Here is a 56989-nt window from a genome sequence, read left to right as displayed (position 1 = left end):
CAACCGGGCCATCTCGATGGGCCCGGCCATCTACGTGATCGATCCGGCGCGCTGCACCGAGTGCGTCGGCCACTTCGACGAACCGCAATGCGTGGTCGTCTGCCCGGTCGAATGCATCGAACCCGATCCGGACCTTCCCGAAAGCCAGGAGACGCTGCTGCAGAAGCTGCGTCGCCTGCAGCGGGAGCATCCCGAACTCTACGTCCCCGAGGCCGCCCCATGACCTTCCTCCCGCGCCTGCTGTGGCTGGCTTTCCTTCTCGTGCCGGTGCTGCCGGCCGCCGCCGCCGATGCCGTGGCGGCGGATTCGCCGGGCACCCATGCGCCGGCCGCGCAGCCGCGCGGCGCGGCCATCGCCAGCGCCCATGCGCTGGCCACCGAGGCCGGCTTCGAGGCGCTGGAGAACGGCGGCAACGCATTCGATGCGGCGGTGGCGGTTTCGGCGGCGCTGTCGGTGGTCGAGCCGATCAGTTCCGGGCTGGGCGGTGGCGGCTTCTTCCTGCTGCACCGGGCCAGCGACGGACACGACGTGTTCCTGGACGCGCGCGAGACCGCCCCGGCCGCGGCCGATCCCGCGCGCTACCGCGGTGCGGACGGCAAGCTGGACCGGGAGCATTCGCAGAACGGGCCGTGGGCGGCGGCCATTCCGGGCCTGCCGGCCGCGCTGGTGCACCTGGCGCGCGACTACGGCCGGCTGCCGCTTTCGGCCAGCCTGGCGCCGGCGATCCGCCTGGCCCGCGACGGTTTCCCGGTCTACGAACGGCTGGAGCGCGGCTATGCGGCGCGGCGCGAAGTGATGGAGCGCTATCCCGGCACCCGCGCGGTGTTCCTGGCCGGCGGCGGTCCGCCGCGGACGGGGCAGGTGCTGAAGCAGCCCGACCTGGCCCGCACCCTGGAGGCGCTGGCCGGAAGGGGCTTCGACGGTTTCTACCGCGGCCCGGTGGCGAAGAAGCTGCTGGCCGGCGTGCGCGCCCAGGGCGGGCGCTGGACCGCCGAGGAACTGGCCGGCTACACCGTCAAGGAGCGCGAGCCGCTGCGCTTCGCCTACCGTGGCTGGGAGATCGTCACCGCGCCGCCGCCGTCCTCCGGCGGCGTGGCTCTGGCGCAGATGCTGCAGGTACTGGCCGGCTGGGACCTGGGCAGGCTGGACCCGGCGCATCGCGCGCACCTGGCGGTGGAGGCGATGCGCCGCGCCTACCGCGACCGTACCTTCTACCTGGGCGACCCGGACTTCGCGCACGTGCCAGTGGACGTGCTGACCAGCCCGTACTACGCCGCCGGCCTGCGTGCCACCATCAACCCGGAGAAGGCCACGCCCAGCGATTCCTTCTCCGGCCTGCCCACGCCGTTGGAGGACGAGGAGACCACCCACTTCTCGATCATCGATGCGCAGGGCAACCGCGTGGGCGCCACCCAGACGGTGAACCTGCTGTTCGGGTCCGGCCTGGTGCCGCCAGGCACCGGCGTGCTGCTGAACAACGAGATGGACGACTTCGCGCTGCTGCCAGGCCAGGCCAACGCCTTCGGGGTGATGGGCTTCGAGGCCAACGCGCCGGAACCGGGCAAGCGCCCGCTCAGCTCGATGACGCCCACCTTCATGGTCTCGCCCGACAAGGTCGCCGTGCTCGGCACGCCCGGCGGCAGCCGCATCATCACCATGGTCCTGCTGGGGGTGCTGGGCTACGCCGATGGCCTGGGTGCGCAGGACGTCGCCGCGCTGCCGCGCTACCACCACCAGTGGCTGCCCGACGTGATCCTGGCCGAGCCGGGCGCCTTCGACGCGGCGACCGCCGCGCGCCTGCGCGCGATGGGCCACGCTCTGCAGTTGCCGGAGGACACGGTGTCCGCGCATGCCTCCAGCCACGCCTGGGGCAACCTGCAGACCGTGCTGTGGGACCGCGGCGCGAACAAGCTGAGCAGCGGCAGCGATCCGCGCAACCCGGCCGGCAAGGGCGAGGTGCGCGCGACGACGGAGCCGGCGCGATGAGCCCGCGCGCCAGCCTGGCCATCGCCGCGCTGCATGCGCTGCTGTACCTGGCGTTGTCGCTGTCGGTGGTGCTGCGCCGGCGCGCGGCGCGGGTGGGCCTGGGCCATGGCGGCGACGAAGTGCTGGCGCGACGCGTCCGCGCGCATGCCAATTTCGGCGAGTACGTGCCGCTGGCGCTGCTGCTGCTGTCGCTGCTGGAGCTGTCCGGCACCGCCGCGGCCGGGGTGTGGGGCTATGGCCTGACCCTGCTGGCCGCACGCCTGCTGCATGCCTGGGGCCTGTTCGGCAGCGCGGGGGTTTCCACCGGGCGGCTGATGGGCACCACCCTGACCTGGGCGGTGTTGCTGGGCGCGGCCGTGCACGGGTTGCTGAGGGCCGCCGGCACGGTCTGATGCGGCCTGGCGGAAGTGCCCGCGGCTTGCGGATTCTTAACCGGAACGGGGCTAGCATCCGCACATGAAACTCTGGTCCATCCGCGGCAATTCGCAGAAGCTCGACGGCGGCTCCATGTTCGGCAACGCCCCCAAGGCGATGTGGGCGCAATGGGCCGCGCCGGACGAGCATAACCGCATCGACCTCGCCTGCCGCGCGCTGCTGGCCAGCCCGCTGGGCGGCAAGACGGTGCTGTTCGAGACCGGTATCGGCGCGTTCTTCGAGCCCAGGCTGCGCGAGCGCTACGGCGTGCAGGAGGACCGCCACGTGCTGGTCGACTCGCTGCGCGAGGCCGGCTTCGAGCACGAGGACATCGACGTGGTGGTGCTCAGCCACCTGCACTTCGACCACGCCGGCGGGCTGCTGGCGCCCTGGGCCGAAGGGCGCGCGCCGGAGCTGCTGTTCCCCAACGCCGCCTACCTGGTCGGCGCCGCGCACTGGGAACGGGCGCGGCACCCGCATCCGCGCGACCGCGCCAGCTTCATCCCCGAACTGCCGGGGCTGCTGGAGGCCAGCGGCCGGCTGGAGATCGTCGACGGCGCGCACTCGCTCGCGCTGGGCGAGGCGGTGCGTTTCAGCTTCAGCGACGGGCACACGCCGGGCCTGATGCTGGCCGAGATCGCCGGGCCGGACATGGTGGACGGGCGGCCGCACGGCGGGGTGGCGTTCTGCGCCGACCTGATCCCGGGCCGCTCGTGGGTGCACCTGCCCATCACCATGGGCTACGACCGCAACGCCGAACTGCTGATCGACGAAAAGCGCGCCTTCCTGGAAGACAAGCTGGCGCGCGGCGTGCACCTGTTCTTCACCCACGACCCGGCCTGCGCGCTGGCGCGGGTGGTGCGCGACGGCAAGGGCCGCTTCGGCACCGAGCACGAGGTGGCCGAGTTGAGGGCGCGGCCGCTGGCGGCCTGAAGGCGAATCGCGCCGCGGCGCCGCGGAGGTATTCCGGAAAGCGTCTTGCTCGGGCAGGCGCGGGCACCGACCATGCCGGGCTGTCCCGCCAGGAGAACCCGCGCATGAAGCCACGCTCGCCGTCCGTCCCGTTCCTCGCCGCGGCGCTGGCCGCACTGTGCGCTTCGCCGGCCTGCGCGGCCCAGGCGGATGGCCAGGCTCCCGCCGTCGCCGCGATCCGGGTCGACCAGCTCGGCTACCTGCCCGGCGCGCGCAAGCTGGCGCTGGTGGAGGGGCGGGGCGCGCATGTGTTCGAGGTGGTGCGCGAGGGCGACGGGCAGGTGGTGCTGCGCGGCGAACTGTCGGCGCCCGCGCGCTGGGAACCGGCGGCGCGCGACGCGGCGGTGGCCGACCTGAGCGCGCTGTCCGCGCCGGGGCGCTACCGGGTCCGGGTGGAAGGCCTGCCACCGTCCGACCCCTTCCCGGTCGACCCGCAGGCCTATGCCGGCCTGGCCGACGCGGCCCTCAAGGCCTTCTACTTCAACCGCGCCGGCACCGCGCTGGAATCGCGCCACGCGGGCCGGTACGCGCGCGCGGCCGGCCATCCGGACACCAAGGTGAGGATCCATGCCTCCGCCGCCTCGGCGTCGCGGCCGGCCAGGACCGTGGTGGCCGCGCCCAAGGGCTGGTACGACGCGGGCGACTACAACAAGTACGTGGTCAATTCCGGCATCACCACCTGGACCCTGCTGGCCGCCTGGGAACACTACCCGGGCTTCTTCGGCGCGCGCGACATCGGCATCCCCGAGAGCGGCGACGCGGTGCCGGACCTCCTGGACGAGGCCTGGTGGAACCTGGAATGGATGCTGTCCATGCAGGACCCGGGTGACGGCGGGGTCTACCACAAGCTGACCAACCTGCGCTTCGACGGCACGGTGATGCCGAAGGCGGCCACCCAGGCCCGCTACATGGTCGGCAAGGGCACCGCCGCGGCGCTGGACTTCGCCGCGGTGATGGCCACCGCCAGCCGCGTGTACGCCCCGTTCGAGGCGCATTTCCCCGGGCAGGCGGCGCGCATGCGCGAGGCGGCCGAGGCGGCGTGGCAATGGGCGCAGGCGCATCCGGACGCGGTCTACCGGCAGCCCAAGGACGTGCATACCGGCGCCTACGGCGACGGGCGGTTCGAGGACGAGTTCGCCTGGGCGGCGGCCGAGCTGTACCTGCTCACCGGCAAGGCGGACTACCTGGATGCGTTCGGCCGCCACGCCGCGGCGCCGGGCGTGCCCTCCTGGGCCGATGTGGGTGCGCTGGGCTGGATATCGCTGGCCCATCATCGCGAGCGCCTGCCCGACCCGGCCGTGCGCGAGCGCGTGGAGGCGGGCCTGGCAGAGGTGTCGGCCGCGCTGGCCGCGCAGTGGCGCGACTCGGCCTGGCGGCTGGCGATGCAGCCGGGGGATTTCGTCTGGGGCAGCAACGCGGTGGCGTTGAACCAGGCCATGCTGCTGCTGCAGGGCCATCGCCTCACCCAGGACCGCGAGTACCTGGATGCGGCCCAGTCGCAACTGGACTACGTGCTGGGCCGCAACCCGCTGGGCGTGTCGTTCGTGACCGGGCAGGGCCTGCGCAGCCCGATGCACGTCCACCACCGGCCTTCGCAGGCCGATGGCATCCTCGAGCCGGTGCCGGGCTGGTTGTCCGGCGGGCCCAACCCGGGCCAGCAGGATGCCAAGGACTGCCCGGTGCGCTACGCCTCCGCGCTGCCGGCATTGTCGTGGCTGGACCACGACTGCAGCTATGCCAGCAACGAGGTGGCGATCAACTGGAACGCGCCGCTGGTGTACGTGGCCGCGGCATTGCAGGCGCTGACGCCGCCGTAGGAGCCGGGTACGGCCGGCGCCGCCCTGCCGGTGCGCTGGGCGTGGCGGGCGCCGGCCCGGGTCGTCGACTGAAGCCGGCTCCTACGGGAGGCGCGGATGGCGTGCGTGGAGGCGGGCGGCTACAGCCGGGTACCGAAGATGCGGTCGCCGGCGTCGCCCAGGCCGGGCAGGATGTAGCCTTTCTCGTCGAGGCGCCGGTCGATGGCGGCGGTATAGGCTTCCACGTCCGGATGCGCCCGCTCCAGCGCGGCCAGGCCTTCCGGCGCGGCGACCAGGAAGATCCCCTTGATCCGCCGCGCACCGGCGCGCTTGAGCATGTCGATGGTGGCGATGAGGGTGCCGCCGGTGGCCAGCATCGGGTCCAGGATCAGCGCGTCGCGCTCGTCGAGGCGGCCGGTCAGGCGTTCGAAGTAGGGCGCCGGCTGCAGCGTCTGTTCGTCGCGCTGCAGTCCGACCACGCCGACCTTGGCCGCCGGGATCAACGCCAGCACGCCCGGCAGCATGCCCAGCCCCGCGCGCAGGATCGGTACCAGGGTGATCTTGGCGCCGGCGATGCGGCGCACCTCCACCTCGCCGGCCCAGCCGATGGCGGTCGCCGCCTCGGTCGGGAGGTCGGCGGTGGCCTCGTAGGCCAGCAGCGTGGCCAGTTCGGCGACCAGCTCGCGGAAGCCCTTGGTGCTCAGGCCCGCGTCGCGCAGCAGGCCGATCTTGTGCTGGACCAGCGGGTGGCGGACTTCGACGGTCTTCATGCCGGGCTCCTCGGACGCGTTGCGGGGGAAGGCCGGCAGAGTCTGCCCGACGAACCGCCGGCCGGCGAGGCGCCGGCGGCGAAGGGGGCGTCGGCCAGGTTCAGGCGGACGTGGCCGGCTCGCGCCGCGGCCCGTCGCGCAGCGCGCGTCCGATCAGCCCCACCAGCAGGTCCAGCTCCGCCTCGTCCATGCGGAAGTGCGGGGTGAAGCGCAGCGAGTTCTCGCCGCCGTGGATCACGTTGGCCCCGTGCCGGCGCAGCCATTCCTCGGTGGAACCGGCGCCGTAGCACTTGTACTGCGGCGCCAGCTCGCACGAGAACAGCAGGCCGGTGCCCTGCACCTGGACGATGGCGCCGCCCAGTTCTTCCTGCAGTCGCGCCAGTTTCCGCAGCGCCTGCGCGCCACGCTCGCGGATGTTGGCGCGCACCTGCGGGGTGAGCAGGTCCAGAGCGGCGCAGGCCACGTCCAGCGCGCGCGGGTTGGCGGTCATGGTGTTGCCGTACACGCCCTTGCGGTACAGACCGGCGGCATGCTCGGTGGCGGCCAGCACCGACAGCGGGAACTGGGCGGCGTTGAGCGCCTTGGAGTAGGTCTCCATGTCCGGCGGCTGCGCGCCTTCGAAGCCGGGGTAGTCCACCAGCGACAGCACGCCGTGCGCGCGCAGGCCGGCCTGGATGGAGTCGACCAGCAGCAGGCCGCCGTGCGCGCGGGTCAGTTCGCGGGCGGCGTTGTAGAAGTCCAGCGGCAGCGCGCGGCCGGGGTCGCCTTCGCCCATCACCGGCTCCAGGAACACCGCTTCGATGAACCAGCCGTTGCGCTGCGCCTCGGAGAAGGCATCGTGCAGCGCGGCCACGTCGTACGGCGCGATGGGAATCACCGAGTCCTCGCCGCGATAGCTGGCCAGGTGCTGCACGTAGGCGCGGCGGCTGGAATCGGAGTACAGGCCGGGCCGGTCGGTGCGGCCGTGGAAGCTGCCCTTGACCACCAGCCGCTTGATCGTCGCGCCGGCGTGGCGCGCGCCCGGGTCGGTCTGCAGCTTGGCGTTGACGTCGACGATGCGGGTGCCCAGGCCGACTGCCTCCGAGCCGGAGTTCAGGCACATGAAACGGGCGAACGGGCAGCCGCCGCGGGTGTGGCCGATCTCCTTGCGCAGCGCCTCGGTAAAGCGGCGCTGGGCCAGGTTGGCGGTCATCACGTTGGCCATCGGCTGCGGCCGCGCCATGGCCTCCAGCACCGTTTCCGGGGCGTGGCCGAAGCCGAGCATGCCGTAGCCGCCGGCGTCGTACACCACCGCGCCCTTGAGCGTGACCAGCCACGGCCCGCGCGCGGCCAGGGCGACGTAGGGGGTGACGCAATCGTCGGGGTAGAAGTTGACCAGCCCCGATTGCAGGACCTGGATCTGCTCGGCCTCGTCGCGGTCCAGCAGGTCGCCGGCCGAGTCGCGCAGGCGCGCGTACTCGGCCGCTGCCGCGTCGATGGCGGCGGCCAGGTCCGGGTGGGAAGCGGCCAGGCCGGCGACGGTGGCGTCGTCCAGGCCGGGGGTCAGGCGCTGGCCGGGGTGGGCGCGCAATGGGGCCAGGGGGGCGAGGACGGACATGGCGGTTTTCCCTGCGGCGTATGTGACTTCTATTATCTGGATGGTATCGTCGTTTTGAAGCTATGATTTATGCATAGATAAGAGAAATTTCGTCGAATCGACGAAACCGGGACGACAGAACCACAGCGCGATGAAGATCACCGACGCCGACGAGCAACTGCTGTCCCTGCTGCGCGAGGATGCCCGCGCGCCCACCGCGCTGATCGCCCGGCGGCTGGGCCTGTCGCGCACCACGGTGCAGAGCCGGATCGACCGGCTGCAGCGCCAGGGCGTGATCCGCGGCTACACGGTACGGGTGGACGAGGGCGTGGAGCGGGCGCGGATACGCGCGCACATCATGATCACCGTCTCGCCCAAGAAGATGGCGGCCGTGGTCAAGGCGCTGCACGCGATCCCGGAGGTGCGCACACTGCAGTCGGTCAGCGGCGGCCACGACCTGGTGGCGCTGGGCGTGGTCGGCGACGTCAACCAGATGGACGTGCTGACCGACCGCATCGGCGCGGTCGACGGGGTGGAGCGCACGTCCTCGGCGATCGTGCTGTCGACCAAGTTCGAGCGCTGAGCCCGGCGCCGCCCGCCGCTACAATGGCCGGCTACCGAGCCCGCCTGCCGCCTTGAAGACGTCCGACTTCCACTACGACCTGCCCGCGGAGCTGATCGCGCAGGCGCCGCTGCCCGAGCGCTCGGCCAGCCGCCTGCTGCTGGTGCCGCCGGTGCCGGAGGCATTCGGCGACCGCCAGGTGCGCGACCTGCCGCAGTTGCTGCAGCCGGGCGACCTGCTGGTGTTCAACGACACCCGGGTGATCCCGGCGCGCCTGTTCGGGCGCAAGGACAGCGGCGGCCAGGTGGAGATGCTGATCGAGCGGCTGCTGCCCGACGCGCGTGCGCGCGCCCAGGTGCGCGCCAGCAAGCCGCCGAAGGCCGGCGGCCGGATCGCGCTGGAGGGCGGCGGCCAGGCCGAGGTGCTGGGCCGCGACGGCGAGTTCTACCTGCTGCGCTTCGAGGTGGACGGGCCGTTGGAGCATTGGTTGTCCAAGGCCGGGCGCCTGCCGCTGCCGCCCTACATCCGCCGCGCGCCCGACCGCGAGGATGCCGCGCGCTACCAGACCGTGTTCGCCCGCAGGGCGGGCGCGGTGGCGGCGCCCACGGCCGGCCTGCATTTCGACCCGGCGCTGCTGCAGGCCCTGCGCGAGCGTGGCGTGCAGGCCGGGCACGTCACCCTGCACGTGGGCGCGGGCACGTTCCAGCCGGTGCGGGTGGAGGACGTGCGCGAGCACGCCATGCACAGCGAATGGCTGGACGTGGGCGCGGAACTGGTGGAGCGGGTACGGCGCACGCGCCAGGCCGGGGGGCGGGTGGTGGCGGTGGGGACCACGGTGGTGCGCGCGCTGGAGAGCGCCTGGCAGCGCGACGCGGCCGCGCCCGATGGCGGCGAGCTGCGGCCGTTCACCGGGGAGACCCGGATCTTCATCTATCCCGGCTACCGCATCCGCAGCGTGGACGCGCTGCTCACCAACTTCCACCTGCCGGAGAGCACGCTGCTGATGCTGGTGTCGGCCTTCGCGGGCAAGGAGCGGGTGTTCGAGGCCTACCGGCACGCGGTGCGGCAGCGCTACCGGTTCTTCTCCTATGGCGATGCGATGCTGCTGTGGGGGCAGTCGCCGTCGTAAGCGGGCGGCGCAGGCCGGTCCACGCGGCGCGGGTGCGTCGGTTGCAGGCGTGGCGCATGCGTCCGCGGTGGGCGGCTTCGGTGGGCGCCGACGCGTCTTCGCCGGCGGGTGCATCGCTTCTGTTCGTTGCCGCTCGTTGCGGACAGGGCGGTGTCCGTTTCCGTGGAAACGGAAAATTCCGGGCATGTGGCACTGCAACACTTGACAGGCCCCCATGGCATCGTGTCCCCTTGCAGACCATGTCGAAGCCTTGCGCCAGCCACGTCCGTTCCGTTCCGCCGCTGCGGCGGGAGTGCGCGTGCGCGCCGGCCATCGGCATCATCACGATTACCGCCACCGGCATTACCCGTCCGGTGCGGTCGGTCGTGTTCGTGTAACCAACGAAACCACGGCCCCGCACCCGAATCCCGGGCGCGGGAACACCCGCTACCGGATGCGCGTGCAGGGCCTCGAACCCCGAGGTCCATCCATGTCGTCGCCCGCCGCCGCAAACGCTTCCTCCGACGCCGCACCCGCGCGTACCGTCGTGCACAAGTTCGGCGGCACCTCCGTCGCCGACGCCGACCGCTACCGCCACGTCGCCGGGCTGCTGCGCGCCCGCGAGGAGACCACCCAGGTCGCCGTGGTCTCGGCGATGAAGGGCGTGACCGATGCGCTGATCGAGCTGGCCCAGGCCGCCGCGGCCGGGGCGCCGGAATGGCGCCAGCGCTGGCAGGCGCTGCATGCGCGGCACCATGAGGCGGCCGCCTCGCTGCTGGGCGAGCGCGCCGCGCCGGTGCTGGAATGGCTGGGCCAGCGCTTCGAGGAACTGCTCCAGGTGCTGGACGCGCTGAGCGTGATCGGCAGCCTGCCCGAGGAAGTGTCGCAGCGCGTGCAGGGCCTGGGCGAGGTGTATTCGGCGCGGCTGCTGGGCGAGCACCTGCGCGCGCTGGGCGAGGACTGCGCGGTGCTGGATGCGCGCGAGGTGCTGGTGGTCAGCCACGGCGAGCTGGGCGTGGACGTGGACTGGGATCGCAGCGCCCGGCGCCTGGCCGATTGGCGCCAGGCCCATCCGCAGCGCCGCGTGGTGGCCACCGGCTTCGTCGCCCGCGACGCGCAGGACCGCATCACCACCCTGGGCCGCAACGGCAGCGATTATTCCGGCGCGATCTTCGCCGCCCTGTTCGGGGCCGATGAACTGCAGATCTGGACCGACGTGGACGGCGTGCTCTCGGCCGACCCGCGGGTGGTGCCCGAGGCGGTGCAACTGGAGTCGCTCAGCTACGACGAGGCCTGCGAGCTGGCCTACTTCGGCGCCAAGGTGGTGCATCCGCAGACCATGTCGCCGGCGATCGAGCGCGGCCTGCCGATCATCATCCGCAACACCTTCCAGCCCGACCACCCGGGTACCCGGATCACCGCCGGGCGCGACGTCAACGGCCCGGTGAAGGGCCTGACCCTGAGCCCCCACCTGGCCCTGCTCAACCTCGAGGGCACCGGCCTGATCGGCGTGCCGGGCACGGCCGAGCGCGTGTTCGCCGCGCTGCGCACCGCCAAGGTGTCGGTGGTGATGATCTCGCAGGGTTCCTCCGAGCACTCGATCTGCTGCGTGGTCAAGCAGGCCGAAGCCGAGCGTGCGCAGGCCGCGCTGGCCGCCACCTTCAGCCACGAGCTGGCCGCCGGCCAGGTGCAGCGCGTGCAGTACGTGCCGGGGATCAGCGTGCTGGCCGCGGTGGGCGACGGCATGACCGGCCAGCCGGGCGTGGCCGCGCGCCTGTTCCAGTCGCTGGGGCGCGCGCAGGTGAACATCCGCGCCATCGCCCAGGGCTCGTCCGAGCGCAACATCTCGGTGGCCATCGACAGCGAGCAGGCCACCCGCGCCCTGCGCGCCGCGCACGCCGGCTTCTGGCTGTCGCCGCAGACCTTCGCGGTGGGCGTGATCGGGCCGGGCAACGTCGGCGCGGCGCTGGTGGACCAGCTCCTGGCCGCGCGCGGGCCGCTGCTCAAGCGCGCCAACCTGGACCTGCGCCTGCGCGCCATCGCCTCCAGCCGCAGGCAGGTGCTGGACGTGCGCGGCATCGGCCAGGACTGGCGCGAGCGCCTGGCCGCCAGCGGCGAGGCGGCCGACCTGGACCGCTTCACCGAGCAACTGCTCGATTCGCACCTGCCGCACATCGTCATCGTCGACTGCAGCGCCAGCGCCCAGATCGCCGACCGCTACCCGCAGTGGCTGGCCGCCGGCATCCACGTGATCACCCCCAACAAGCAGGCCGGCGCCGGGCCGCTGGAGCGCTACAAGGCCATCCGCAAGGCCGCCGCCGCCAGCGGCGCGCGCTTCCGCTACGAGGCCACCGTGGGCGCGGGCCTGCCGGTGATCTCCACCCTGCGCGACCTGCTGGATACCGGCGACGTGGTGACCTCCATCGAGGGCATCTTCTCCGGCACCCTGGCCTGGCTGTTCAACAAGTACGACGGCAGCGTGCCGTTCTCGCAGTTGGTCGCCCAGGCGCGCGCGCAGGGCTACACCGAGCCGGACCCGCGCGACGACCTGTCCGGCACCGACGTGGCGCGCAAGCTGGTGATCCTGGCGCGCGAGGCCGGGCGCGAGCTGAGCCTGGAGGACGTGGACGTGGAGAGCCTGGTGCCCGAGGCGCTGCGCCAGGCCAGCGTCGACGATTTCATGGCCCGCCTGGACGAGGTGGACGCGGGCTTCGCCGCGCGGCTGGCCGCCGCCGGAGCCGAGGGCAAGGTGTTGCGCTACGTGGCGCGGCTGGACGCGGAGGGGCGCGCCAGCGTCGGCCTGGTGGAACTGCCGCGCGCGCACGCCTTCGCCAACCTGCGCCTGACCGACAACGTGGTCCAGTTCACCACCCGCCGCTACTGCGACAACCCGCTGGTGGTGCAGGGGCCCGGTGCAGGCCCCGAGGTGACCGCCGCGGGCGTGTTCGCCGACGTGCTGCGGGTGGCCGCCGGCCGCGGGGCGCGGCTGTGAGCGGTGTCCAGCGCCGGGCGACCGCGTTCGCGCCGGCCTCGGTCGGCAATGCGGCGGTGGGCTTCGACATCCTCGGCTTCGCCCTGGCCGGGGTGGGCGACACGGTGACCGTGCGCCGCACCGCCGAACCCACGGTGCGCATCGCCGCGATCGAGGGCGCGCCGTTCCCGCTGCCGCTGGAGGCCGAGCGCAACACTGCCGGCATGGCGCTGATGGCCATGCGCCAGGCGCTGGAGCTGCCGTTCGGCTTCGAGCTGGAGATCGTCAAGGGCATCGCCCTGGGCTCGGGCATGGGCGGCTCGGCCGCCTCCTGCGTGGCCGCGCTGGTGGCGGCCAACGCGCTGCTGGATGCCCCGTTGACCCGGCATGCGCTGTATCCGTTCGCGCTGGCCGGCGAGGCGGTGGCCAGCGGCGGCCGGCACGGCGACAACCTGGGGCCGATGCTGCTGGGCGGGCTGGTGCTGGCCACCGCCGACCGCATGGTGCGGATCCCGGTGCCGGCCGGCTGGCACAGCCTGCTGGTGCACCCGGAGGCGGTGCTGGAGACGCGCCGCGCGCGCGAGGCGCTGGCCGGCAGCTACGCACTGGAGGACTTCGTCGCCCAGAGCGCCAACCTGGCGCTGGTCCTGGCCGGCTGCCACGCTGGCGACGCGGAGCTGGTCCGCGCCGGCCTGCGCGACGTGCTGGTGGAACCGCGCCGGGCCCCGCTGATCGCCGGCTTCGCCGAGGCCAAGGCCGCGGTGCTGGACAGCGGCGCGATGGGCGCCAGCATCTCCGGCGCCGGGCCGAGCGTGTTCGCCTGGTTCGAGTCCCGCGAGGGCGCGCAGGCCGCGGCGCCGTCGGTGCAGGCGGCCTTCGCCCGCGCCGGCTTCGAGAGCCAGGCCTGGGTCTCATCCCTGGACAGCCCCGGCGCGGTGCTGCTGTAGCGGCGGCCGCGTCTTCCGGAATCCAAGATTTCCAGACTCTCAAGAAACGATCGATACGGGACCCACCATGGAATTCATCTCGACCCGCAACGCCTCCCCGCCGGCCACCCTCAGCCAGGCCATCGCCGCCGGCCTGGCCCCCGACGGCGGCCTGTACGTGCCGGCCAAGCTGCCAGCCGGGCGCGCGCTGCAGGCCGGCGACAGCCTGGCGCAGACCACCTCCACCCTGCTGGCGCCGTTCTTCGAGGGCGATGCGTTGGCGGCCGAGTTGCCGGCGATCTGCGCCGAGGCCCTCGATTTCCCGGTGCCGCTCGAACCGCTGGCCACCCCGGGCGACCACGTGCTGGAACTGTTCCACGGCCCCACCGCGGCGTTCAAGGACGTGGGCGCGCGCTTCCTGGCCGCGGCCCTGGCGCGCATCCGCCGCGGTGCGTCCGCGCCGCTGACCATCCTGGTGGCGACCTCCGGCGACACCGGCGCGGCGGTGGCCGCCGCCTTCCACGGCCAGCCCGGACTGCGCGTGGTGGTGCTGTACCCGGATGGGCGCGTGTCGCCGCGCCAGGCGCACCAGTTGGGCTGCTTCGGCGGCAACGTCTCCGCGCTGCGCGTGGCCGGTTCGTTCGACGATTGCCAGGCGCTGGTCAAGCGCGCGCTCAACGACGCCGAACTGCAGGCGCAGGTGCCGCTGAGCTCGGCCAACAGCATCAGCCTGGGCCGGCTGCTGCCGCAGATGAGCTACTACGCGCACGCGGCGCTGACCCACCACGCGGTCACCGGCAAGCGGCTGAACTTCGTCGTCCCCACCGGCAACCTGGGCAACGCGCTGGCCGCGATCCTGGTGCGCGCGCAGGGCCTGCCGCTGGGCCGCATCGTGCTGGCGACCAACGCCAACCGGGTCCTGCCGGAGTATTTCGCCGGCGACGACTACGTCCCGCGCGCCAGCGTGGCCACCACCGCCAACGCCATGGACGTGGGCGCGCCGAGCAACTTCGAGCGCCTGCGCTGGCTGTACGCCGGTGACGATGCGGCGCTGCGCACGGGCTTCACCGCGATCTCGGTGGACGACGCCACCATCCGCGCCACCATCCGCGCGCGCTGGGAGCGCCACGGCGAGGTGTTCTGCCCGCACACCGCCACCGCCATGCACGTGCTGCAGACCCTGCGCGCCGAGGGCACGGACGGCGACTGGGCGGTGGCGGCGACCGCGCACCCGGCCAAGTTCGAGGCGGTGGTCGAGCCGCTGGTCGGCCATGCGGTGGACGTGCCGCCGGCGCTGGCCGACCTGCTGGCGCGCCCGGCCCATGCCGTGCCGGTGCCGCCGGAGTACGAGGCCCTGCGCGGGCACCTGCTGGGCTGAGCGGCGGCGATTTCCGGGGTTCCGTCGCCCCGGGTCGCCCCCTGCAAGCACGGTTGCGCTGCCGCTCGCCGCAGGCGCCGGGCACGGCCGGTGCCCCCCGCGATGCCGAATGCGCGCTCGCGCCGTGGCCTCGTTGCGCGAACCCTCGCGACGCGGCACCGTGTGGACTCGGCTCGGGCCGATACCGTCCCGCGCCACGCCCGTGCCGCGCAGCCGGTGCGAAGGCGGTATCCGGCCCGGAAGGAGGGACGCCGATGGCGGCGGAAGAACGCAATGCGGGGAATGCCACCGTGCGCGACGGCGGCCTGCCGCGCCGCGCCGCGCGCGGCATGGCCGCGGCCCTGCTGTTCGCCGCCGCCGCGGTGCTGGCCCAGGACGCGCCGCGCGGGCCGCTGGACCTGCGGCCGGGCGAGTTCCTCTGGCACCCGGAGGTGTCGCCGGCCGGCCCGGTGGTGCTGGTGGTCAGCCTCGACGAGCAGCGCGCCTACGTGTACCGCAACGGCGTGGCCATCGGCCTGTCCACGATCAGCTCGGGCAAGCCCGGGCACGAGACGCCAGCCGGGGTGTTCACCATCCTGCAGAAGAACCGGGACCACCGCTCCAATCTCTACAACAACGCACCGATGCCGTACATGCAGCGGCTGACCTGGGACGGCATCGCCCTGCACGGCGGGGCGCTGCCCGGCTATCCGGCCTCGCACGGCTGCGTGCGGCTGCCGCAGGCGTTCGCGCAGAAGCTGTTCGGCATCACCCGCAACGGCGACACGGTGGTGGTGGCCGATGCCAAGGCCTCGCCGACCACGCTGGTATACCCGGCGGTGATCGCGCCGGTGACCGCCCAGGGCGCGCCGCTGGCGCTGCCGGAATCGGGCGGGGCCGGCTACACCTGGGACGAGGCGGCCGCGCCGCAGGGACAGGTGGGGATCGTGGTGAGCCTGGCCGACAGGCGCATCTACGTGCTGCGCGACGGCCGGCTGCTGGGCGAGGCGGTGCTGGAAACCGCCGCGCCCGAGGCGGCCTTCGGCGGCACCACGCTGTTCGTGATGGGGCAGGGCGTGGAGACCGAGGCCAGCCCGCTGGACCCGAGCCGGCCACGGCATGCCTGGACGGCGTACCCGATCCTGGCCGGACTGGAGGCTGCGGCGCAGCCAGGCGCGGCCCCGATGCGGGCCAGCGCCACGAGGGAAGCTCCGCCGGCCGCCGCGCCGGTGCCGCTGGACCTGCTGCGGCGACCCACCCTGCCGGTGCGGCTGCCGCCGGAATTCACCCGGCGCCTGTACGATGCGCTGGTGCCGGGCACGACCCTGCTGGTCACCGACCTTCCGGCGATCCGCCCGGCGGTCCCGGCGCACGCGGCGCCGGAACTGCAGCCGGTCCTGGAATCGGACGCCGGTGCTCCCGCACCATGACGCGGGGCCGGAAGCGCGAGTCCGGCACGCCTCCCGACGAAGCCTCCGCCGCATGAGATTTCCTACACGCCTGGTCCATGGGTTCGCCATCGCGGCGTGGCTGGTTCCCGTGGCCGGCCACGCTTCCGGCCGCGCCGTGGCGCCCGAGCCGTGGGCGCCGAGCGTTCCCGACCTCGCGAACCGGCTGGCGCGGGCGGCGCCGGCGGCCGACCGCGAGGTGCTGCGGCTGGCCGCGCGGGCGATGACGTGCGCGCTGCGCCACCCCGGTTCGGGCATCGATCCGCAGCGGCTCGGCGTGATCGACTATTCGCGCCCGTCCACCGAGCCGCGGCTGTGGGTGTTCGACCTGGCTGGCGGCCGGTTGCTGTTCGAGGAATGGGTGGCGCACGGACGCAACAGCGGCGAGAACCTGACCACGCGCTTCTCCAACCGCGAAGGCAGCCACATGACCAGCCTGGGCGGCTTCACCGCGCAGGAGAGCTACATCGGCGGCAACGGCTACTCGCTGCGCCTGGACGGCCTGGAGCCGGGCTTCAACGACCGCGCGCGCGAGCGCGCCATCGTCATCCACGGCGCGCCCTACGTGGATCCCGCCTCGGCCCGGCTGCAGGGCCGGCTGGGCCGAAGCCTGGGCTGCCCGGCGGTGCGGCCGGCGGTGGCGCGCCGGCTGATCGACACGATCCGCGGCGGCACCTTCGTCTTCGCCTACTACCCGGACCAGGAGTGGCTGCGGCGCTCGCGGCTGCTCGGTGGCGAATGCGGCGGCGCGGGCGCGGCGCGGGCGGCCGGCGCCGAGGCCCCCGCCGCGCGCTGATCCGGCGCGATCGTGGATGGAGTCCCGTGCGGCCGGCCCGCTTCTACGGCGGCGCGGCCAGCCAGAGCGAGGCGCCGGCCAGCAGCGAGCCGATGCCGGTGGCGGCGAGCACGTCGCTGGGATAGTGCAGGCCCAGTACCACCCGGGACACGGCCACCGAGGCGGTGAACGGCACCAGCAGTACCGCCAGCCAGGGGTAGTGGGCCAGCGCCACGATGGTGAACGCCACCGCGTGCAGGGTATGCCCCGACGGGAAGCTGAACTCGTCCAGCGGGGCGACCCAGGCACGGATGCGGCCGTCGGCGGCGAACGGCCGAGGCCGGCGGGTCCAGTGCTTCAGGCCCTTGTACAGGGCCAGCGCGACCAGGCCGGTGGCCGCCAGTTGCAGCGAGGCCGCCAGTCCGGCCCAGCCGTCGAAGGCGACCATCGTGCCCATCAGCGCGTACCAGAACACGCCGTCCCCCAGCCGGCTGACCACGGCGAAATAGCGCCGCACCGCGCAGCGCGCGCCCCAGCGGTTGGCGCGCACGCACCAGCCGCGGTCGCGCGCGCGCAGCCGCGCGGTACGCCGGCGCCGCGGCGGCGCGCAGGAAACGGCGATGCGATCAGGCGGCGAGAGCGGCATCGCGTTCTCCTTGGCGGCCCAGGGCGGCCAGCAGCGCGTCGAAGTCGGCGGCGACCCGTTCCGGCCGCAGCCGCAGCATGGCGGCGCGGGCCGCCCGGCCCATTGCGATTCGCACCGGCCCATCGCCGGACAGGCGCACGGCCGCATCGATGAAGCCGGCCTCGTCGGCCACCCGTGCGCCGTGGATGCCGTCGCACAGGTGTTCGCGCGCCGCGCCCGAGTCGAAGGCCACGGTCGGCACGCCGCTGGCCATGGCTTCGAGGGTGACGTTGCCGAAGGTCTCGCTGCGGCTGGGGAACAGGAACAGGTCGCCGCTGGCGAAGTGGCGTGCCAGGTCCGTGCCGTGGCGGGTGCCGCAGAACACGAAGTCGGGGTTGTCGCGGGCCAGCGCCCCGCGCGAGGGCCCGTCGCCGACCCAGACGAAGCGCGCGTCCGGGCGCCGCGCCTGCAGCGCGCGGAACGCGCGCACGGCCAGGTCGAGGTTCTTCTCCGGGGCGATGCGGCCGACGTGGATCGCCACCAGCGTGTCCGCGCCCGCGCCCCAGGTGTCGCGCAGCCCCGCGTCGCGCAGCATCGGGGTCAGGTGCGCGGTATCCACCGCGCGCGCCAGCCGCACCACCCGCCGGAAGCCGCGTGCCTGCAGGAAGTCGCGCAGCTCGATGGTGGGTACCAGGGTGGCGTCGGCGCGGTTGTGGAAGCGGCGCATCCAGGCCAGCGCGGCGCCTTCCAGCCACTGCAGGCCGTAGTCGCGCATGTAGCGGTCGAAGCGGGTGTGGAAGCCGGAGGCCACCGGGATGCCCAGCCGCGTGGCCGCGCGCAGCGCCGACCAGCCCAGCGGTCCCTCCGTGGCGACGTAGATCGCGTCCGGCGGCGAGTGGGTCCAGTGCTTCAGCAAGGTGCCGGTGGCCGGCAGGCCCAGGCGCAGGCCGGGATAGCGCGGCAGCGATGCGCCGCGCACCCGCAGCGCGGCGATGGCGTTCTCGTTGCCGGCCTCGCCGCCGCTGTCGGTGGGCTGCCGTGGCCGGACCACCTCCACCGCGTGGCCGCGCGCGCACAACCCCAGTGCCAGGCCCTGCACGGTGAGGGCGACGCCGTTGACCTCCGGCGGATAGGTCTCGGTGACGAGGGCGTAGCGCATGCGCGGCGGCTCCGGTTTTGCCCAGCCTGCGCCGCCGCCATGGAGCCTTGGTGACACCGGGATGACGCTTGCATGACGCAGCACGCGTGCGCCCTTCCCGGCGATGTCCCGGCGCGATGGCCGGTTCTGGCACCGCGCCATCGCGCCGGGGACTCCTGCCGCGGGCGTGGGCGCGGCGAAAGCCGGGGCGGCCCAGCCCGCAGGGAAGGGGGAGCTTCCGCCTATGGTTGGGCTCCCGCGCATCCCACGCGGGCGCGGGGCTAGCCCTCGTCCCGCGCCGCCGCCGGGTGCACCGCCTCGACCGACAGGGCCAGGGTGCCGTCGCGCAGCCGTGCCTGCAGGCGATCGCCCGGCGCGGCCTGGGCGACCGACTGCACCAGGCGGCCATCGGTGGCGTTGAGGATGGTGTAGCCGCGCGCCACCGTGGCCAGCGGGCTGCAGGCTTCCAGCGCGCGCGCCAGCGCGCGCAGCTTCAGTGCATCGCGCTGGAGGACGCGGGCGATGGCGGCCTGCGGACGCGCCTGCGCGCGCTGCAGGCGTGCCTGCAACGGGGCCAGGCGGCGGCCGGGGTGGTGTGCGCGCAGGACCGCGGCGGCCTGGCGCAAACGTGCCTGCCGACGCTGCAGGTGCTGCCGCCACAGCGCATCGAGCCGCTGCAGCAGGGCCTGCTTGCGCTGCCGCAGCATCCGCAGCCGCGCCTGGGGCGATTGCGCCTGCATCCGCAGCGAGGCACGGTCGGTCCGTTGCATCGCCTGGCGCAGGTAGTGTCGCTGCGAGGCGTGGGTCCGGCCCTGCAGGGCGCGCAGGCGCGCGCGCAGGTCGTTGCGGTCCGGCACCAGCAGTTCGGCGGCCACCGAGGGCGTGGGCGCGCGCAGGTCGGCGGCGAAGTCGGCCAGGCTGAAGTCGGTCTCGTGGCCCACCGCCGACACCACCGGCACCGGGGAGGCGGCGATCGCGCGGACCAGGCGCTCGTCGTTGAACGCCCACAGGTCCTCCAGCGAGCCGCCGCCGCGCGCCAGCAGCACCGCGTCGTAGCGGCCGCAGGCGCCGGCGCGCTGCAACAGGTCGGTGATCTGCGCCGCCGCAGTCTCGCCCTGGACCAGGCTGGGCAGGATGTCCACCTCGACCAGCGGCAGGCGCCGCGCCAGCACGCTGAGCACGTCGCGCACCGCCGCGCCGGTGGGCGAGGTGATCACCGCCAGGCGCCGCACGTAGGCCGGCAGGGGGCGCTTGCGCGCGGCCTCGAACAGGCCCTCGGCCTCGAGCTTGGCCTTCAGGGCTTCGAACGCGCGGCGCAAGGCGCCTTCGCCGGCCTCCTCCAGGTGGTCCACGATCAACTGGCAGTCGCCGCGCGCCTCGTACAGGGTCAGGCGGCCGCGGCCCAGTACCTTCATGCCCTCGCGCGGCACGAATTTCAGCCACTGGCTCTTGGGCTTGAACATGGCGCAGCGCACCTGCGCGCGCGCGTCCTTGAGGGTGAAATACACGTGCCCGGAGCCGGGGCGGGTGACGCTGCCCAGTTCGCCTTCGACCCAGACCAGCGGGAATGCGCTTTCCAGCAGGTCGCGCGCCAGGGTGTTGAGCTGGCTGGGGGTGAGGACGGGATTCTGCTCGGTCATCGGCGCACGTCGGGCGGCGGGACAGGATAGCGCGGTGGGGGGAAGCGCATGCCTTCCGGGTGTTTTGCGGTGCCGGGGCCGGTTTGCGGGAACAACCGCATGCAGCGGCAACGGCGGTGGGTGCGCTGGCTTCGGGAGGAGTCCGCCGCCGCCTGGGGAATGCCGTGCCGAAGGAGCGGCCCCTCTTCGCAGGACGGCGGACTCCCCGCCAAGGTCGCGCAACCCAATGCTCTTGTGCCTGCCGTCGCCGGTCGCTTCAGCCGTCGATGCCGGGAAGAGGCGGCCCGGAGGCGTGCCGCGCCAGTGCCCAGGCCACGTGCTCGCGCACCAGCGGCGAGGGATGCGCGCGGCGCGATTCCAGGGCGGCCAGCACCTCGGGCGTGGGCGGCGCGTTGCCCAGGGCCACGGCGATGTTGCGCAGCCAGCGCTCGTGCCCGCTGCGGCGGATCGGGCTGCCCTCGGTGCGGCGCAGGAACTCGTCCTCGTCCCAGGCGAACAACTGCGCCAGGCTGGCGGTGTCCAGGTCGTTGCGGGCACGGAAGTCCGGCTCGTCGGTGCGCTTGGCGAACTTGTTCCAGGGGCAGGCCAACTGGCAATCGTCGCAGCCGAAGATGCGGTTGCCGATCGCCGGCCGCAGTTCCTCGGGAATGGCGCCCTCGTGCTCGATGGTGAGGTAGGAGATGCAGCGGCGCGCGTCGAGCCGGTACGGCGCAACGATGGCGCCGGTGGGGCATACCTCGATGCAGCGGGTGCAGGTGCCGCAGTGCGCGCTGGCCGGCTCGTCCAGCGGCAGCGGCAGGTCGACGTAGATCTCGCCGAGGAAGAACCACGAGCCGCCGTTCCTGTCGATCAGGCAGGTGTGCTTGCCGATCCAGCCCAGCCCCGCGTTGCGCGCCAGCGCGCGTTCCAGCACCGGCGCCGAGTCGACGAACACGCGGTGGCCGAACGGGCCGATCTCCTGCTGCACCCGCTCGGCCAGCTTCTGCAGGCGGTTGCGCATCAGCTTGTGGTAGTCGCGGCCCAGCGCGTAGCGGGCGACGTAGGCGCGTTGGCCGTCGCCGAGGGTGTTCCAGGCCTCGTCGCCGTCGTTGCGCCCGTAGTCCAGGCCGACCGAGATCACCCGCACCGTGCCGGGAATGAGTTCCTGCGGCCGCGCGCGCTTGTCGCCGTGGCGCGCCATCCACTCCATGGTCCCGTACAGGCCGCGGGCGAGCCAGTCGCGCAGGTGGGCCTCGTCCTCGCCCAGATCGATGCCGGCGATGCCGCAATGCTGGAAGCCGAGTTCGCGTGCCAGCTCGCGCACGCGCCGGGCCACGGCCGACGGGTCGAAGGACGCGGCGACGGGCACGGCGGCGGCGGGCGGGGTGGCGGGCATGGCGAAAGTATAGGAGGCCGGGTGGAACGCACCGCCGCGCCGGCCGTGCCGGAACGCCACCGGCCGTGCGCGGACGCTTAGAATCGGCGCATGGGCCACCGCGCCACCGCCTTGTACGCCGCCGCTTCCGCACGCCGGATCGACCGCCTCGCCACCGCCGCGCTGGGCGGCGACGGCTACGTGCTGATGCAGCGCGCCGGCCAGGCCGCCTGGCGTGCCTTGTTGCAGCGCTGGCCGCAGGCGCGGCGGCTGGCGGTGGCCTGCGGCAGTGGCAACAACGGCGGCGACGGCTACGTGCTGGCGCGCCTGGCGCTGCAGTCCGGGCGCGAGGTCAGGGTGGTGCACCCGGCCGGCGGCGGGCCGCGCGCACCGCAGGCGCAGCGCGCGTGCACCGACTACCTCGCCGCCGGCGGACGGGTGGACCTGTTCCCCACGCCGCTGGACGGTGCCGACGTGCTGGTCGATGCGCTGTTCGGCATCGGCCTGGAGCAGGCCCCGCGCGACGATGCCGCGGCCCTGATCGCCGCGCTGGACGCCGCGGCGGCGCCGGTGTTCGCGCTGGACGTGCCCAGCGGCGTGGATGCCGACCGCGGCAGCGTGCCGGGCGCCGCGCTGCATGCGCAGTGCACGCTGCAGTTCATCGTGCCGCATGCCGGGCTGTACACCGGCGCGGCGCTGGACCGCACCGGCGAACTGCTGCTGGACGCGCTGGGCGTGGACGCCGGCGCCTGGGCCGGCGAGGCGCCGGCGACGGCCACGCTGCTGGAGGCCGGCGCCCTGCGCGCATGGCTGCCGCCGCGCCGGCGCGATACCCACAAGGGCCGGTCCGGGCACGTGCTGTGCGTGGGCGGCGACCATGGCGGTGGAGGTGCGGTGGTGCTGTGCGCCGAAGCGGCCCTGCGCGGTGGCGCCGGCCTGGCCAGCGTGGCCACGCGCGCGGAACACGTGGCCGCGGCACTGGCGCGGCGGCCGGAGGCGATGGCCCGTGCGGTGGCCGGTGCCGGCGATCTTCGCGCGCTTCTCGACGGCGCCGGCGTGGTCGCCTGCGGCCCGGGGCTGGGGCGCGCGGAATGGGGCAGGGAGCTGTACCGGTGCGTGCTCGACAGCGGCCATCCGCTGGTGCTCGATGCCGATGCGCTGAACCTGCTGGCCGAAGCGCCGCGCCTGCCCGGCGATGCGGTCCTCACCCCGCATCCGGGCGAGGCCGCGCGCCTGCTCGGCGCCGACACCGCCACGGTGCAGCGCGACCGCTACGCCGCCGCGGCCGAACTGGCGCAGCGCTATCGCTGCACGGTGGCGCTCAAGGGCGCGGGCACGATCGTCGCCGCGCCGGACCGCGCGCCGCGGGTGCTGGCCGCGGGCAATCCGGGCATGGCCACCGGCGGCATGGGCGACCTGCTCACCGGTGCCATCGCCGCGATGCGCGCGCAGGGGCTGCCCGCATTCGAGGCGGCCTGCGCCGGAGTGCTGCTGCATGGCCTGGCCGGCGACGCCGCGGCGCACGAGGCCGGCCAGCGCGGGCTGCTGCCTTCGGACCTGCTGCCCTGGCTGCGCCGTCTCGCCAACCCGGGAAGGACATGATGTGGATCGAACTGGCCGACGCTGATGCCACCGAAGCACTGGGCCGTGCGCTGGCCGCCATGCGCCCGCAGCCGGCGGTGGTGCACCTGCACGGCGACCTGGGGGCTGGCAAGTCGACCCTGGCGCGCGCGCTGCTGCGCGAGCTGGGAGTGCGGGGCCCCGTCCGCAGCCCCACCTACACTCTGCTGGAGCGCTATCCGGTGCCCGGTGGCGAGGCCTGGCACCTGGACCTGTACCGGATAGGCGATGCCGGGGAGCTGGATTTCCTGGGGCTGGACGGCGACGAGGCCACGCTGTGGCTGGTCGAATGGCCGGAGCGCGGTGCCGCGGCGCTGCCGCCGGCGGACCTGGGGATCCACCTGGCCCAGGCCGGCGCGGGGCGCCGGGCACGGCTCGAAGCGGGGTCGCCGGCGGGGGAGGCGTGGTGCGCGGCGCTGCTGAAAAGCGGCCGTTTGCAGGGCCTTCTTGCCGGTCAACCCTAGGAAGGCCCCACAGGTCACGGATTATTAAGGGAAAACTTCTTGCATTTGGCGGATCGCAGTGCTTGAATCCGCGTCATGCGCCTGGAAATGGCCCGGATCGGACGGTGGGGGGCGGGCTTCGTGCTCGCCGCCGTCGCGTGCGCGTCCTGGGCCGGCGAGATCAGCGCCATCGCCCTGGAGCAGGGCGCTACCGGCACCCGCGCCGAGGTGCGCCTGCAGGGCGCCGGCAGCTACAAGACCCTTTCGCTCGCCGGGCCGCACCGCCTGGTGCTGGACCTGCCCGACTCCAAGGCCATGCAAGGGCTGCGGCTTCCCGCGGCCGCCGGCGTCGTGGTGGGAGTGCGTACCGGCCAGCCGGTGCCGGGGACGTTCCGCATCGTGTTCGAGCTGGCCGCGCCGGTGGCGGCGCTGCCGCCACGCATGGAACCGGTGGCCGGCGGAGCCAGGCTGCTGATCGAATGGCCGGGCGATGGCCCGGCCGCGGCACCGGCCGCCGCGGGTACGCCCAACGCCGTGCAGACGGCCGCCATCGCCATCGCCACGGCCGCACCGACGACGGCACCGTCCGCCACGGCCGCGCAGGCGGCCGATGCGCGCGCCGAGGCCGCCCGCGCCACCGCGCTGCTCACCGCGCAGGTGGTGCAGGCCGGCAGCACCGCTTCCACCGCTCCGGCCGCCCCCGCGGCGGCGGACTCTCCCTCGCCGCAGGCGATATTGGAAGGGCGTGCATCCGCCTCTTCGCCGGCCATGGCGGCCACCGCGCCGGCCGCCGCCGCCGCCGCGGTCACGGTGCCGCCGCCGGCTCCGGCGCCTGCGCGCCCGTCCGTTGCCGGCCGTCCGCTGATCGTGGCCATCGACGCCGGCCACGGCGGGCAGGACCCGGGCGCCATCGGCCCCACCGGCAAGCGCGAGAAGGACATCACCCTGGCGATGGCGCGCGAGCTGGCCCGCCAGGTCAACGCCACTCCGGGGCTGAAGGCCTACCTGGTGCGCGACAGCGACATGTTCATCCCCTTGCCGATGCGCGCCCAGCGCGCGCGCGCGGCCAAGGCCGACATCTTCATCTCGATCCACGCCGACGCGGCGGAGAACCGCAGTGCGCGCGGCTCTTCGGTGTACGTGCTCTCGACCAAGGGGGCTTCCTCGCAGCGCGCGCGCTGGCTGGCCGACAAGGAGAACGCGGCCGACCTGGTCGGCGGCGTGCGCCTGCAGCAGACCGAGAGCGTGCTGGCCGGCGTGCTGCTGGACCTGGCCCAGAGCGGACACATGCGCGCCTCCGAGGATGCGGCCCACCACGTGCTGGGCGGGCTCAAGCGCGTGGGCAACAACCACAAGCCGAACATCGAGCGGGCCAACTTCGCCGTGCTGCGCACCGCCGACATGCCGGCGATGCTGGTGGAGACCGCGTTCATCTCCAACGTGGAGGAGGAGCGCCGGCTGGTCGACCCGGCGTACCAGCGCAAGGTGGCCGGTGCGGTGCTGGACGGCATCAGCACCTACTTCACCCGGCAGCCGCCGCCGGGCACGCTGTTCGCCGCGCGTGCCGAGGCGGAGAGCGTGGCCATGGCCGGCAGCGTCGGCGGCGCCGGCGGCACGCCCTGAGGCATTGGCCGCACCGCGGCCGCACCGCACCCCCGCGCGAACCCGCCGGCGCGGCACGACCCCGATTCGTGCACCGCCGGTACCCGGCCGGATGCGGGGCGCGAATTTCCGAAGCCCATCCTGCCCGGCGCGACGGCATCCGGCTGCGGCTATCATTCGTCCTGCATTCCTTCCGACGCAGCGCCCACGCCGCCTTCCCGTGCCGATCCTTCCGCTGCCCGATACCTTGATCAACCAGATCGCCGCCGGCGAAGTCGTCGAGCGCCCGGCGTCGGTGGTCAAGGAATTGATCGAGAACGCGCTGGACGCCGGCGCGCGCCGGGTCGACATCGACCTGGAGGAAGGCGGCATCCGCCTGATCCGCATCCGCGACGACGGCGGCGGCATCGCCCCGGAGGAACTGCCGCTGGCGGTCAGCCGCCACGCCACCAGCAAGATCGCCTCGCTCGACGACCTGGAGGCGGTGGCCACGCTCGGTTTCCGCGGCGAGGCGCTGCCGTCCATCGCCTCGGTCAGCCGCTTCATGCTGGCCTCGCGCCGGCCGGGCGACGCGCACGGCGCCGCGCTGCGGGTGGAGGGCAGCCGGGTCGGCGAGGTCGCGCCCAAGGCGCATGCGCCCGGCACCACGGTGGAAGTGCGCGACCTGTTCTACAACGTGCCGGCGCGGCGCAAGTTCCTGCGTGCCGAGCGCACCGAGCTGGGCCACATCGAGGAATGGCTGCGCTCGCTGGCCCTGGCCCGGCCCGACGTGGAACTGCGGGTCAGCCACAACGGCAAGCCTTCGCGCCGCTACAAGCCCGACCAGGGCGCGTCCGGCGACGGTGGCCCGGACGGCGCCGAGGCCGCCGCGCGCCTGGGCCAGACCCTGGGCGAGGATTTCGCCCGCAGCGCGCTGCGCATCGACCACGGCGGCGCGGGGCTGCGCCTGCACGGATGGATCGCGCAGCCGCATTATTCCCGCGCCAGCGCGGACCAGCAGTACCTGTACGTCAACGGCCGCGCGGTGCGCGACCGCAGCGTCGCCCACGCGGTGAAGCTGGCCTACCAGGACGTGCTGTTCCACGGCCGCCAGCCGGCCTACGTGCTGTTCCTGGAACTGGACCCGACGCGGGTGGACGTCAACGTGCACCCGGCCAAGCACGAGGTGCGCTTCCGCGACGCGCGGCTGATCCACGACTTCGTGTTCCGCACGCTGCAGGAAGCGCTGGCGCAGACCCGCGCCGGTGCCGACGTGGCCGGCGCGGGCACCGCCATGCCGCCGGCCGGCGCGGCGACGCCCGTATCCGGCGCCGGCTTCGGCGGCGGGGCGGGCGCGTGGACCGCGCAGCCGCTGGGCCTGCGGGTGGACGAGGCGGCCGCCGCGTATGCCGCGCTGTATGCGTCGCCCGCCAGTGCCGCGGCCTCCGGAGCGCCTGCCCGGGCGGACATGCCGCGGCCCGACGCCACACTGCCTGCCGGCGACGGCGAGGTGCCGCCGCTGGGCTATGCCGTCGCCCAGCTCCACGGCATCTACATCCTGGCCGAGAACGCGCAGGGCCTGGTGGTGGTGGACATGCACGCCGCCCACGAGCGCATCGGCTACGAGCGGCTGAAGGCCGCCCACGACGGCATCGGCCTGCGCGCCCAGCCGCTGCTGGTGCCGCTTTCGCTGGCGGTGGGCGAACGCGACGCCGACCTGGCCGAGCGCGAGGCCGCCACTCTGGCCGAGCTGGGGTTCGACGTCACCCGCAGCGGCCCGCAGGCGCTGGCCGTGCGCAGCGTGCCGGCGCTGCTGGCGCATGCCGATCCGGAGGCGCTGCTGCGCGACGTGCTGGCCGACCTGCGCGAGCACGGCGCCACCCGCCGGGTGGCCGCCGCGCGCGACGAACTGCTGTCCACGATGGCCTGCCACGGCGCGGTGCGCGCCAACCGCCGGCTGACGATTCCCGAAATGAACGCCCTGCTGCGCGACATGGAAGCCACCGAGCGCTCCGGGCAGTGCAACCATGGCCGCCCGACCTGGGCGCGCTTCAGCCTGGGGGAGATCGACCGATGGTTCCTGAGAGGAAGATGAGGACGGCCGGCATCGCCATGGGGATGGCGCTGCTGGCGGCGCTGGCCGCCTGCGGGCGCGGGCAGGGCGATGCGTCGGCATCGGCCGCGCCGCGGATCGACCCGGCGTTCGCGGCCGGGCAGCAGGCCTGGCGCGACCAGCGCCGCGAGGAACTGCTGCGTCCGGATGGCTGGACCAGCCTCGTCGGCCTGCACTGGCTGGAACTCAAGGCGCACTACGTGGGCAGCGGCGAGCGCATCGGCAACGGCGTGCGCTTCGCCTTCGGCCCGGAGCGCATGGGCATGGTCTCGCGCGATGCGCGCGGCGGCTACTGGTTCACCCCCGAGGACGGCGTGGAGCTGACCTTGAACGGCGAGCCGCTGAAGGGCCGGGTGGCGCTGCACGGCGACCACGCCGCCGCGCCCGCGGTGATCGGCTTCGACGAGGGCAAGGGCCAGGTGAGCCTGATCCGGCGCGGCAGCCGCCACGCGTTGCGGGTGAAGCATGCCGACGCGCCGACGCGGCTGCAGTTCGCCGGCCTGGAATACTGGCCGGCCGACCCCTCGTGGCGCATCGAGGGACGCTTCGTCCCGAACCCGGTGGGCAGCACCCTGTCCATCGGCGACGTCATCGGCGTGCGGACCGACACGTCCAATCCCGGTGCGGTCGAGTTCGAGCGCGACGGCGTGCAGTACCGCCTGGAGGCGCTGGGCGAACCGGGCCGCGAGCTGTTCTTCGTCCTGGCCGACCGCACCAGCGGCCATGGCAGCTATCCGGCCGGCCGCTTCCTCGACGCGGCATGGCCGGGCGCGGACGGCAAGGTGGTGCTGGACTTCAACCGCGCCTACAACCCGCCGTGCGCGTTCACCCTGTTCGCCACCTGTCCGCTGCCGCCGCCGCAGAACCGGCTGGACCTGGCCATCGCCGCGGGCGAGAAGACCTACGTCTCGCCGGTGCACCGATAACCTGCCCGGCCTTCCCGCCTCGCCCGAACCCGATGCCCCGCATGCCTCGCCTGCCGCAGCGCCTCGCCGCCTCGCTCATCGTCCTGTCGGCCCTGGCCTGGCCGCTGCGCGCCGAACCCCCGGTGCCGCTGCTGTGGAAGGTGTCCGATGCGGACAACTCGATCTACCTGCTCGGCTCGTTCCACCTGCTGGGCGAGGACGACTACCCGCTCTCGGCGGACGTGCAGGCGGCCTTCGCCGACGCCGAGGACCTGATGTTCGAGCTTTCCCCCGAGGAGGCCGCCTCGGGGGCCCTGCCGATGCAGATGGCGCAGGCGGCCATGCGTCGCCGCGCGGGCGACCTGCGCGGCGACCTGGGGCCGGAGCTATGGGCCAGGCTGCAGGCCTACGTGGCGTCCAACAAGCTTTCGATGGCGATGCTGGAAGGCTTCGAGCCCTGGTTCATCGGCCTGACCGTGGGCATTCTCGAAATGGGCAAGCAGGGCCTGAACCCGGCGCTTGGCCTGGACCGGCATTTCATGGAAGCGGCCGCGCGCGCCGGCAAGCCGGCTGCGGGTCTGGAGCCGGCAAGCGAACAGATCGCGGTGCTGGCCGGCATGAGCCTGGACGAGCAGCGGCAGATGCTGGCCGAAGCGCTGCAGCAGGCCGAGGAAGGGCCGACGCAGGCGCGCCGGCTGCATGCGGCCTGGCGCGCCGGCGATGCCGCCCGCCTGTGGAACGAGATGGCCGCGGAGATGAGGCGCGACTACCCGGCGTTGTATGCGCGGATCAACGTGGCCCGCAACGACGCCTGGCTGCCGAAACTGGAACAGCGCCTGGCGCGCAAGGACGACGACACCCTCGTGGTGGTCGGCGCCCTGCACCTGCTGGGCGGGGATGGCCTGGTGGAGAAACTGCGCGCCAAGGGCTATCGCGTGGAACGGATCTGCTCGGCCTGCGCGCATTGACCCACCAGGGCAGGCCGGTCGCCGGCTATGCCCGGCCCCTGCAAGCGCGCGGCTTGTAGCCATCCCTTGTAGGGGCCGACTTCGGTTCGAGCCGGGAACGCCTTGCGCGCCGAACCCTGCTACTGGGCGGCCGGCTCCATCACGATGCAGTCCACCGGGCAGGCCGGCACGCACAGCTCGCAGCCGGTGCACAGCGGGTCGAGGATCACGTGCATCAGCTTGGCCGCGCCGACGATGGCGTCCACCGGGCAGGCCTGGATGCACTTGGTGCAGCCGATGCAGTCGGCCTCCACCACCACCGCCACTTGCGGCGGCTTGCACTCGCCCCGGCTCCGGTCGTACGGCCGCGGCGCGATGCCCAGGACCCGCGCCAGCGCGCGCGCGCCCGCATCGCCGCCGGGCGGGCAATGGTCCGGCCCGGCCGCGCCGCGCGCCATCGCCTCGGCGTACGGCCGGCAGCCGTCGTAGCCGCACTGCCCGCACTGGGTCTGCGGCAGCAGGCGGTCGAGGCGCTCGACTCGTTCGATCTGGATGGCCATGGGAAACATGCCTGGCAGCGGGCCCGCGTATCCGGTGCAGCGCACCTGTGGCGCATTATCGCCGATGGCGGCACCGTCTCCCCTTGGCCCTTCGTCCCCCGCGCCGGAGACCCGGACCACGGTGTCGCCGCGGCCGCGGTGCCAGGCGATGCGCAGGCGATGCGCAGGCGTCAGCGCACCGGCATGCCGGGTTGCGCGCCGGCGTCGGCATCCAGCAGTGCCAGGGCGCCGCCGTCGAAGCCGGCCGACAGGATCATGCCTTCGCTCACGCCGAAGCGCATCTTGCGCGGGGCCAGGTTGGCGACGAACACCACGTTGCGGCCCACCAGCCTTTCCGGCGCGCCGTAGCTGGCACGGATGCCGGAGAAGATCTGCCGCCGGCCCAGTTCGCCGGCGTCGAGCAGGAAGCGCAGCAGCTTGTCCGAGCCGTCGACGAAGCCGCATTCGAGCACCTGGCCGATGCGCAGGTCGAGCCGGGCGAAATCCTCGATGCCGATGTACGAAGGCGCGCCCGGGTCCTGCGCGGGGGCCGGCCTGGCCTCGGCCTTCTTCGTCCCGGCCTGCTTCGCGGCGGCGGCGGGCGGGGCGGCGAGGGTGTCCCTGGAAGCGTCGGTCATGGCGTCGATGAGCTTGGGATCGATGCGGGTGAACAGCGGGGCATAGGCGTTGATGGCGTGCGCGAGCAGCGGCGCGTCCAGGTCGGGCCAGGCGCGCACGGGCGCGGCCAGGAACTCGGCGGCCTGCGCGCTGGTGCGCGGCAGCACCGGGGCCAGCGCGGCGGCCAGCACGCGGAACAGGTTCAGGCCCTGGGTGCACACCGCCTGCAACTCGGTCTCCATGCCCTCCTGCTTGGCGATCACCCACGGCTTGCGCTCGTCGATGTACTTGTTGGCCTCGTCGGCCAGCGCCATCACCTGGCGGATCGCCGCGGCCGGGTCGTTGCGCTCGTAGGCCTCGCGCACGCCGTCCAGGGCGGCGACGAAGCGCGCGTACTGGGCCGGGTCGGGCAGGGCGCCGGCCAGGCGGCCGCCGAAGCGCTTGTCGACGAAGCCGGCGCAGCGGCTGGCCAGGTTGACGAACTTGCCCACCAGGTCGGCGTTCACCCGGGCGGTGAAGTCGGCCAGGTTCAGGTCAAGGTCGTCCACGCCGCCGGAGGACTTGGCCGCGTAGTAGTAGCGCAGCGCCTCCGGGTCCAGGCCCACGTCCAGGTAGGTGCGGGCCATGATGAAGGTGCCGCGCGACTTGGACATCTTGGCTCCGTCCACGGTCAGGTAGCCGTTGACGTGCAGCCGCGTGGGCGCACGCAGGCCGGCGCCGTGCAGCACCGCCGGCCAGAACAGGCCGTGGAAGTTGACGATGTCCTTGCCGATGAAGTGGTGCATCTCGGCGCCGCTGTCCGGGCGCAGGTAGGCGTCGAAGTCGGCGCCGTTGTCCGCGCACAGGTTGCGGAAGCTGCTCAGGTAGCCGATCGGCGCGTCTAGCCAGACGTAGAAGTACTTGCCCGGCTGGCCGGGGATCTGGAAGCCGAAGTACGGCGCGTCGCGGGAGATGTCCCAGGCGCGCAGGCCGCCTTCGCCGTCCAGCCATTCGCGCAGCTTGGCCTTGACCCCGGGCACGGCCACGTCGCCGTCCAGCCACTGGCGCAGGAATGCTTCGAAGCGGCCGACCTCGAAGAAGAAATGTTCCGAGTCGCGCAGTTCGGGCGCGGCCCCGGACAGCACCGACCGGGGGGCCTTCAGGTCGGTCGGCGAGTAGGTGGCGCCGCAGGCCTCGCAATTGTCGCCGTACTGGTCGGCGGTGCCGCAGTTGGGGCAGGTGCCCTTGATGTAGCGGTCCGGCAGGAACATGCCCTTGGCCGGGTCGTAGAACTGCGCCACCGAGCGCCGGGCGATGTGGCCGCCGGCGTCCAGGCGCGCGTAGAACAACTCGGTCAGTTCGCGGTTGGCGGCCGAATGGGTGGAGTCGTAGTGGTCGAAGGCCACGCCGAAGGCGGCGAAGTCGCGCTCGTGGCTGGCCTGCATGCCGGCGATGAAGGCCTCCGGGGTGACCCCGGCCTTCTCGGCGGCGAGCATGATCGGGGTGCCGTGGGTGTCGTCGGCGCAGACGTAGTGCACCGTGTCGCCGCGCAGGCGCCGCGCCCGCACCCAGATGTCGGCCTGGATGTAGCCGACCAGGTGGCCCAGGTGCAGCGGGCCGTTGGCGTAGGGCAGGGCGTTAGTGACGAGCGCGGAGCGGGACATGTCGGGGCCGGACGCGGAGGACCGGCGATTATCGCATGCGCACGGATCGGGCCTTGCCGGCACCGGCCGGGCGTTTCCGGAGGCATGGCCCGCGCCGCGCTCCAGGGGCCATGGCGGCCCTCGGGAAGAAGCGATGCGTCCGGACCCGGCCGCATCGCCACGGGGAAGGGCGCCTACTGCCGTTCCCACACCTGCGACTTGCAGATGAAGGCGACGCAGCCGGAGACCTCCAGCCTGGCGCCGCCGTCGACCAGTTCCATCTTCGACTTGTAGACCTTGCCTTCGTCCGGCTTGAGGATGGTGCCGCCGGCGTAGCGGTTGCCGCCATCGGGCTTCATGCCGCGGATGATCTCCATCCCGGCGATCGGCTTGCCCTTGCGGTCGTCCTTGCACTTGTCGCAGGCCGGGTTGGGCTTGCTCGGATCGAGCAGTTCGACGATGCGCCCGCTGAGGGCGCCATTGGCCGCCTGGGTGATCTCGACGATGGACTTGGGCTTGCCCGAATCGCTGTCGATGGTCTTCCAGTGGCCGACGACGGGGTCGGCGGCGACGGCCGCGCCGGCCGCGAACAGGGCCGGCAGCAGCAGGACGGCGAGGAGCGGTTTGGAACGGTTGCTGCGCATATTCCCTCCGGTGGCTCGTAGGCCCGGCCGGTGGCCGGGCCGTGGTTTTCCGCACTCTAGCGCAGAAGCGCCGGCATGCATACGCATTCGTATGGTGAGTGGCCGTCCGGGGGCCGTCGCCCTCCTGCGGACCGTCCCGGACAGGCCCGGCGGGCGGATATTTGCCACAATCGTGTTCCCCCACCGCAGTCGAAGCCTCATTCCATGGACCCCGCAACCGCCCTGTCTGGCGACCTCCCGCACCTCGACGATCCCGCTTCCGGCGTGCCGCTGGGACCGCCGCAGGCCCGCTGGGACGTGCGCGGCGTCGAGGGCGGCCGCTGCGAGGTCGACCTGCTGACGGGATACCCGCTGGCCGCCGAGGCGGTCGAGGCCGTGCGCGCTCGCGTGGCCGAGGCGGCGGGCAGGCACGGGCTGGCCCTGGCCGCTTTCCGCGCCCACCACCGCATCGCCGCCCATGCCGTGCAGGGGGGGCTGAGCCCGGTGTCCGGGGTGCGCAACGTCATCGCGGTCGGGTCCGGCAAGGGCGGGGTCGGCAAGTCCACCACCGCGGTCAACCTGGCCCTGGCGCTGCAGCGCCTGGGCGCCAGGGTGGGCGTGCTGGACGCGGACGTGTACGGCCCCAGCGTGCCGGCCATGCTGGGCCTGTCCGGCCGGCCGGAGAGCCCGGACGACAAGTCGATCGAGCCGCTGCGCGCGTTCGGGGTGGAGGCGATGTCCATCGGCCTGCTGGTGGATACGGACACGCCGATGATCTGGCGCGGGCCGATGGCCACCTCGGCGCTGACCCAACTGTTCACCACCACCCTGTGGGGCGACCTGGACTACCTGCTGGTCGACCTGCCGCCGGGCACCGGCGACATCCAGCTCACCCTGGCGCAGAAGATCCCCGTGGCCGGCGCGGTGATCGTGACCACCCCGCAGGAAATAGCCACCCTGGACGCGCGCAAGGCGCTGAAGATGTTCGAGAAGGTCAACGTGCCGGTGCTGGGCATCGTGGAGAACATGGCCATCCACGTCTGCTCGAACTGCGGCCACGCCGAACACCTGTTCGGCCAGGGCGGCGGCCAGGCCATGGCCGACCAGTACGGCGTGCCGCTGCTGGGCTCGCTGCCGCTGGACCTGCGCATCCGCGAGCAGGGCGACGTGGGCACGCCGGTGGTGGCCGCCGCGCCGGATTCGGCCCCGGCGCAGGCGTATCTCCGTGCGGCGCAGGCCATGGCCGCGCGGCTGGCGCAGCGGCCGCGGGCCTCGATCCCGATCGCCTCGACCCTGGCCTGACGCCGTATCGCCCGGGCCGGCCTGCGCCTCCCATGGACGCGAGGCGCCGGCACGGGAAGCGGTTGCAGGCATCGCGCCGGAATGCCCGCATTCCCGCCCGCCGTCGCCTTTCGCGGGAGCCGGCTCCGGCCGGCGATCCACGGCCGATTCGCGAGGGGACAAACGCGCAGGCATGGCGGCCGCTGCTCGAACCCGGCTACAAGGAAGGTTGCGGGCTCGGCTAGAATCCTGCGATCCGGGCCGCACGGCCGCACAGGACACCGCATGAGCATCAAGAGCGACCGCTGGATCCGCCGCATGGCCGAGCAGCAGGGGATGATCGAGCCGTTCGAGCCGGGCCAGGTCAAGTTCTCCGACAAGGGCGGCGGTCAGGGCCAGCGCATCGTCAGCTACGGCACCTCCAGCTACGGCTACGACGTGCGCTGCTCGCGCGAGTTCAAGGTGTTCACCAACATCAACTCGACCATCGTCGACCCCAAGCGCTTCGACCCCAAGAGCTTCGTGGACATCGAGGCCGACGAGTGCATCATCCCGCCCAACAGCTTCGCCCTGGCGCGCACGGTGGAGTATTTCCGCATCCCGCGCGACGTGCTGGTGGTATGCCTGGGCAAGAGCACCTACGCGCGCTGCGGGATCATCGTCAATGTCACCCCGCTCGAACCCGAGTGGGAAGGGCACGTGACCCTGGAGTTCAGCAACACCACGCCGCTGCCGGCGCGCATCTACGCCAACGAGGGCGTGGCCCAGATGCTGTTCTTCCAGTCCGATGTGGACGACGTGTGCGAGACTTCCTACAAGGATCGCGGCGGCAAGTACCAGGGCCAGACCGGGGTGACCCTGCCGCGCACTTGAGCGCGGTATGGCGGCGCCCTCGCACGCCCCTGTCGTAGAGCCGGCTTCGGCCGGCGACCGCCTCCGGGCCCAGGAACGTTCCGCATGCGGGCCCGGCGCCTGCGAATCCACGGTTGCGCCTAGAATCGGGGCTTTGCGCCTCAGGGAAAACCGCATGCGCCCGTCTTCCTGCCCGCGGCTCCTCCGCAGCCTGCTCGTATCCGGCCTGCTGCTCGTATCCGGTTTATCGTCGCTGGCGCCGCTGCCGGCCGTGGCCGGCGATGCGCCGTGCGCGTCCTGCATCGCGGAAGCGGCGTCCGTGCCGTTCGACCCGGCCGCGTTCGATGCGCATGTCGAACGGGTGCGCTCGCGATTCGAGGTGCCCGGCATCGCGGTGGCCATCGTCAAGGACGGCCAGGTGGTGCTGGAGCGCGGCTGGGGCGTGCGCGCGCTGGGCAAGCCGGAGAAGGTGGACGCGCGCACGCTGTTCGCCATCGCCTCCAACACCAAGGCGTTCACCGCCGCCTCGCTGTCGATGCTGGCCGACGAGGGCAGGCTCTCGATGGACGACCGGGTGATCGACCACCTGCCGTGGTTCCGCATGGCCGACCCGTACGTCACCGGCCAGATGCGCATCGGCGACCTGCTCACCCACCGCAGCGGCCTGGGCCTGGGCGCGGGCGACCTGCTGTTCTGGCCGGGCAGCGACTATGGCACCGAGGACGTGGTGCGCCGGCTCAAGGACGTGCCGCTGAAGGCCGGCTTCCGCGAGCGCTACGCCTACGACAACATCCTCTACGCGGCGGCCACGCTGGTGATCGAGAAGGTCGCCGGGCAGCCCTACGCGCAGTTCCTGCAGCAGCGCTTCTTCGATCCGCTGGGCATGGACGGCACGCGCTTCAACGCCGACGCGCTGCGACCCGGCGACCCGGCGGCCACCGGCCATGCCAGGGCCGACTTCACCCGCCTGCAGCCGACCTTCGCGCTGACCTGGCACAACGCCTCCGGGGCCGGGGGCCTCTATTCCAGCGCGCACGACATGGCGCGCTGGGTGAAGGCGCAACTGGCCGGCGGCATCTACGCCGACGCCGAAGGCAACCAGCGCAGGCTGTTCTCGGAGGGGCAGCAAAAGGCCATGTGGTCGCTGCACTCGCCGATGAACATCGCCGCGCCGGCGGTGCCCGAACTGGCGCCGGCCGTACCCGCCTTCCTCGGCTACGGCCTGGGCTGGATCGTGTCCAGCCATCGCGGCCGCAAGCTGGTCTGGCACACCGGGGGCTGGCCCGGCATGGTCTCGCGGGTGACCCTGGTGCCCGAGCTTGGCCTGGGCGTGGTGGTGCTGACCAACCAGGAGTCGGGCGCGGCCTTCAACGCGATCACCATGCAGGCGCTGGACGCCTACCTGGCGCCGGCCGAGCGCACCGACTGGGTCGCCGCCTATGCGGCCGCGGCGGACAAGGGACGGAAAAAGGCCGAGAACGCCTGGGCGGCGCGCGTGGCGGCGCGCGACGCACGCTCCAGGCCGTCGCTGCCGCTGTCCGCCTATGCGGGCACGTACCGCGATGCCTGGTACGGCGACGTGGAGGTGACGCAAGGCAAGGCGGGCCTGGCGATGCGCTTCGACCGCACGCCGCTGCTGACCGGGGCCCTGCAGCACTGGCAGCACGACACCTTCCTGGCGCGCTGGGACGAGCGCACGCTCAACGGCGACGCCCTCGTCACCTTCGTGCTGGACGCGGACGGCCGCGTCGACGAGGTGCGGATGGAGCCGGCCTCGGAGCTGACCGATTTCAGCTTCGACTTCCAGGACCTGCGCCTCAGGCCGCGATGAAGCGTTCGCTCGAGGTCGGCGGCGAATCGAAGGCCGGCCGGCTATCGAGCGCCGATGACCGCCCGCATGCGGACGCGGAAGCGCAGGAAAAGGCAGCGGTGCCGCGGAGGATGGGGGAGGGGACCCCCGCGGCACCGTGCCGGGAACGCTAGGCTTGCGACAACTGCGCGGCGTAGATGCGGCCCGCGGTGTCCCGGTCGATCCGGCGCTCGGCCAGGTCGCGGATCACCGCCTCGCGGCTGCGCTCGGAAGGCGGGCCGTAGCCGCCGGCGCCAGGGGTGATCACCGTCACCTGGTCGCCCGGCTGCAGTTCGGCGATGCCGTTCTCCACCTGCACGCCTTCGCTGAAGGCGTAGCCGCCGCTGGCGCCGGGCAGGCCGCCGGCCAGGCCCCAGGGCTGGCTGCGCATGCGCGAGCCGTCCACCTTGACCCGGCAGGTGCGCTCGGCGCGGTAGACCCGGCGCAGGCCCATGCCGCCGCGGCAGCGCCCGGCGCCGCCGGAGCCGTCCACCATCTCGTAGCGCAGCAGGGTGAGCGGGTATTCCTGCTCCAGCGCCTCGGCCGGCAGGTTGGAGGTGTTGGTCATGTGCACGTGCACGCCGTCCAGGCCGTCCTTGGTGGCGCGCGCGCCGGCGCCGCCGCCGATGGTCTCCAGGTACACCCACAGTTCGCCGTCCGGGCGGGTGCCGACGAAGGTGGCCGAGGCCACCGCGCCGTTGCCGGCCGCGGTCACCCGCTCGGGCACCACCTGCGCCAGCGCGCCGTGGACCAGGTCGACGATGCGCTGGCAGGGGGCGATGCGGCCGTTGACCGCCGCCGGGTGCCGGCAGTTGAGCAGGCTGCCTTCGCGCGCGGTCACGTGCAGCGGCCGCGCCAGGCCGCCGTTGGGCAGGATGGTGGGATCGACCACGGTCTTGACCGCGTAGTACACGGTCGACAGCAGGGCGGTGTAGACCATGTTCAGTCCGGCGCGCACCTGGTCGGGGCCGTCGAAATGCAGGTTCATCTCGTCGCCAGCCACGGTGACGCTGCATTCGAAGGTCATCTCGCCGTCGAAGGCCGGGTTGTCGAAGCGGTCGCTGAAACTATAGGTGCCGTCTGGGATGGCGGCGATGCCGGCGCGCATCTTGCGCTCGGCGTAGTCCATCAGTTCCTGGCCTGCCGACAGCACCACGTCGCGACCGTACTTGGCGCACAGCTTGCCCAGGCGCTCGGTGGCCAGGCGGTTGGCGGCCATCTGCGCGCGCAGGTCGGAGATGCGCTCGCGCGGCACCTGGCAGTTGAGCAGGAACAGGGCCTGCAGGTCCTCCTGCAGCACGCCGGCGCGGTACAGCCGGATCGGCGGGATGCGCAGGCCTTCCTGGTAGATGTGGGCGTGGCCGCGGTCCTCGAAATCGGCGTGGTGCGCGGTGTTGACCGCCCAGGCCACCAGCGCGCCCTCGAAGAACACCGGTTCGGCGATCACGATGTCCGGCAGGTGGGTGGCGCCGCCCTCGTAGGCGTCGTTGCCGATGAACACGTCGCCGGCGCGGATCTCCTCCGGCGCGTAGCGCTTGAGGATGTGCGGGATGATGCCCAGGAAGCTGCCCAGGTGCATGGGGATGTGCTCGGCCTGGCACAGCGCCTGGCCGGCGGTGTCGAACAGCGCGGTGGAGCAGTCGCGCCGCTCCTTGATGTTGGCCGAGTGGCTGGCGCGCACCAGCGCTTCGCCCATCTCCTCGACGATGGAGGACAGGGCGCTGCCGATGACCTCGACCGTGATCGGGTCGACCGGGACCCGCGTGGTGGCGGTGGACGTGCTCATGCGCCGAACTCCAGGATCAGGTTGAGGTAGGGCTCGACCGTGGCGGTCATGCCGGGCAGCACGATGGTGGTGGTGTCCATCTGCTCGACGATGGCCGGGCCGGCGATGCGGTTGCCCGCGGCCAGCCGCGCGCGGTCGTAGACCGGGCAGTCGACGAAATCGCCGTATTCGGGCATCCAGACTTGGCGCTGGCCGACGCGCGCGGCCGACGGGTCGGGGCCGGCGTCGGGCTGCGGCTGGAAGGCGGCCTTGCGCACGGCGCCGGTGGCGCCGGCGCGGCAGGTCACCAGTTGGATGGGATCGTCCTTGGCCGAGAAGCCGTACAGGCGCTCGTGCTCGGCAGCGAAGCGGGCGGCGATGGCCTCCAGCGCGGCCGGGCCGATGGAGCCTTCGGGCACGGGCACGGCGATCTCGTAGTTCTGGCCCAGGTAGCGCACGTCCACCGAGCGCGCCAGGCCGCGGTCGGCCGCGGCGATGCTCTCCTCCTCGAACCAGGCCTGGGCCTGCGCGTTCAGCGCGGCGAAGGCCTGTTCCAGCGGTGCGGCGGCGCCGGCATCGAGCACCCGCAACAGGCTGCCGGCGAAGTCGGCGCGCAGGTCGGTCAGCAGCAAGCCGGTGGCGCAGAGAATGCCCGGGGTCAGGGGCACGATCACCCGCGACATCTCCAATTCCTTGGCCAGGCGCGCGGCGTGCAGCGGGCCGGCGCCGCCGAAGGCGACCAGGCTGTAGTCGCGCGGGTCGTGGCCGCGCTGCACGCTGATCACGCGGATGGCGCGGGCCATGTTGGCGATCACCACCGACAGGATGCCTTGGGCCGTCTCCATCGTGCCCAGGCCGAGGCGGTCGGCCAGGCGGGCGACCGCATCCACCGCCAGTTGCCGGTCGATGGGCATGCGCCCGGCCAGCAGGTGGGTGGGGTTGAGGGTCTGCAGCACCACGTTGGCGTCGGTGACGGTGGGCTCGTCGTTGCCGCGGCCGTAGCACACCGGTCCGGGATCGGCGCCGGCGCTGCGCGGGCCGACCTTGAGCAGGCCGCCGTTGTCGACGTAGGCGATGGAGCCGCCGCCGGCGCCGACGGTGTGGATGTCCAGCATCGGCGCCTTGATCGGGTAGCCGTGCACCACCGCCTCGCTGGCCAGGGCGCAGCGGCCGTCCTGCATCAAGGCCACGTCGCTGCTGGTGCCGCCGACGTCGAAGGTGATGAGGTTGCCGAACCCGGTTTGTTCGCCGATGGCCTGCGCGGCGACCACGCCGGTGCTGGGCCCGGACAGGACGGTGCGCACCGGCAGGCGCGAGGCCTGCTCGAAGCCGATCACCCCGCCGTTGGACTGGGTCAGGTGCGGCGCGGCCTTCAGGCCCAGCTCGGCCAGGCGGTCGCCCAGGCGGCGGATGTAGCGCTCCATCACCGGGCCCAGGTAGGCGTTGACCACCGTGGTGGACATGCGCTCGTACTCGCGGAATTCGGGCGCGACCTCGGAGGAGGTGGAGACGAAGGCCTCCGGGAATTCCTCGGCCACGATGCGGCGCGCGGTCTCCTCGTGCTCGGGGCGGACGAAGCCGTACAGGAAGCTGATCGCCACCGAGCGCACCCCGGCCTCGCGCAGCGCGCGCGCGGCCTCGCGCACGGCCCGTTCGTCCAGGGCGGTCTCGACGCTGCCATCGTGGCGCACGCGCTCGGGCACTTCCAGGCGCAGGTCGCGGGCGACCAGCACCGGCGGCTTGTCGGCCTGCAGGTCGTACAGGTCGGGGCGCTTCTGGCGGCCGATCTCCAGCAGGTCGCGGAAGCCGTCGGTGGTGATCAGGCCGGTGGGCACGCCGCGCAGTTGGATCAGTGCGTTGGTGCCCACGGTGGTGCCGTGGCCGAAATAGCTCACCGCGTCGGGCGTGGCGCCCACCCGCTCCAGGGCTTCGGCCACGCCCTGGGCGATGCCGCGCGAGGGATCGTCCGGGGTGGAGGAGACCTTCCAGATCTCGGTGCGCCCGGTGCTTTCTTCGAACAGGCACACGTCGGTGAACGTGCCGCCGGAATCCACGCCAATTCGCCAATTCATGCGATGACCTTGAGCAAGAGGGGAAGGGAGCGCCGCGCGCCGCGCGCCGCGATGTGCGAAGGGAAGGGAGGGGAGGCGGTCATGGCGCGCGCTCCAGGTGGTGGGCGCCTTCGCCCTCCCAGGGCCGGCCGTGGCCGAAACCGCCGTGCCAGCCGCAGACCCGGGCGCCGAAGCGCGCCCCGGCCTCCAGGCAGTCCGGCAGCGGCCGGCCGTCGAGGCGGGCCAGCAGGAAGGCGGTGATGAAGCCGTCGCCGGCGCCGAGCGTATCGACCGCCTCGGCGGGAAACACGCCCTGGGCATGGAGCTGGCCGGCGGCATCGATGGCCAGCGCACCGGCCGCGCCGCGGGTGGCGACCGCGCAGCGCGCGCCATGGCCGATGCAGCGTTCCAGCAGCACCCGGCAAGCGGCCTCGTGCAGGTGGGCGGCGGAGAGGAACACCGCGTCGAACAGGCCCGCGGTGTCGCGCAGCATCGCCTCGTCCCAGCGGTTGGAATAGTCGAACGACAGCCGCTGCGCGGCGGCCGCCAGGCGCGGCAGTTCCGCCTCCAGCCCGCTGTACACGCTGCTGTGGGCCAGGTCGAAGCCGGCCACGTAGTCGAAGTCGGCGTCGGTCAGCCGGTACTGCGCGCGTACCCCGGGGTGGGAACCGAGGAACCGGCGGTCGCCCTGGTCGTGGACGACGAAGGCCCGCGCGTTCTCGCCGGGGCGCACCCGCAGGCGTGTTACGTCCACGCCCTCGGCCATGAGGGCGTCGCGGACCAGGCGCCCGCCGGCATCGTCGCCGACACAGCCCAGGTAGGCGCTGCGGGCGCCGAGCCGGCGGGCCAGGGCGGCCACGTTGACCGTGTTCCCGCCCGGGTACTGGGTCCGGGACGACACGTAGGTGTCGACGGTGTTGTCGCCGATGCCGAGGATGCGGTGCGGGTTGCCCATGGTCGTCACGCCTGGCTCAGTATTCGGTCTTCCACATGTACCGGCGCGTGCTGAGCGGCTGGCCGTGCAGGTCGGACAGGTGCTCGGACAGGCGCTTGAGCGCGGCCTGCAGCACGTACGGCGCGACGATCGGGCGGATGGCCGGGGCGATGCCCTTCATCTCGTAGTCGCGCGAATCGTAGACCATCACCCGCTTGGCGTTCTTGTCGCAGAAGCGCAGCACGCGCTCCATCAGCGGGCGGCTGGGGTCCTCGCCCAGGATCAGGATCAGCGGCGTGGTCTCGTCGACGATCTCGAACGGGCCGTGGAAGAACTCGGCCGCCTCGATCGGGTAGCTGTGCAGCCACAGCATCTCCATCAGGATGCACACGCCGAACACGTACGCCGGCGTGAAGCCCGGGCCGGAAGCGACGTGGTAGAGGTTGCGGTCGTGCTGGTAGGTCTTGGCGTCCTCCAGCGCGCGCGCGTCGTTGGCGGCGGCGGTGTCGGCGATCGCGCCGGGCAGGGCGGCCAGCGACGACAGCAGCTCGTCGGCGTGCGGCCAGCCGTCGCGCTCGGCCAGGATGCCGCCGATCACCGACTGCATCAGCATGAACAGCGCCACGAACGACTCGCCCGTGTCGCCGGCCAGGAAGCCGCGCTGCGCCAGTCCCGCCAGCGGGCTGTCGCCCTTGAGGGTGAAGCCGACGGTGCGGCAGGGCTTGCCGCGCAGGTATTCGGCCGCGGCCACGGTCTCGGGCGTGGTGCCGGACTTGGACGCCAGGAACACCAGGGTGCGCTCGTCCAGACGCGGCGGATCCTGGGCCATCAGCTCGGAGGGGAAGTAGCGGCGCACTTCCAGGCTGGGGCTGAAATGCTCGATCCAGTACTGCATGCCCTGCATGGCGCGGTTGGCCGAGCCGTGGGCGACGAAGTAGACGCGGTCCACCTCGTTCGCCAGGCTGCGGCCGAGCGCCATCGCCTCCGGCAAGGTCGATACGGTATGGGCCAGTCCGGACAGGATGGCGCTGCGATTCACTTCCGATGCCATGATGTACTGCTCTCCGTTGGTATATACCAATAACGAAGTGGAGCCTACCAATTGCATCGACCAAGTACAACAGGCAATTCGAGCCGGGGCTGGCTTTGCCGTTCCGGAATCTGCGATGGTTAGCCACCTTTGATCCTCGACAGGCCATGACCCAAGACACCTCCAGCACGATCCTGCCGTCCTACGTCCTGGACGATTCCGTCCCCGCCTACCGCGCCATCCAGGGCTTCGTCCTGGAGATGATCCAGGGGCCCGACTACGGCCCCGGCGACCGCATCCCCTCCGAGCGCGCCCTGGCCGAGCAGTTGGGCAAGAACCGGATGACGGTGCGCAAGGCCATCGACGGGCTGGTGGCGCAGGGGCTGCTGGAGCGCAACAGCACCAGCGGTACCCGCATCCCGATGCCGCGGGTGATGCGGCCGATCGATGCGCGCACGTCGCTGGGCATCACCCGGATCATCCAGAGCGGCGGCAGCGTGGCCGGCAACAAACTGCTGCACTTCGAGCAGACCCGCGCCAGCACCCAAGTGGCCGAGCATCTGCAGATCAAGGAAGGCAGCGAGATCGTGATGTTCCGGCGGCTGTGGACGGTCAACGACACCCCGTGCTGCATCGAGACCAGCCACATCCCGCTGGACCTGGTGCCGGGGCTGGCGGCCGAGGACCTGATGGCGGGGCAGTCCCTGTACGGGTTGCTGCGCGAGCGCTACGGCATCGGCACGGTCACCGGCGAGCGCCAGATCTCCGTGGCCGCGGGCAGCCAGATGGAAACCCGGCTGCTCGGCCTGCCGCCGGGCTCGGCCTGCCTGCTGCTGCGGCTGGAGGTGTGCGACGAGCGCGGCCGGCCGATCGAGTACATGCGCTCGGTGAACCATCCGGGCCTGGTGATGTTCAAAACCTCCAAAGCCGAGATGACCGGCTGAGGTCCTCGCGCCGCGCGGGTCGCCGCGGCGCCTCCCTCCCTGCCTCCCTCGATCGCACTGGGTCCACCAGTGTTAAGAATTGGTGCTATGCCGCTTGCATATTGGTCTAGACCAGTGTAACTCTTGTTGCACGCTTCTGGGTCGAGCCGGTCTACCAGAATCGTCAATTGGTATACGCGTCGCCGGAATCCACCGGCGCCGCGACGAACGGATTCCCAACAGAAACCGGCGCCGTGCCAGCCGTCTCCCCGACGGACTGGCGTTGACGTCTATGCGAGGAGAGGAAAGCGTACCCATGAGTGCAACGACCCCCAGGCTCGGTCTGCTGGCCGCCGCGTGCATGCTGGCCATCAGCGGCATGCCGGCCGCGGCGCAGGCCCAGCAACAGGAAGTCTCCCCGGGCGCGGAACAGCCCACCCAGCTCGAAACCGTGGCCGTCACCGGCTCGCGCATCCGCCGCGTGGACGCGGAAACCGCCAACCCGGTCTTCACCATGGACCGGCAGACGATCGAGAAGTCCGGCTACATGACCGTGGGCGAACTGCTGCAGCAGTTGCCCAACATCGCCGGCGCCGGCATGACCACCGCCGACAACTCCTACGGCGGCACCGGGGCCTCGACCGTCTCGCTGCGCGGCCTGGGCAGCGAGCGTACTCTGATCCTGCTCAATGGCGTGCGCTACTACGCCGGCGACGTCAATGCCCTGCCGGCCAACATGATCCAGCGCATCGAAGTGCTGAAGGACGGCGCCTCGGTGGTGTACGGCTCCGACGCCATCGCCGGCGTGGTCAACGTCATCACCCGCCAGGACGTGGACGGGGTGGAGGTCAGCGCCTACTACGGCGCCAGCGACAAGGGCGACGCCCAGACCCAGAGCTACCAGCTGACCTTCGGCAAGACCTTCGACCGCGGCACCTTCGTCGGCGGCCTGAACTACGGCAAGCAGAAGGCGATGTGGCGCACCGACCGCGACTGGTCGGAGGTGAGCCAGTCGCTCAGCTACGGCAAGCCGGTCTTCGCGGGTTCCTCGACCATCCCCAACGGCCGCTTCGCCGTGCCGCGCGCCGCCGCCGCGGCGCTGGACCCGTCGCTGGACTGCGGCAACGCCGGCAACACCGCCAGCACGGTCTATCTGACCCGCCGCGACGGCGCCGCCGGCGCCTCGGCCGCCGACTTCCGCTGCTACATCGCCTCGGGTGAGGGCAACGACACCTACGAGTACGCCGGGGAGACCCAGCTGAGCACGCCGCAGGACCGCTACAGCCTGTTCCTCAACGGCAGCTACGACCTCTCCCCCTCGGTGACCTTCTTCGCGGACGGCTTCTACACCCACACCCGCTCGGACTCGACCCTGGCCTCGGACCCGCTGCTGGCGGGCAACTACGGCGTGGTCGCCTCGGGCGCGGGCATCTACAACCCGTTCGGGACCGACATCAGCAACTTCAGCATCCGCCTGGTCGACCTGGGCCCGCGCGTGCGCACCTACGACCGCGACGACGTCCAGGTGACCACCGGCCTGCGCGGCCGGCTGGGCCGCTTCGACTGGGATACGGCCTTCACCTACGCCAAGCAGCAGCAACGCATCACCAAGACCGGCAGCATCTACTTGCCGGCGCTGCAGAACGCGATCGGCACGTCGTTCCTCGACGCCGACGGCGTCGCGCGCTGCGGCGCTCCGGGCGCGGCGATCGCCAACTGCACCCCGCTGAACGTGTTCGGCCCGCTGACCCGCGAGCAGTTGCAGGCCTTCTCGCCGACCCTGATCAACCTGTACGACGGCGAGCAGACCGACTTCCTGGCCAACATCACCGGCGACCTGTTCGACTTGCCGGCCGGCCCGGTCGGCGCGGCGTTCGGCTACGAGTATCGGCGCCAGAAGTCCGACTTCCAGCCGGACTACCTGCTGGCCAACAAGATGGTCGACGCCACCCCCGAGGCGCCCTCGCGCGGCAGCTACGACGTGAACGAGGTCTACGCCGAGTTCAGCGCGCCGCTGCTGGCCGACAAGCCGTTCGCGCAGGCGCTGAACCTCACCGCCGGCGTGCGCTACTCCGATTATTCCAGCTTCGGCGACACCACCAACTCCAAGCTCGGCCTGGAGTGGCGCCCGTACGCCGACCTGCTGGTGCGGGCCAGCTACGCCGACATCTTCCGCGCCCCGACCATCGACGACCTCTACGGCGGCCAGACCGGCGACACGCCGACGGTCAACGACCCGTGCTCCGGCGCCGCCGCCGGCGTGGGGGCGTGCTCGGGCGTGCCGGCCGGCTTCATCGGCGAGAAACAGCCGCCGGCCACCAACGGCAGCAACCCGAGCCTGCAGCCGGAGACGGGCCGGGCCACCAATGTCGGCTTCGTTTACAACCCTTCGTTCTACACCCCGCTGACGGTCTCGCTGGACTTCTGGCAGTACCGCATCGAGGACGCCATCGTGGCCCCGGGCGCGCAGACCATCCTGGACCTGTGCTACCGCGCCGGGCTGCCGTCGTACTGCTCGCTGGTGACCCGCGGCGCCCAGGGCAACATCGTCAACATCGACAACACCCTGGCCAACGTCGGCGCCATCGAGACCCGCGGCGTCGACCTCGGGCTGCACTGGACGCTGGGCCAGACGCGCTTCGGCCACTTCCAGCTCAGCTTCGACGGCACCTACCTGGACTCCTACGACTACACCGCCGTGTCCGACCAGCCCGGCACGCGGGTTGGCTACGCCGGCAAGTGGAAGGGCTCGGACTCCGGCGGCCTGGGCAACTTCGCCCGCAACCGCGCGCGGACCACGCTGAACTGGTCGCAGGGCGACTTCAGCGCGGCGCTGGTCCACCGCTACGTGTCGCACGTCTACGTCGACAACCTGGACACCGCCAGCGGCGCGCACTGCGACGGCAGCCGCTCTGTGGTGGATACGCCGCAGGGCGGCGTGGTGTGCAAGTACAAGGTCCCGGCGTACAACTACGTGGACCTGTCCGGCGCCTGGCACTACGCGCCCTGGAACGCGACCTTCAGCCTGGGCGTGAACAACCTGTTCGACAAGGAAATGGACAGCTTCGCGGTGGACTACAGCACCTACGACGTGATCGGGCGCTTCGTCTACGCGCGGATGAGCTTCGCGTTCGAGTGAGGCACGCCGGCGGCCGCCGCTCCGGAAGGGGCGGCGGCCGCAAACGTTCGTCCGTATCCCCATTTTCCGGAGAAGTCCGTGACCGACCGCAACGACCTTCCCGACGCCACGGGCCGCCGCCGCTTCATGGCCGGCGCCGCCGCAGCAGGCCTGGGCGCCGCCGCAGGCGCCGCGCTGCCTGCGCTGGCACGCGCGCCGCGCCGCCGCGGCCTGGACGGCCTGGATGCTCATCCCGGCCCGAAGCAGATGGCCACCGCCGACGGCGCCATGGTGGTCACCTCAAACCCGCTGGCCACGCGCGCCGGCATCGAGGTGCTGCGGGAGGGCGGCAACGCCTGCGATGCGGTGCTGGCCGCGGCCATGGTGCAGTTGGTCACCGAGCCGCACATGACCTCGATCACCGGCGGCCTGAGCATGATGTACCGCGACGCCGCCAGCGGCGAAGCGACCTATCTCAACGGCAACGTCAACGCCCCGCTGGCGCCGTTGCCCGGCTTCAGCGGCGCGGACCTGTACAGCGGCCGCGGCGTGCCGGTGCCGGGCTGGTGGCCCGCGTTCGAGGCCGCGCGCCAGCGCTGGGGCCGCATCGGCCGGGCGCGGCTGATGCGCGACGCCATCGACATCGCGCGCGAGGGCTTCGCGGTCGATCCGCGCCTGTTCGCCAGCTACAGCGGGAGCGCCGACAACATCGGCATCCATCCGCAGGGGCGCGAGGTGTTCTGGCCCGACGGCTACCTGGTGATGCCGGGGCAGGCGCTGAAGCAGGCCCGCGTGGCGCGCACCCTGGAGCGGCTGCGCGACGAGGGCATGGACTACTACACCGGCGACTTCGCCCGCGCCTTCAGCGCCGAGTGCCGGCGCGGCGGCGGGGTGATCGTGCCGGAGGACCTGCGCGCCTACCGGCCGATGTTCCAGCGCCCGGTGCAGGGCAGCTACCGCGACCGCTACACCCTGATCGGCTCGCCGGCGCCGGACGACGGCGGGATGATGCTGGTCGAGGCGCTGAACCTGCTCGAGCACGTGGACCTGGCCCGGCTGGGCCCGGCCTCGGAGTCGTTCGAGACCCTGCAGTGGCTGATCCGCGTGCACAACGAGGTCTACTACGCGCCGCCGCGCCAGGGCGACCTGGACACCGCGCCGGAGGACGTCGCCTTGCTGCTGTCCAAGGAATACGCGGCGCGCCGTTTCGAGCTGATGTCGCAGCGCGATCCGCATCCCACCGGACGGGTCATGCCCACCCCGGGCACCATCCACATCTCGGCGATGGACCGCGACCGCAACGTCGCCAGCTGCACCCATTCGCACATGGCCGGCGGCTGGGAGAACGGCCTGTTCGCCGAAGGCTTCCAGCTCTCCGGCGGCGGCTCGTTCTTCCAGCGCATCCTGCCGCAGCCCGGTGCCCGGGCCACGGTCTACCTGGCGCCGAACATCGTCATGCGCGGCGACGCGCCGGTGATCGCCTCCGGCTCGCCCTCGGTGTCGCTGGTGGCCTGCGTCCTGCAGAACCTGGTGAACCTGATGGACTTCGGCATGGACGTGCGCCAGAGCGTGCACCAGCCGCGCTTCGGCGCCCGCCCGCACAATCCGCAGAACGGCTGGGAGCGCGGCAACATCCTCGAATGCGGCTTCTCCGAGGGCATCCAGCGGCAGTACCTGGCCTGGGCCGGCGAGCGCCGCCTGTGGCACAAGCTGGTCCAGCCCTGGGCGTCGCTGACCGGCGGTTTCGAGGCCGTGGTCCAGGACCCGGACAGCGGACGCCTGTCGGCCTGCGCCGACCCGCGCCGGGCCGGCGTGGCCATGGGACTGTGAACCTGAGATAGGACAACGGGATACGACGATGCATGCCGACGAACGCAAGGCGCTGATGGCGCAGGCCCGCTTCGGGCACAAGCGGCGGGTGGAGGCGGACAACGCACTGGTGGTCAGCTCCGACCCGCTGGCCACCCGCGCGGCGCTGGACGTGCTGCGCGACGGGGGCAACGCCTGCGACGCGATCCTGGCCGCGGCGACGATGCAACTGGTGACCGAGCCGCACATGACCTCGATCACCGGCGGGCTGAGCCTGCTCTACCGCGACGCCGCCAGCGGCGAGGCCACCTACCTCAACGGCAACGTCAGCGCGCCGCTGGCCGAACTGCCCGGCTTCAGCGGGGCCGACCTGTACAGCGGCCGAGGCGTGCCGGTGCCGGGCTGGTGGCCGGCGTTCGAGGCCGCGCGCCGGCGCTGGGGCACGCGCGACCGCGCGCGGCTGATGCGCGACGCCATCGAGGTGGCGCGCGAGGGCTTCCCGATGGATCCGTATTTGTACGGCGTGATGTACGGGCGCCAGGAAGGCATCGGCGTCCACCCCCAGGGTCGCGAGGTGTTCTGGCCCCAGGGCCACCTGCTGACCCAGGGCGAGACCGTGGTGCAGGCGCGCGTGGCGCGCACCCTGGAGCGCCTGCGCGACGAGGGCATGGACTACTACACCGGCGGCTTCGCCCGCGCCTTCAGCGCCGAGTGCCGGCGCGGCGGCGGGGTGATCGTGCCGGAGGACTTCCTGTCGGCGCAGCCGCTGTTCCAGCGCCCGGTGCAGGGCACCTATCGCGACCGCTACACCCTGATCGGCTCGCCGGCGCCGGACGACGGCGGGATGATGCTGATCGAGGCGTTGAACCTGCTCGAGCACGTCGACCTGGCCCGGCTGGGCCAGGCCTCGGAGTCGTTCGAGACGCTGCAGTGGCTGATGCGCGTACACGACGAGGTCTACTACGCACCGCCGCGCCAGGGCGACCTGGACACCGCGCCGGTGGAGACCGGCATCCTGCTGTCCAAGGAGTACGCGGCGCAGCGCTTCGAGCTGATGCGGGTGCGCGAGCCGCGCGCCGCCGGCACGGTGCTGCCCACGCCCGGCACCATCCACCTGGCGGTGGTCGACAAGGACGGCAACATCGCCAGCTGCACCCATTCGCACATGGCCTCGGGCTGGGCCAACGGCCTGTTCGCCGAAGGATTCCAGCTCTCCGGCGGCGGCTCGTTCTTCCAGCGCATCCTGCCGCAGCCCGGCGCCAAGGCCACGGTCTACCTGGCGCCGAACATCGTGCTGCGCGACGGCCGGCCGGCCATCGTCTCCGGCTCGCCTTCGGTATCGCTGGTGGCCTGCGTGCTGCAGAACCTGGTCAACCTGATGGACTTCGGCATGGACATCGAGGCCTCGGTGCACCAGCCGCGCTTCGGCACCCGGCCGCACAACCCGGCCCACGGCTGGGAGCGGGGCAATACGCTCGAATCCGACTTCGCCCCGGCGATGCAGGACGCGTTCCTGGCCTGGGCCCGGAAGCGGCGGCTCTGGCACCAGTTGGTGCACCCGCGCTGCACGCTGACCGGCAACTTCGAAGCGATCACCCTGGATCCGGACAGCGGCCGCCTGGCCTCGTGCGCCGATCCGCGTCGCTGCGGCAGCGTCGAAGGCTACTGACGCGTCGCCGCCCCACTTTTTTCCGGAGTTTCCCCATGCAGCATCCTTCCGCGGCCGCCCATGCGCCGCCGCACGATCCCGACGCCGGTTCGCCGGTCTGGCGCCGCGTCCTGTTCACCGCGGTGCTGGGCAACGTGGTGGAGTGGTACGACCACGCGCTGTACGGCATCCTGGCCGTGTTCATGTCGCGGATCTTCTTCCCCGAAGGCGATCCCTACGTGGCGCTGATCGCCACCTATATCGGACTGATTGCCTCCTACGCCATCCGGCCGATCGGCGGGGTGGTGATGGGCCGGCTGAGCGACCTGCGCGGGCACCGCTTCACCCTGATCCTGACCATCGCGCTGATGACCGTGGGCACGGTGCTGATCGGTATCCTGCCCGGGTACGCGGCCATCGGCATCGCCGCGCCGATCCTGCTGATGCTGTGCCGGCTGATCCAGGGCGTGGGCGCCAGCGGCGAATACACCGTGGCCGCCAACTTCATCCTCGAGCATGGGCCGCGCAAGCGCCGCCAGTACCTGGCCGGCTGGAGCGTGGGCTCGACCTCGCTGGGCCCGCTGCTGGCCTCGATCGTGGCCCTGGTCCTGATTCTGAGCATGCCCGAGGACGCGTTCTCGCACTGGGGCTGGCGCATCCCGTTCCTGCTGGCCGCGCCGCTGGGCCTGGTGACCCTGTACATCCGCCGCAGCGTGCCGGAGCTGCCGCGCATCCAGCAGGCGCTGGAGCAGGCCGCCGAGGAAATCCCGCCGCCGCACCCGTTCACCGAGGCCGTGCGCGGGCACTGGAAGCAGATGTGCCAGGTGATCCTGCTGGGCGCCGGGCAGCGCGTGGGCACGTTCTGCATCCAGACCTACTTCGTGGTGGCGCTGATCAACTCCGGCTTCGGCGCCGACCGCGCGCTGCTGGCCTCGATCCTGACCTACCTGATCGGGCCGCCGGCGGCGATCTGGGGCGGGCTGCTGGCCGACCGCTACGGCGGGCGCCGCGTGCTGCTGATCGGCTACGCCGCCTTCGTGCTGTTCACGGTACCGACCTTCGCCGCGCTGGGCGGCGGTTCGGTCGCGGTGGCGACGGTGGCGGTGGTGGGTTTCACCTTCATCAACAACTTCGTCGGCGCGCCGCTGACCCACGCCTACGTGCTGAGCTTCCCGCCGGAGGTGCGCGGCACCGCCGCGGCGCTGAACTTCAACGTCGGCACCACGCTGATCGGCTCCACCGCGCCGCTGATGGCCACCTGGCTGCACATGCGCACCGGCACCGACGTGTCCTTCGGCTGGTACATGACCGTGGCCTGCGTGGTGTCCCTGCTGGTGGCGATCTTCGCCTACCCGAAGGCGGCCGCCGACGCCTGAGCGCTCCAGGCTTGGAAGGCCCTTTGCACAAAAGCGGGATCCGCGCGCCGAAACAGACATCGTGCATCTTGGCCTTCCGTTCGGTGGCCATGATCGTGAAGCGGCGAGGTGCGGCGCGATAAAGCACCGCCGCTATGCATCGGATGCTCCTCCGTTCCGGGAAGAAAAGCTTGGGAAGGCGTGGCCCGTTTTCGCCGCGAGACACGCGGCGAGGGGCCAGGTGCGCCTGCCTGCCGCGCCGCTTACCGGATCGGCTCGTCCAGTACCAGTTGGCGCACGAAGCGCACCGGCGGCGCGCCGTAGGACAGTACCCGGTCGTGGTGGGCCTTGAGGTCGAAGTCCTCGCCCTGCCGGCGCTAGGTCTCGCGGCGCAGGTCGAAGTGCTCCTGCGCGCCGACGAAGTACGTGGGCGTCCGGGTCGGCCGCCTCCTGCGCCAGGCGGTCGGCCTGGCGCGCGTGATCGGCGTTGCGGCGCACGCTGGCGGTCGTCTTCTCCATCCAGGCGGCCGTCGGACAACGCCCACAGCAGGCTGCGCACTTCGCGCATGCTGCCTGGGGAGCGAGGAAGCGGTTGATGCTCGCGCCGCCCTGGAGGCGACGGCCTCACTCCTCGTCGGTTTCGAACTCCACCACCACGTCCAGGCGCAGGGCCAGTTCCTCCACCGCCTCGCGCACGCGGCCGGTGGTGTAGTCGTTGGGCGCTTCCACCTCCAGCTCGTGGGTACCGGGGCCGATGTCGTCCGAGAGTCCGGCCGAACTGGAATCCTCGTCGTCCATGCGCGGCATCAGGTCGGCCACTTCCTCCACGTGCTCGATGCCCTCCACGCTTTGCAGCAGGTCGGCGACCGCGCGCAGGTCGTCCTCGCTGCCGGTGATGCGGATGCGGAGCTGGGGCATGGCGTGGCCTCGGTGGGGTGCGACCGGGCCAGCCTGCCGCCGCGGCGATCAAGGCCGGGTGAGGGCGCGGCCCGGCCGCACTGGGAACGTACCGCCCGGTGCGTGGGCGCAGCGGCGCCGGTCCTCAGCGTGGCGCCATGCGCACCGGTACCGGCACGTTGCACAGGTCGATGTGGCCGGCCGGACGCTTGTAGAAGTCGTCGACGCGGTTGCGCCGCGCTTCGGTGGCGTCGCGGAAGGCCGGGGTGTCGGTGCGCAGCACCTGCAGCGGGAGGCGTTCGGCTTCGGGCAGGTCGCTGGCCAGGCGGATGGACTTGATCGGCGTGCGCTCGGCGGGGTCCGCGTAGAAGCCCATCGGCGCCGGGCCGCGCCTGATGGCGCTCAGTCGCTCCATGCCGTGGAGCACGCGGCCGACCACGGTGATGTTGTCGTCCAGTTGCCGCGGCGACTGGCCGATGACCACGTACAGTTCGGCGCCCAGGCTGCTGTCGTCGGCGCTGTTGCGGCCGGCGCCGACCGTGCCGTAGCAGTGCGCCAGCCATGCGGTGCCCGCTTCCGGGTCGCGCCCGGCGGGGAAGCCGCCGACGAAGCCCGTCTCCGGCGCCCAGCCGTCGGGGTCTGGCAGGCGGTCGAACGCCAGCCCGGCCGCCGCGCGGTGGAACTCGGCGGGCAGGTGCGTGACGGCCGCGCCCAGTGATTTGGCCTTGGCCGGGTCGTCGCCGTCGGCGTCGCCGAACTGCACGACGAAATTGTCCTGCGCGCGATAGATGCCGGTGCCGTCCCAGAACCCCTGGCGCGCCAGGATGCGGATGTTGCCGACATGCCGCGGCGCGAAGTCCGGCGCCAGTTCGATGACGATGCGGCCTTCCGCGCCCGGCGGCGTGTCCAGTTCCATGTACAGCAGGTTGGCCGGGTCCGGCGTGCGCCAGTCCGACGCCGGCGCGGCGTCCAGGATCTGCTGCGGGCTGCGGTAGGGCGCCTGGGCGGCGGCCGGCCCGGACGCCAGGACGAAGGCGCAGGCCAGCAGGGCGGGACGCAGGGACATGGCATGGACCGGTAGATGGGGAAGCCCCGATTCTCGCTCCGGTCGGCGTGCCCGCCAAGCTGGCCATGCGTCCCCTGGGGCTTCCCGCCGCTGCTCGGATGAGACGCCTGTCCACGCCGGACCGCCTGCGGAATGACTATCGGCACATCCACTATAGTCAAGTGATGGATAGAGTCCTGGTCGACCTAGCGGCGGAGGCCGACATGAGCGAGGCCGAAGCGTCCCTGAAGAAATTCCAGAAGGAGCTCAGCACCGGCACCGTGTCGCTGGCGTTGCTGGCCGTGCTGGCCCGCGCGCGGGAGCCGCTGTACGGCTACCTGATCGCCAAGCGCCTGGAGCGGATCGGCGAGGGCGCGCTCAGCGGCAAGCAGAGCGCGCTGTACCCGGTGCTGCGCAACCTGGAGGCCGCCGGCCTGCTGGAAAGCCACATGGAGCCGTCCGTGGCCGGGCCGCCGCGCCGCTACTACCGCATCACCGCACAGGGCCGGCAGGCACTGGGCCAATGGGTGGCCGCCTGGCGCGCCACCCGCGATTCCGTCGATTCCGTGCTCGAGGGAGCCATCGAATGAACACCGAACACACCGCCGCCGCCACGGGCCAGCCGTTGCCCGCCACCATTCCCGAGTACCTGGAGCAGTTGCGCCAGGCCTTGCGCGGCGCCGACCCGGCGCTGGTCCAGGACGCCCTGTACGACGCGGAGGAATACCTGCGCGCGGAGCTGGCCGAGCAGCCCGGGCGCGCGGAGGCGGAGGTGGTCGCCGCGGTCGCCGGCAGCTACGGCGCGCCGGAGGAGGTGGCCGACATCTACCGCCAGACAGAGGTGACCGTGAACCGCGCGCTGCGCCCTCCGCAGCCGCCCAGGGGCCGCTCGCTGGCCGCCCGCTTCTTCGGCGTGGCCGCCGATCCGTACACCTACGGGGGCCTGTTCTACATGCTGCTGTCGCTGGCCACGGGCATTTTCTACTTCACCTGGGTGGTGGCCGGGGCGAGCCTGTCGGCGGGCCTGCTTGTACTGATCGTCGGAATACCGCTGCTGCTGCTGTTCCTGATGTCGGTGCGGCTGCTGTCGCTGGTGGAGGGACGCATCGTGGAGGTGCTGCTGGGCGAGCGCATGCCGCGCCGGCCGCCCTACACCCAGCGCGACAGGTCCTGGCTCAAGCGCATCGGCGAACTGTTCACCGACGGCCGCACCTGGACCACGATGCTCTACTTCCTGTTGATGCTGCCGCTGGGCGCCGCCTACTTCAGCGTGGCGGTGGCGCTGCTGTCGACCTCGCTGTCGCTGATCGCCGCGCCGGTGGCGCTGCTGCTGGGCGCGACGGGCGCCATCGTGCTGGACGGCGTGCTGCCGGCCGCGCCGGTGCTGGGGCCGCTGTGCTTCGCCGCCGGGGTGGCGCTGCTGTTCGCCACCTTGCACCTGTTCCGCGGCGTCGGCCGCTTCCATGGCTGGCTGGCCAAGCACCTGCTGGTCCGCGACCCGGTGGTATGAGGCAGGGTGGGGCTGGCGGCGCGGGCGGCGACGCCCCCGTGCCGCCGCCAACCCGCCGCTGTGCGTTCGCCGGAAACGGAAAGCCCCGCGCAAGCGGGGCTTTCCCATCGCCGCGACGCCGCTGGCCTCAGCCGTTGTTGCGGGCGATGAAGTCGCGCACCCGCGGATACACCTGCTCGCGCCAGCGGCGGCCACTGAAGATGCCGTAGTGGCCGGCACCCTCCACGGTCAGGTGCTCGTGCCGCGGCTTGGGGATGCCGGCGCACAGCGCGTGCGCGGCGCGGGTCTGGCCCAGGCCGGAGATGTCGTCCAGCTCGCCTTCGATGGTCATCAGCGCGCTGTCCTCGATCGCCGCCGGCCGGACCGCCTCGCCGCCGACCTTCCACTTGCCGCGCGGCAGCAGGAACTCCTGGAACACGGTGCGGATGGTGTCCAGGTAGTACTCGGCGGGCATGTCCAGCACCGCGTTGTACTCGTCGTAGAAGCGGCGGTGCGCCTCGGCGTCCTGCTGGTCGCCCTTGACCAGGTCCGAGTAGAAGTCCCAGTGCGACATGAAGTGGCGGCTGGGGTTCATGGCCAGGAAGCCGGCGTGCTGCAGGAAGCCGGGATACACCGCGCGGCCCTGGCCCGGGTACGGCGGCGGCACGGTGTGGATGACGTTGTTCTCGAACCACGACAGCGGGTTGCGCGTGGCCAGGTTGTTGACCGCCGTGGGGCTCAGGCGCGCGTCCACCGGGCCGCCCATCATCACCAGCGAGCGCGGTACCGGCTCGCCGCGCGCGGCCATCAGCGACACCGCCGCCAGCACCGGCACGACCGGCTGGCATACGGCGATCACGTTCAGCGAGGCCGGGCCGATGTGGCGGATGAAGTCCTCCACGTAGGCGATGTAGTCGTCCAGGCCGAAGGCGCCGTCCTCCGCCGGCACCATGCGCGCGTCGATCCAGTCGGTGACGTAGACCTTGTGATCGCGCAGCAGGGTGCGCACGGTATCGCGCAGCAGGGTGGCGTGGTGGCCGGACAGCGGCGCCACCACCAGCACCACCGGGTCGTCCTTCAGCGCGCAGATGGTGGCCGCGTCGTCGGTGTAGCGCTTGAACCGCACCAGCCGGCAGAACGGCTTGCGCAGCACTTCCTGCTCCAGCACCGGCACCTTGTGGTCGTCGACCTCGACCTCGTGGATCGCCCACGGGGGTTTTTCGTAGTCCTTGCTCAGCCGGTGCACCAGCTCGTTGCCGGCGGCGATGCGCTCGGCGCCGGGCAGGGAGGAGGCCCAACTGGAGGGGTCGGAGAAGATCCGGGAGTTGGCCTGCGCCAGGTGGACCCAGGGCGCCATCATCGCCCGGTTGAGTTCGTGCAATTGATAGAGCATGGAAAGGCCGGGCTGCCGCTGGGGATGTTGCATCGCGTCATCCTACCGGATTCGCGGACGCGGCAACGCATGCGTCGCAGGTGTGCTTGAGATGCTGCGCAGGGAGTGAGCTTGCGGCCAACCGGCAGGGGCCGGACGCGGCGGCGATGGTGCCTGCCCGCGACCGCCTGGGCTCACCGCTGCGGCAGCGGGATGAACTCGTCGTCGCCGGCGATCTTGCCGAAGCGCCCTTCGAGCCAGTCCTGCTTGGCCTGCTCGATCCGCTCCTTGGAGCTGGAGACGAAGTTCCACCACATGTGGCGGTGGCCGTCCAGCGGCTCGCCCCCGAGCAGCATGGCCTTCAGCGGCGTGCGCGCCCGCAGCCTGGGCCGCGTGCCCGGGTCGAGGACGACCAGGTGCCGGGCCGGGATGTCCGCCCCGTCCAGTTGCGCCTCGCCTTCGAGGATGTAGAGCGCGCGCTCGGCATGGCCGTCGTCCAGCGCCAGTTCCGCGTCCGGATCGAGGTCGAGGGCCACGTTGAGCGTGTCGGCGAACACTTTCACCGGCGATTCCTCGCCGTAGCCGCGGCCGGCGATCACCCGCAGCCAGGCGCCGTCGCGGCGCTGCTGCGGCAGGCTGGCGGCCGGATGGTGGTGGAACTCCGGGCCGGTCTCCTCGTGCGCCTTCGGCAATGCCACCCAGGTCTGCATGCCGTGGGCCTGGCCGCCGGCGGCGCGCTCGGCCGCCGGGGTGCGCTCGGAATGGGCGATGCCGCGGCCGGCGGTCATCCAGTTCACGTCGCCGGGCCGGATGACCTGCTCGGACCCCAGCGTGTCGCGGTGGTCGATCGCCCCGGCCCAGAGGAAGGTGACCGTGGCCAGGCCGATGTGCGGGTGCGGGCGCACGTCCAGGCCGCGTCCGCCCTCGAACACCACCGGCCCCATGTGGTCGACGAACACGAACGGGCCGACGCTGCGCGCCTGGATCGACGGCACCGCGCGCCGCACCAGGAAGCCGTCGCCCAGGTCGTGCACGCGGGGTTGGATGAGGGTGGTCATGGCCGTCTCCGTGATGGGCGGCCGCAGCATCGCATGGGAATGCGCGCACGGGCCGGCGCGCGGCCGCGATGGACCGTTCCGCCG

45 protein-coding genes and 1 pseudogene (1 of these 46 cut by a window edge) are annotated in these 56989 nt (G+C 72.4%); 28 read left to right on the top strand and 18 right to left on the bottom strand.

Translation table 11 applies throughout. From position 1 onward, the window contains the following. From HNR76_RS08705 to HNR76_RS08685, 5 genes are all read left to right on the top strand, one after another. A protein-coding gene (locus tag HNR76_RS08705; protein ID WP_162309708.1) for a YfhL family 4Fe-4S dicluster ferredoxin crosses the window boundary here: on the top strand, nt 1–223 show its 3' portion. 59 nt of this gene lie to the left of the window's left edge; the window shows 223 of its 282 coding nt (coding positions 60–282); the start codon falls outside the window, past its left edge; it ends in the stop codon at nt 221–223. Then, nucleotides 220–1986: a gamma-glutamyltransferase gene (gene ggt, locus HNR76_RS08700; RefSeq protein ID WP_162309707.1), complete on the top strand. Its 1767-nt coding sequence runs from the start codon at nt 220–222 to the stop codon at nt 1984–1986. Before HNR76_RS08705 ends, ggt begins: the two co-directional genes overlap by 4 nt. Further along, a complete protein-coding gene (locus HNR76_RS08695) occupies nt 1983–2378 on the top strand; it encodes an MAPEG family protein (protein ID WP_162309706.1) in 396 nt (131 codons plus the stop codon). Before ggt ends, HNR76_RS08695 begins: the two co-directional genes overlap by 4 nt. 64 nt (nt 2379–2442) lie before the next feature. Further along, complete coding sequence (locus HNR76_RS08690) at nt 2443–3333, top strand: MBL fold metallo-hydrolase (RefSeq protein WP_162309705.1); 891 nt, start codon at nt 2443–2445, stop codon at nt 3331–3333. Nucleotides 3334–3437: 104 nt separating this feature from the next. After that, nucleotides 3438–5189, top strand: a complete 1752-nt coding sequence (locus tag HNR76_RS08685) for a glycoside hydrolase family 9 protein (protein WP_162309704.1) — start codon at nt 3438–3440, stop codon at nt 5187–5189. 119 nt (nt 5190–5308) lie between these two features. On the opposite strand, the gene upp is transcribed toward HNR76_RS08685, so the two are convergent. Together upp and HNR76_RS08675 are read right to left on the bottom strand one after the other, a co-directional pair. Further along, on the bottom strand, nt 5309–5938 hold the full coding sequence (gene upp / locus HNR76_RS08680) for a uracil phosphoribosyltransferase (RefSeq protein WP_162309703.1): 630 nt from the start codon (nt 5936–5938) through the stop codon (nt 5309–5311). Nucleotides 5939–6038: 100 nt separating this feature from the next. Further along, the gene (locus tag HNR76_RS08675) at nt 6039–7535 is read right to left on the bottom strand and encodes an aminotransferase class III-fold pyridoxal phosphate-dependent enzyme (protein WP_162309702.1); all 1497 of its coding nucleotides are present in this window, start codon (nt 7533–7535) and stop codon (nt 6039–6041) included. A gap of 130 nt (nt 7536–7665) precedes the next feature. On the opposite strand from HNR76_RS08675, the gene HNR76_RS08670 reads away from it, so the two are divergent. The 7 genes from HNR76_RS08670 to HNR76_RS08640 all read left to right on the top strand — a co-directional run bounded on the left by HNR76_RS08670 (nt 7666) and on the right by HNR76_RS08640 (nt 16682). Further along, nucleotides 7666–8097, top strand: a complete 432-nt coding sequence (locus HNR76_RS08670) for an Lrp/AsnC family transcriptional regulator (RefSeq protein ID WP_162309701.1) — start codon at nt 7666–7668, stop codon at nt 8095–8097. Nucleotides 8098–8149: 52 nt separating this feature from the next. Further along, on the top strand, nt 8150–9205 hold the full coding sequence (gene queA / locus HNR76_RS08665) for a tRNA preQ1(34) S-adenosylmethionine ribosyltransferase-isomerase QueA (protein WP_162309700.1): 1056 nt from the start codon (nt 8150–8152) through the stop codon (nt 9203–9205). Nucleotides 9206–9674: 469 nt separating this feature from the next. After that, complete coding sequence (thrA, locus tag HNR76_RS08660) at nt 9675–12176, top strand: bifunctional aspartate kinase/homoserine dehydrogenase I (protein WP_162309699.1); 2502 nt, start codon at nt 9675–9677, stop codon at nt 12174–12176. Then, nucleotides 12173–13102 carry a homoserine kinase gene (locus HNR76_RS08655; protein ID WP_162309698.1) on the top strand — a complete coding sequence of 310 codons (930 nt, stop codon included), beginning with the start codon at nt 12173–12175 and terminating at the stop codon, nt 13100–13102. Before thrA ends, HNR76_RS08655 begins: the two co-directional genes overlap by 4 nt. Nucleotides 13103–13169: 67 nt before the next feature. Beyond that, complete coding sequence (gene thrC / locus HNR76_RS08650) at nt 13170–14459, top strand: threonine synthase (RefSeq protein WP_162309697.1); 1290 nt, start codon at nt 13170–13172, stop codon at nt 14457–14459. Between the two features lie 329 nt (nt 14460–14788). Further along, nucleotides 14789–15868 (top strand): L,D-transpeptidase, encoded by a 1080-nt coding sequence (locus HNR76_RS08645; RefSeq protein WP_162309780.1) that lies wholly within the window; start codon nt 14789–14791, stop codon nt 15866–15868. Between the two features lie 52 nt (nt 15869–15920). Next, nucleotides 15921–16682 (top strand): murein L,D-transpeptidase catalytic domain family protein, encoded by a 762-nt coding sequence (locus tag HNR76_RS08640; RefSeq protein ID WP_162309696.1) that lies wholly within the window; start codon nt 15921–15923, stop codon nt 16680–16682. Between the two features lie 43 nt (nt 16683–16725). Here HNR76_RS08640 and HNR76_RS08635 read toward each other — a convergent pair whose 3' ends face one another. The 4 genes from HNR76_RS08635 to queG all read right to left on the bottom strand — a co-directional run bounded on the left by HNR76_RS08635 (nt 16726) and on the right by queG (nt 21439). Continuing rightward, on the bottom strand, nt 16726–17307 hold the full coding sequence (locus HNR76_RS08635) for a phosphatase PAP2 family protein (protein WP_162309695.1): 582 nt from the start codon (nt 17305–17307) through the stop codon (nt 16726–16728). Next, entirely contained in the window at nt 17288–18445 is a 1158-nt protein-coding gene (locus tag HNR76_RS08630; protein WP_162309694.1) for a glycosyltransferase family 4 protein, read from the bottom strand. Before HNR76_RS08630 ends, HNR76_RS08635 begins: the two co-directional genes overlap by 20 nt. Nucleotides 18446–18705: 260 nt before the next feature. Continuing rightward, entirely contained in the window at nt 18706–20064 is a 1359-nt protein-coding gene (gene xseA / locus HNR76_RS08625; RefSeq protein ID WP_162309693.1) for an exodeoxyribonuclease VII large subunit, read from the bottom strand. A gap of 256 nt (nt 20065–20320) precedes the next feature. Beyond that, nucleotides 20321–21439, bottom strand: coding sequence for a tRNA epoxyqueuosine(34) reductase QueG (queG, locus tag HNR76_RS08620; RefSeq protein ID WP_162309692.1), 1119 nt, complete (start codon nt 21437–21439; stop codon nt 20321–20323). A 90-nt stretch (nt 21440–21529) separates the two neighbouring features. Here queG and HNR76_RS08615 point away from each other — a divergent pair, with 90 nt between their 5' ends. The 6 genes from HNR76_RS08615 (at nt 21530) to HNR76_RS08590 (ending at nt 29048) form a co-directional block, all read left to right on the top strand. Continuing rightward, nucleotides 21530–23020, top strand: coding sequence for an NAD(P)H-hydrate dehydratase (locus HNR76_RS08615; RefSeq protein ID WP_162309691.1), 1491 nt, complete (start codon nt 21530–21532; stop codon nt 23018–23020). Continuing rightward, complete coding sequence (gene tsaE, locus HNR76_RS08610; protein ID WP_162309690.1) at nt 23017–23502, top strand: tRNA (adenosine(37)-N6)-threonylcarbamoyltransferase complex ATPase subunit type 1 TsaE; 486 nt, start codon at nt 23017–23019, stop codon at nt 23500–23502. Before HNR76_RS08615 ends, tsaE begins: the two co-directional genes overlap by 4 nt. Before the next feature lie 75 nt (nt 23503–23577). Further along, nucleotides 23578–25104, top strand: a complete 1527-nt coding sequence (locus HNR76_RS08605; RefSeq protein WP_162309689.1) for an N-acetylmuramoyl-L-alanine amidase — start codon at nt 23578–23580, stop codon at nt 25102–25104. A 199-nt stretch (nt 25105–25303) separates the two neighbouring features. Beyond that, nucleotides 25304–27157: a DNA mismatch repair endonuclease MutL gene (gene mutL, locus HNR76_RS08600; protein ID WP_162309688.1), complete on the top strand. Its 1854-nt coding sequence runs from the start codon at nt 25304–25306 to the stop codon at nt 27155–27157. Then, on the top strand, nt 27154–28101 hold the full coding sequence (locus HNR76_RS08595; RefSeq protein WP_162309687.1) for a DUF1684 domain-containing protein: 948 nt from the start codon (nt 27154–27156) through the stop codon (nt 28099–28101). Before mutL ends, HNR76_RS08595 begins: the two co-directional genes overlap by 4 nt. A 41-nt stretch (nt 28102–28142) precedes the next feature. Continuing rightward, nucleotides 28143–29048, top strand: coding sequence for a TraB/GumN family protein (locus HNR76_RS08590; protein WP_425501752.1), 906 nt, complete (start codon nt 28143–28145; stop codon nt 29046–29048). A 119-nt stretch (nt 29049–29167) separates the two neighbouring features. On the opposite strand, the gene rnfB is transcribed toward HNR76_RS08590, so the two are convergent. From rnfB to HNR76_RS08575, 3 genes are all read right to left on the bottom strand, one after another. Next, nucleotides 29168–29587 carry an Rnf electron transport complex subunit RnfB gene (rnfB, locus tag HNR76_RS08585; protein WP_162309685.1) on the bottom strand — a complete coding sequence of 140 codons (420 nt, stop codon included), beginning with the start codon at nt 29585–29587 and terminating at the stop codon, nt 29168–29170. A 170-nt stretch (nt 29588–29757) separates the two neighbouring features. After that, nucleotides 29758–31827, bottom strand: coding sequence for a methionine--tRNA ligase (metG, locus tag HNR76_RS08580; RefSeq protein WP_162309684.1), 2070 nt, complete (start codon nt 31825–31827; stop codon nt 29758–29760). Between the two features lie 173 nt (nt 31828–32000). Next, entirely contained in the window at nt 32001–32450 is a 450-nt protein-coding gene (locus HNR76_RS08575; protein WP_162309683.1) for a DUF2147 domain-containing protein, read from the bottom strand. 204 nt (nt 32451–32654) lie between these two features. Here HNR76_RS08575 and apbC point away from each other — a divergent pair, with 204 nt between their 5' ends. The 3 genes from apbC (at nt 32655) to HNR76_RS08560 (ending at nt 36393) form a co-directional block, all read left to right on the top strand. Then, nucleotides 32655–33731, top strand: coding sequence for an iron-sulfur cluster carrier protein ApbC (apbC, locus tag HNR76_RS08570; RefSeq protein ID WP_281383376.1), 1077 nt, complete (start codon nt 32655–32657; stop codon nt 33729–33731). A gap of 264 nt (nt 33732–33995) precedes the next feature. Further along, the gene (gene dcd, locus HNR76_RS08565) at nt 33996–34583 is read left to right on the top strand and encodes a dCTP deaminase (protein WP_162309682.1); all 588 of its coding nucleotides are present in this window, start codon (nt 33996–33998) and stop codon (nt 34581–34583) included. Between the two features lie 154 nt (nt 34584–34737). Then, on the top strand, nt 34738–36393 hold the full coding sequence (locus HNR76_RS08560) for a serine hydrolase (RefSeq protein ID WP_162309681.1): 1656 nt from the start codon (nt 34738–34740) through the stop codon (nt 36391–36393). A gap of 148 nt (nt 36394–36541) precedes the next feature. On the opposite strand, the gene HNR76_RS08555 is transcribed toward HNR76_RS08560, so the two are convergent. The 4 genes from HNR76_RS08555 to HNR76_RS08540 form a co-directional block, all read right to left on the bottom strand. Continuing rightward, complete coding sequence (locus HNR76_RS08555; RefSeq protein ID WP_162309680.1) at nt 36542–38197, bottom strand: hydantoinase B/oxoprolinase family protein; 1656 nt, start codon at nt 38195–38197, stop codon at nt 36542–36544. Next, the gene (locus HNR76_RS08550; protein ID WP_162309679.1) at nt 38194–40248 is read right to left on the bottom strand and encodes a hydantoinase/oxoprolinase family protein; all 2055 of its coding nucleotides are present in this window, start codon (nt 40246–40248) and stop codon (nt 38194–38196) included. Before HNR76_RS08550 ends, HNR76_RS08555 begins: the two co-directional genes overlap by 4 nt. A gap of 79 nt (nt 40249–40327) precedes the next feature. Continuing rightward, nucleotides 40328–41182, bottom strand: a complete 855-nt coding sequence (locus tag HNR76_RS08545) for a PfkB family carbohydrate kinase (RefSeq protein ID WP_162309678.1) — start codon at nt 41180–41182, stop codon at nt 40328–40330. A gap of 16 nt (nt 41183–41198) precedes the next feature. Continuing rightward, nucleotides 41199–42212, bottom strand: coding sequence for an SIS domain-containing protein (locus HNR76_RS08540; protein ID WP_162309677.1), 1014 nt, complete (start codon nt 42210–42212; stop codon nt 41199–41201). 146 nt (nt 42213–42358) lie between these two features. Here HNR76_RS08540 and HNR76_RS08535 point away from each other — a divergent pair, with 146 nt between their 5' ends. The 5 genes from HNR76_RS08535 to HNR76_RS08515 all read left to right on the top strand — a co-directional run bounded on the left by HNR76_RS08535 (nt 42359) and on the right by HNR76_RS08515 (nt 51065). Continuing rightward, the gene (locus tag HNR76_RS08535) at nt 42359–43135 is read left to right on the top strand and encodes a GntR family transcriptional regulator (RefSeq protein WP_162309676.1); all 777 of its coding nucleotides are present in this window, start codon (nt 42359–42361) and stop codon (nt 43133–43135) included. Between the two features lie 295 nt (nt 43136–43430). Beyond that, nucleotides 43431–46253 (top strand): TonB-dependent receptor, encoded by a 2823-nt coding sequence (locus HNR76_RS08530; RefSeq protein ID WP_162309675.1) that lies wholly within the window; start codon nt 43431–43433, stop codon nt 46251–46253. Nucleotides 46254–46331: 78 nt separating this feature from the next. After that, nucleotides 46332–48062 carry a gamma-glutamyltransferase gene (locus tag HNR76_RS08525; RefSeq protein ID WP_211373153.1) on the top strand — a complete coding sequence of 577 codons (1731 nt, stop codon included), beginning with the start codon at nt 46332–46334 and terminating at the stop codon, nt 48060–48062. A 28-nt stretch (nt 48063–48090) separates the two neighbouring features. Continuing rightward, nucleotides 48091–49710, top strand: coding sequence for a gamma-glutamyltransferase (locus HNR76_RS08520; protein ID WP_162309674.1), 1620 nt, complete (start codon nt 48091–48093; stop codon nt 49708–49710). Between the two features lie 35 nt (nt 49711–49745). Further along, the gene (locus tag HNR76_RS08515; RefSeq protein ID WP_162309673.1) at nt 49746–51065 is read left to right on the top strand and encodes an MFS transporter; all 1320 of its coding nucleotides are present in this window, start codon (nt 49746–49748) and stop codon (nt 51063–51065) included. Between the two features lie 242 nt (nt 51066–51307). On the opposite strand, the pseudogene HNR76_RS15415 reads toward HNR76_RS08515, so the two are convergent. The 3 genes and pseudogenes from HNR76_RS15415 to HNR76_RS08505 all read right to left on the bottom strand — a co-directional run. Next, nucleotides 51308–51502 (bottom strand): annotated as a pseudogene (locus HNR76_RS15415) (DUF885 family protein); the annotation flags it as partial. A 166-nt stretch (nt 51503–51668) separates the two neighbouring features. Beyond that, nucleotides 51669–51962 carry a hypothetical protein gene (locus tag HNR76_RS08510; RefSeq protein WP_162309672.1) on the bottom strand — a complete coding sequence of 98 codons (294 nt, stop codon included), beginning with the start codon at nt 51960–51962 and terminating at the stop codon, nt 51669–51671. Between the two features lie 124 nt (nt 51963–52086). Next, nucleotides 52087–53007, bottom strand: coding sequence for a peptidylprolyl isomerase (locus tag HNR76_RS08505; RefSeq protein ID WP_162309671.1), 921 nt, complete (start codon nt 53005–53007; stop codon nt 52087–52089). Between the two features lie 203 nt (nt 53008–53210). Here HNR76_RS08505 and HNR76_RS08500 point away from each other — a divergent pair, with 203 nt between their 5' ends. Together HNR76_RS08500 and HNR76_RS08495 are read left to right on the top strand one after the other, a co-directional pair. After that, on the top strand, nt 53211–53576 hold the full coding sequence (locus HNR76_RS08500; RefSeq protein ID WP_162309670.1) for a PadR family transcriptional regulator: 366 nt from the start codon (nt 53211–53213) through the stop codon (nt 53574–53576). Further along, on the top strand, nt 53573–54496 hold the full coding sequence (locus HNR76_RS08495; protein WP_162309669.1) for a sensor domain-containing protein: 924 nt from the start codon (nt 53573–53575) through the stop codon (nt 54494–54496). The genes HNR76_RS08500 and HNR76_RS08495 overlap by 4 nt, the downstream gene beginning before the upstream one ends. A 127-nt stretch (nt 54497–54623) precedes the next feature. Here the strand turns inward: HNR76_RS08495 and HNR76_RS08490 are convergent, their stop codons facing one another. Continuing rightward, complete coding sequence (locus HNR76_RS08490; RefSeq protein WP_162309777.1) at nt 54624–55868, bottom strand: polyhydroxyalkanoate depolymerase; 1245 nt, start codon at nt 55866–55868, stop codon at nt 54624–54626. Nucleotides 55869–56041: 173 nt separating this feature from the next. After that, nucleotides 56042–56905, bottom strand: a complete 864-nt coding sequence (locus HNR76_RS08485) for a pirin family protein (RefSeq protein WP_162309668.1) — start codon at nt 56903–56905, stop codon at nt 56042–56044. Nucleotides 56906–56989: the final 84 nt, after the last annotated feature.

Source organism: Pseudoxanthomonas broegbernensis (assembly GCF_014202435.1).
In the GTDB taxonomy this organism is placed as follows: Bacteria; Pseudomonadota; Gammaproteobacteria; order Xanthomonadales; family Xanthomonadaceae; genus Pseudoxanthomonas; species Pseudoxanthomonas broegbernensis.
Note: the sequence above shows the minus strand (reverse complement) of the source record. Positions and strands in the feature narration are given on the sequence as shown.

Coding starts and splice junctions, on each gene's coding strand:
- HNR76_RS08520 (WP_162309674.1), top strand. CDS start 48,091: ATGCATGCCGACGAACGCAAGGCGCTGATGGCGCAGGCCCGCTTCGGG.
- queG (WP_162309692.1), bottom strand. CDS start 21,439: ATGCCCGCCACCCCGCCCGCCGCCGCCGTGCCCGTCGCCGCGTCCTTC.
- HNR76_RS08540 (WP_162309677.1), bottom strand. CDS start 42,212: ATGGCATCGGAAGTGAATCGCAGCGCCATCCTGTCCGGACTGGCCCAT.
- HNR76_RS08515 (WP_162309673.1), top strand. CDS start 49,746: ATGCAGCATCCTTCCGCGGCCGCCCATGCGCCGCCGCACGATCCCGAC.
- metG (WP_162309684.1), bottom strand. CDS start 31,827: ATGTCCCGCTCCGCGCTCGTCACTAACGCCCTGCCCTACGCCAACGGC.
- rnfB (WP_162309685.1), bottom strand. CDS start 29,587: ATGGCCATCCAGATCGAACGAGTCGAGCGCCTCGACCGCCTGCTGCCG.
- HNR76_RS08500 (WP_162309670.1), top strand. CDS start 53,211: ATGAGCGAGGCCGAAGCGTCCCTGAAGAAATTCCAGAAGGAGCTCAGC.
- thrA (WP_162309699.1), top strand. CDS start 9,675: ATGTCGTCGCCCGCCGCCGCAAACGCTTCCTCCGACGCCGCACCCGCG.
- HNR76_RS08670 (WP_162309701.1), top strand. CDS start 7,666: ATGAAGATCACCGACGCCGACGAGCAACTGCTGTCCCTGCTGCGCGAG.
- HNR76_RS08505 (WP_162309671.1), bottom strand. CDS start 53,007: ATGTCCCTGCGTCCCGCCCTGCTGGCCTGCGCCTTCGTCCTGGCGTCC.
- thrC (WP_162309697.1), top strand. CDS start 13,170: ATGGAATTCATCTCGACCCGCAACGCCTCCCCGCCGGCCACCCTCAGC.
- HNR76_RS08490 (WP_162309777.1), bottom strand. CDS start 55,868: ATGCTCTATCAATTGCACGAACTCAACCGGGCGATGATGGCGCCCTGG.
- HNR76_RS08555 (WP_162309680.1), bottom strand. CDS start 38,197: ATGAGCACGTCCACCGCCACCACGCGGGTCCCGGTCGACCCGATCACG.
- HNR76_RS08595 (WP_162309687.1), top strand. CDS start 27,154: ATGAGGACGGCCGGCATCGCCATGGGGATGGCGCTGCTGGCGGCGCTG.
- HNR76_RS08485 (WP_162309668.1), bottom strand. CDS start 56,905: ATGACCACCCTCATCCAACCCCGCGTGCACGACCTGGGCGACGGCTTC.
- HNR76_RS08530 (WP_162309675.1), top strand. CDS start 43,431: ATGAGTGCAACGACCCCCAGGCTCGGTCTGCTGGCCGCCGCGTGCATG.
- HNR76_RS08535 (WP_162309676.1), top strand. CDS start 42,359: ATGACCCAAGACACCTCCAGCACGATCCTGCCGTCCTACGTCCTGGAC.
- HNR76_RS08605 (WP_162309689.1), top strand. CDS start 23,578: ATGCGCCTGGAAATGGCCCGGATCGGACGGTGGGGGGCGGGCTTCGTG.
- HNR76_RS08630 (WP_162309694.1), bottom strand. CDS start 18,445: ATGCGCTACGCCCTCGTCACCGAGACCTATCCGCCGGAGGTCAACGGC.
- HNR76_RS08645 (WP_162309780.1), top strand. CDS start 14,789: ATGGCCGCGGCCCTGCTGTTCGCCGCCGCCGCGGTGCTGGCCCAGGAC.
- tsaE (WP_162309690.1), top strand. CDS start 23,017: ATGATGTGGATCGAACTGGCCGACGCTGATGCCACCGAAGCACTGGGC.
- dcd (WP_162309682.1), top strand. CDS start 33,996: ATGAGCATCAAGAGCGACCGCTGGATCCGCCGCATGGCCGAGCAGCAG.
- HNR76_RS08590 (WP_425501752.1), top strand. CDS start 28,143: ATGCCTCGCCTGCCGCAGCGCCTCGCCGCCTCGCTCATCGTCCTGTCG.
- apbC (WP_281383376.1), top strand. CDS start 32,655: ATGGACCCCGCAACCGCCCTGTCTGGCGACCTCCCGCACCTCGACGAT.
- HNR76_RS08675 (WP_162309702.1), bottom strand. CDS start 7,535: ATGTCCGTCCTCGCCCCCCTGGCCCCATTGCGCGCCCACCCCGGCCAG.
- HNR76_RS08685 (WP_162309704.1), top strand. CDS start 3,438: ATGAAGCCACGCTCGCCGTCCGTCCCGTTCCTCGCCGCGGCGCTGGCC.
- HNR76_RS08635 (WP_162309695.1), bottom strand. CDS start 17,307: ATGCCGCTCTCGCCGCCTGATCGCATCGCCGTTTCCTGCGCGCCGCCG.
- HNR76_RS08560 (WP_162309681.1), top strand. CDS start 34,738: ATGCGCCCGTCTTCCTGCCCGCGGCTCCTCCGCAGCCTGCTCGTATCC.
- HNR76_RS08545 (WP_162309678.1), bottom strand. CDS start 41,182: ATGGGCAACCCGCACCGCATCCTCGGCATCGGCGACAACACCGTCGAC.
- xseA (WP_162309693.1), bottom strand. CDS start 20,064: ATGACCGAGCAGAATCCCGTCCTCACCCCCAGCCAGCTCAACACCCTG.
- HNR76_RS08690 (WP_162309705.1), top strand. CDS start 2,443: ATGAAACTCTGGTCCATCCGCGGCAATTCGCAGAAGCTCGACGGCGGC.
- HNR76_RS08495 (WP_162309669.1), top strand. CDS start 53,573: ATGAACACCGAACACACCGCCGCCGCCACGGGCCAGCCGTTGCCCGCC.
- HNR76_RS08615 (WP_162309691.1), top strand. CDS start 21,530: ATGGGCCACCGCGCCACCGCCTTGTACGCCGCCGCTTCCGCACGCCGG.
- HNR76_RS08550 (WP_162309679.1), bottom strand. CDS start 40,248: ATGAATTGGCGAATTGGCGTGGATTCCGGCGGCACGTTCACCGACGTG.
- HNR76_RS08640 (WP_162309696.1), top strand. CDS start 15,921: ATGAGATTTCCTACACGCCTGGTCCATGGGTTCGCCATCGCGGCGTGG.
- HNR76_RS08695 (WP_162309706.1), top strand. CDS start 1,983: ATGAGCCCGCGCGCCAGCCTGGCCATCGCCGCGCTGCATGCGCTGCTG.
- ggt (WP_162309707.1), top strand. CDS start 220: ATGACCTTCCTCCCGCGCCTGCTGTGGCTGGCTTTCCTTCTCGTGCCG.
- upp (WP_162309703.1), bottom strand. CDS start 5,938: ATGAAGACCGTCGAAGTCCGCCACCCGCTGGTCCAGCACAAGATCGGC.
- HNR76_RS08510 (WP_162309672.1), bottom strand. CDS start 51,962: ATGCCCCAGCTCCGCATCCGCATCACCGGCAGCGAGGACGACCTGCGC.
- HNR76_RS08575 (WP_162309683.1), bottom strand. CDS start 32,450: ATGCGCAGCAACCGTTCCAAACCGCTCCTCGCCGTCCTGCTGCTGCCG.